Genomic DNA, 57,671 nt, shown 5'->3' with positions numbered 1-57,671 from the left:
TCATCGGCAAAGCGCGGCAGGATCGGATCGCGCCGGTAGGCCATGAAGGCGCAGCGGCGGGCGATCTCGACGGTGTTCTCCACCGCCTCGGGCAGATCCGCGAAGAGCGTCACCATCTCTTCGGGCGTCTTGAAGTAATGCTGCGGCGTCAGGCGACGGCGCGGCTCCTGCTGGTCCACATAGGCGCCCTCGGAGATGCAGATCAGCGCATCATGCGCCTCGTACATCTTGGCCTGCGGGAAATAGACGTCGTTGGTGGCCACCAGCGGCAGGCCCATCGCATAGGCCATCTCGATCAGGCCGCGCTCGGTCTGGCGTTCGGCCTCGGGCAGCCCGTCCTCGCCCGGATGGCGCTGCAGCTCGACGTAAAGCCGGTCACCGAAGATCGCGTGAAGCCGCACCATCAGCGCCTCGGCCGCGCCCCGGCTGCCATTGCGCAAGAGCCGCCCCACCGGCCCGTCCGGCCCGCCCGAGAGGCAGATCAGATCCTCGGAATGCGCCTCGAGCTCGTCGAGCGTGACATGCGCAAGCTCGCCGTCGCCGCGCAGGTAGAGGCAGGAATTGAGCTTCATCAGGTGCTCGTAGCCCCGCTCCGTCTGGGCCAGAAGCACCACCGGGGCCGGATCGCGCGGCCGCTCTCCGGGGCCGGGCTCGACGAAGCGCAGATCGATGCAGGCCCCGATGATGGGCTGGATGCCCGCATCCGCCGCCCCCACCGAAAACTCGAGCGCGGCAAAGAGGTTGTTGGTGTCCGTCACGGCCACGGCGGGCATGCCCGCCTTGGCACAGAGACCCGGCAGTTTCTTCAGCCGCATCGCCCCTTCGAGCAGGGAATATTCGGTATGAAGACGGAGGTGAATGAATCGGGGATCGGCCATGGCGACACCATATTCTGCGACCGGGCGGGCGGAAAGCCCTATCAATGGCCGTCCGACAGGTCGCGCCTGCGCTGATCGCCCCGCGCGGGCGGCGCATGATAGGGTCGGCGCATGGCACCTATTCATTCCAACCGCTCACGCATGGGGATGGCGGATTGGTCCTGCGCTGGCGGTCGATGCCGCATGTGCGGGAATGGTGGGGGCCGCCCCCCTCCGAAGCCGAGATCGTCCGGGCCGATCCGCGTGTCGCGGCATGGATCGTGTCGCGCGACAATCGCCCCTTCGCCGTCATGCAGGATTACACCGTGCATGGCTGGGACGGGGGGCATCATTTCGACACGCTGCCCGAGGGCACACGCGGGATCGACCAGTTTATCGGCTGGCCGGACATGCTGGGCCTCGGGCATGGCACGGGCTTTGTCGGCGCGCGGATGGCGGATCTTTTTGCCGGTGGCGCGCCATTGATCGCGACCGATCCGCACCCCGACAACCGGCGGGCCATCGCCGCATACGAAAAACTGGACTTCCGCGCCGTCGGGCCGCCGCGCGACACGCGCTGGGGCCCGATCTTGCCGATGATCGCGACGCGCAGGGGGGTTTTGGGCAGGATACCGCCGGGCGAAACCTGACGCTGTTTCATGCGAAACCAAAGTACGCCATCGAGGTTTTACTTCCCACATGCCCCTCATTCAGGAAATTCGGAATGTCCAAACTGATCGGCTTTATTGTCGCTGTCGTCGTCGTCATCGCCGTCCTCATCTTCTTCGGCTTCATTGATCTCAGCCCCGAGGGCGAAGCCGCGATCGAGAACACCCAGGAGAATGTGGGCGAGGCGGTCGAAGACGCGGGCGAAGCGATCCAGGGCGACAACAACTAAGCTGCCCGCGACGGGGGCGGCGCGCTTGCCGTACCGCCCCCTTTGGCGCGTTTTCGCTTGCCAAGCCCGGCGCGCCGCGCCTAGCCTGATCCCCGCACAGACAGCCCGCCGCCTTCTACGCCGCATCGAGGGCGCGCATGTCACGGGCATCGGGTAAGGCGGCAAGGTTTCATCATGGATATCCGCTTTCTTCTCAACGGAGAGAGTGTCGAGCTTCGGGACGTCGCGCCGACCGTCACGCTGCTCGACTGGCTGCGCGAGACGCGCGGCCTGACCGGCACCAAGGAGGGCTGCAACGAGGGCGATTGCGGCGCCTGCACGGTCATGGTCACCGACGCACATGGCGCGCGCGCGCTCAATGCCTGCATCCTGTTCCTGCCCCAGCTGCATGGCCGCGCCATCCGCACCGTCGAGGGCATCGCGGGCCCGGACGGCGCGCTGCACCCGGTGCAGCAGGCGATGATCGACCATCACGGCAGCCAGTGCGGCTTCTGCACGCCGGGCTTCGTGGTCTCCATGGCGGTGGCGCATCTCAACGGCGATGCGGGCCATGACGACGCGCTGGCGGGCAATCTCTGCCGCTGCACGGGCTACGCCCCCATCGTCCGCGCCGCCGAGGCCGCCGTCGGGGCGCCGGTGCCGGACTGGATGCGCGACGACCCCTCGGTCCTGACCGACCCGCTGGAGGCCGAGCCCGAAGCCGGCCCCTTCGCCCCGGGCGACATTGACGAACTGGCGCGGCTTTATGCCCGCCATCCCGAGGCGACGCTTGTGGCCGGCGCCACTGATGTAGGGCTCTGGGTCACCAAGGGCCTGCGCGATCTGGACGAGGTCATCTTTCTAAACCGCTGCGCCGACCTGCAGGAAATCCGCCGCGCGGACGGGCGCCTGATCTTCGGCGCGGGCGTGACCATGGACCGGGTGCTCCAGACGGTGCGCGAGAGCCATCCCGCCTATGCCGAAATGATCCGGCGCTACGGCTCGGCGCAGGTGCGCGCGGCGGCGACGATCGGGGGCAACATCGCCAATGGCTCGCCCATCGGGGACAACCCGCCCGCCCTGATCGCCATGGGCGCCACGCTGCGCCTGCGCGCGGGCGACAATATCCGCGAGATGCCACTCGAGGAATTCTTCCTCGATTACGGCCGCCAGGACCGGGCGCGGGGCGAGTTCGTCCTCGATATCGCACTGCCCGAGGCGGCCCCGGATCTGCATGTCTACAAGCTGTCGAGGCGGTTCGATCAGGATATCTCGGCGGTCTGCGGCGCCTTCGCGATCACCCGGGACAAGGGCCGGGTCACCGGGGCGCGCATCGCCTTCGGCGGCATGGCGGGCGTGCCGAAGCGCGCAAGTGCGGTCGAGGCGGCGCTCACCGGGGCCGATTGGTCCGAGAAGGGCATCACACCCGCGCTCGACGCTTTCGAGGCCGATTTCCATCCGCTCTCAGACATGCGCGCCTCCGCGGGCTACCGGCTCGAGGCCGCGCGCGCCATGCTGCGGCGCGTGCTGGCGGAGACACAAGGCACCGCGACCTCGGTCCTCGAGGTGACGCCATGAGCCTCCTGACCCTCCGCCCGCGCCGCGGCCCGGCCCGGTGTGCCCCTCTTTGCCGCATCGGCTTCCCCGCCGGCGATCAGCGCGCGACGGCCCGACCACGCCCGGCCCGCGGTCTTGCCTCTTTGCAAATACGCACCCGCGCCGCAGGCAAACCGGGCCACGCCGGAGACAGGCCATGAGCGTGACAAAAGCCCTGCCCCACGATGCCGCCCGACTGCACGTCACCGGTGCCGCACGTTACGTGGACGACATCCCCGTGCCCGCCGATTGCCTGCACCTCGCCTTCGGGCTCGCGCCCATCGCGGCGGGCCGCATCACCACACTCGATCTCGCGCCGGTGCGGGATGCGCCCGGCGTGGCGCTGGTCCTCGAGGCCGCGGATCTCGACCGGCCCGCGGATTGTTCGCCCTCGGCGCATGACGAGCCGCTGCTGTCGGGCCACTCCATCCATTACCTCGGCCAGCCGGTCTTCCTCGTGGCCGCGACCAGCCATCTCGCCGCGCGCAAGGCCGCCCGCCGCGCCGTCATCGAGACGCAGAAACGCGACGCGGTGCTGAGCGTGGACGACGCGCTCGGGGTCAATGCGCGTTTCGAGGACGGCCCGCGGATCTGGGAAAAGGGCGATGCGGGCGAGGCCATCGACGCCGCCCCGCATGTGGTCACCGGCGCCATCGACGTGGGCGGGCAGGAACATTTCTACCTCGAGGGGCAATGCGCCCTCGCCCTGCCGCAGGAAGGCGGCGACATGGTGGTGCATGCCTCGACCCAGCATCCGACCGAGATCCAGCACAAGGTCGCCGATGCGCTGGGCCTGCCGATGCATGCGGTGCGCGTCGAGACGCGCCGCATGGGCGGCGGCTTCGGCGGCAAGGAGAGCCAGGGCAACGCGCTTGCCATCGCCTGCGCCATCGTCGCCGCGAAGACCGGCCGGCCCGCCAAGATGCGGTATGACCGCGACGACGACATGACGATCACCGGCAAGCGCCACGACATCCGCATCGAATATTCCGCGGGCTTCGACGAAGAGGGCCGTCTTCTCGGCGTCGAATTCGTGCATCTGATGCGCTGCGGCTGGGCGCAGGACCTGTCGCTGCCGGTGGCCGACCGCGCCATGCTGCATGCCGACAACGCCTATCACCTGCCCTCGGCGCGGATCGAAAGCCACCGGCTCAAGACCAACACCCAAAGCGCCACGGCCTTTCGCGGCTTCGGCGGCCCGCAGGGGATGATGGGGATCGAACGGGTGATGGATCACGCGGCCCACGTCCTCGGGCTCGACCCGCTCGAGATCCGGCGGCGGAACTATTATGCGGAGGCGGACGATTCCGCGGCCGCGCACGGGGCGGAGGGGACGGCGTCGCGTTTGTCCGGAAAGGTGAAGCCGCCGGGCGGTCCTGATCCGGACAGCGGCGCGGCGGCGGCGCCTGCGGGGTCCGAACCGGTGAAGGACGCCGCAGATAATCCGCATGTCGATCTGGCGTCGCGCGGCGCGCAGGGAACGGTGCCCGAGGGACGCGCGCCAGAGGGGACGCACGCGGCGCAGACCACGCCTTACGGCATGGCGGTCGAGGATTTCGTCCTCGGCACCATGACCGGGCGGCTGGCCGAGAGCTGCGATTACGCCGCGCGGCGCGCGGCCATCGCCGAATGGAACGCGCAAAGCGAGGTGCTGAAGCGCGGGCTCGCGCTCACGCCGGTCAAGTTCGGCATCTCCTTCACGCTCACCCATCTCAACCAGGCGGGCGCGCTGGTGCATGTCTACCAGGATGGCAGCCTCGTGCTGAACCATGGCGGCACCGAGATGGGCCAGGGCCTGTTCCAGAAGGTGGCGCAGGTCACCGCGGAGGTCTTCGGGCTCGACACGGGCGCCGTGAAGATCACCGCGACGGATACGGGCAAGGTGCCCAACACCTCGGCCACGGCGGCCTCGTCGGGATCGGATCTGAACGGGATGGCGGCGAAGACCGCGGCGCTGACGATCCGCGACCGGATGGCGGACTTCCTGGCCGCCGAGCACCAGGCCCGGGCGGCGGAAGTGCGGTTCGACGGCGGCATGGTCACGGTGGCGGGGTCCGAGATGCCCTTCGCCGAGGCCGTCAAGCGTTGCTACGAAGGGCGCGTCAGCCTGTCCTCGACCGGGTTCTACAAGACGCCGAAGCTGCAATGGGACCGGATCAAGGGACAGGGCCGACCGTTCTTCTACTTCGCCCATGGCGCGGCCTGTTCGGAGGTGGTGATCGACACGCTGACCGGCGAGCACCGCATCCTGCGCACCGATATCCTGCACGATTGCGGCCGTTCGCTGAACCCCGCACTCGACCGCGGGCAGATCGAGGGCGGCTTCGTGCAGGGCGCGGGCTGGCTCACCAGCGAGGAGCTGGTCTGGGACGATGACGGGCGGCTGACCACCCACGCGCCCGCGACCTACAAGATCCCCGCCTGTTCGGACCGGCCCGACATCTTCAACGTGGAGCTCTGGCAGGAGGACAACCGCGAGGAGACGATCTACCGCTCGAAGGCGGTCGGCGAGCCGCCCTTCATGCTGGGCATGTCGGTCTTCTTCGCCCTGTCGGACGCCATCGCCGCCTGCGGGCCGGGCTATCCAATGCTCGACGCGCCCGCGACGCCGGAAGAGGTCCTGCGCGCCATCGGGCGGGCGCGCGGATGAGCTTCGACCGGCAGGCGCTGGCCCGCGCTGTGACCGCGCATGGCCGGGTCGCGCGGGTCGTCGTGGCCGAGGTCGCGGGCTCCGCCCCGCGCGAGCCGGGGGCCGCGATGCTGGTCTGGCCCGGCGGGCAATCGGGCACGATCGGGGGCGGCGCGCTGGAATACGACGCGGCGCGGCGGGCGTTCGCCGCGCCCGGTCTCAGCCGGCACGCGCTTGGCCCCGATCTGGGGCAATGCTGCGGCGGACGGGTGACGCTTCTGACCGAAATCTTCGATGCCGGGGCGCTGGCCTCGGTGCCGGAGCGCGGGCTTTATGCGCGGGGCCCGGGCGAGATGCCGCTCGCCGTGCGGCGGATGCTGAGCGATGCGCGCGGTCGGGGGGCAAGCAGCGGTCCCTGTCTCGCGGGGGGCTGGATGGTGGAGCCGGTGACGCATCCGCAGATCCCGCTCTGGGTCTGGGGCGCGGGCCATGTGGGCCGGGCCATCGTCGATGTGCTGAACCCGGTGCCGGACCTCGCGATCACCTGGGTCGACACCGCGGAGGCGCGCTTTCCCGACGCGGTGCCGGGCGGCGTCACGCCGCTGCCCGCCGCCGATCTGCCGCGCCTTGCCGGCCACGCGCCGCGCGAGGCCGCGCATCTCGTCCTGACCTATAGCCACGAGATCGACCTCGCGCTCTGTCACGCGCTTCTGACCCGGGGCTTCGCCTTCGCGGGCCTGATCGGGTCGGACACGAAATGGGCGCGCTTTCGCAAGCGGCTTCGGGCGCTTGGCCATGCCGACGCTGAAATCGGCCGCATTTGCTGCCCGATTGGGCAGAAATCCTTCGGCAAGCACCCGCAGGCCATTGCGCTGGGTGTCGCGGGCCAGCTACTTCAATGGAAAACCGCAAGGGAAGGTGCGCTTTGGGACAGCCGCTCCTCACGCTCCGGGGCCTGACCAAGGCCTATCCCGGCGTCGTGGCAAACGACGATGTCTCCTTCGAGATCGGCGAAGGGGAAATCCACGCGCTTCTGGGCGAGAACGGCGCGGGCAAGTCGACGCTGGTGAAGATGATCTACGGGCTGGTGAAGCCCGATGCCGGCGCGATGACGCTGCGCGGACAGGCCTTCGCGCCGTCGCAACCCGCCGAGGCGCGGCGCGCGGGCGTGGCGATGGTGTTCCAGCATTTCTCGCTTTTCGATGCGCTGAGCGTGGCGGAGAACGTGGCGCTCGGCATGGAAAACTCGCCCAGGACACGCGATCTGGCCCGCCAGATCCGCGACGTGTCCGAAGCCTACGGGCTGCCGCTCGACCCGTTCCGGGTGGTGGGCACGCTCTCGGCGGGCGAGCGCCAGCGGGTCGAGATCATCCGCTGCCTCCTGCAGGATCCGAAGCTGCTGATCATGGACGAGCCCACCAGCGTGCTGACCCCGCAGGAGGTGACGATCCTGTTCGAGACCCTGCGCAAGCTGCGCAGCGAGGGCACGTCGATCCTTTATATCTCCCACAAGCTCGAGGAAATCCGCGCGCTCTGCGACACCGCGACGATCCTGCGGCTGGGCAAGCGGGTCGCGACCTGCACGCCCGCCGAGACGACCGCGCGCGCCCTGGCGGAGATGATGGTGGGCGCGAGCTTCGCCACGCCCAAGGCGCGCGCCACGACACCCGGCGACGTGCTGCTGGAGGTCAAGGCGCTGTCGCTGCCCGCACCCGGCGCCTTCGGCACGCCGCTGCGCGACGTGTCGCTGCAATTGCGGGCGGGCGAGGTTCTGGGGATCGGCGGCGTCGCGGGCAACGGGCAGGACGAGCTTCTGGCGGCGCTGTCGGGCGAGCGGCTGGCGCCGCGGGGATCGGTCCTGCTCAAGGGCCGCGACATCAGCCGCGACGGGCCGGTGGCGCGCCGCGGCCAGGGGCTTCTGTCGGGGCCCGAAGAGCGGCTGGGCCATGCCGCGGCGCCCAACATGAGCCTCGTGGAGAACGGCGTTCTGACCGCGGCGCGGCGCGCGGGCCTCGTGCGGCGGGGCTTCATCGACTGGCGCGCCGCGGGCGCTTTCGCCGACACCGTGATCAAGCGGTTCGACGTGCGCACGCCCTCGGCCCAGACCGCCGCGCGGGCGCTCTCGGGCGGCAATCTGCAGAAATTCGTGATCGGGCGGGAAATCGTGCAGGACCCGGACGTGCTGGTGGTGAACCAGCCCACCTGGGGCGTCGATGCGGCGGCCGCCGCGGCGATCCGGCAGGCGCTTCTGGATCTCGCCGCCGACGGCACCGGCATCCTCGTCATCAGCCAGGATCTGGACGAGCTGATGGAGATCTCCGACCGGTTCGCCGCGCTGAACGAGGGCCGGCTGTCGGAGGCGCGGCCCGTCGCCGATCTGAGCATCGAGAAGATCGGCCTGATGATGGGCGGCGCGCATGACATGGAGGTCGCGCATGAGACGGCCTGAGGCAGCGGTCTTCGACGCGAAGACCGGCGCGAAATCCGACGCGGATTTCGGGCGCGCGGGGTGGGGCTGCGGCGTCGCCCGGCACCGATCCGTGCCCGAGGCGCGCGCGGCGCGCCTGAAATCCGCGTCGGATTTCGGTCCGGGATGCGCGTCGCATCCCGCGCGGGAGCGGCCATGATCCGGCTCGAGAAACGCCCCCAGCCCTCTCGGCTCTGGACCGCGGCGGCGCCGCTGATCGCGGTGGTCCTGACGATGCTCGTGGGTGGTATCATGTTCGCCGCCCTGGGCAAGCCGCCGGTCGAGGCGATCCGCACGATCTTCTGGGACCCGCTCTTCAATCCGCAATTCGCAGCCTATTCGCGGCCGCAGCTTCTGGTGAAGGCCGGGCCTCTCATTCTGATCGCGATCGGGCTCTCTCTCGGGTTTCGCGCGGGCATCTGGAACATCGGCGCCGAGGGCCAGTACATCATGGGCGCGGTCATCGGCGCGGGCGCCGGGCTTGCGCTCTATCCCTCCGAAAGCGTGCTGATCTTTCCGATGATGGTGCTCGCGGGCGCCCTCGGCGGCTGGGCCTGGGCGATGATCCCGGCGATCCTCAAGACGCGCTTCGGCACCAACGAAATTCTCGTGTCGCTGATGCTGGTCTATGTGGCGGAATCGATCCTCGCCTCGGTGTCCTCGGGCCTCCTGCGCAACCCCGAGGGCATGGGCTTTCCGGGCAGCCGCAACCTGCGCCAGTGGGAAGCGGCCTCGAACCAGGAACTGATCGCAGGCACCGGCATGCATTGGGGGGTCGTCGCGGCCTTCATCGCGGTGATCCTCGCCTATGTGCTGCTGGCCCGGCACATCCAGGGCTTCAACATCCGCCTGTCGGGCGAGGCGCCGCGCGCGGCGCGCTTTTCCGGCGTGAACCCCGCGCGGATCGTGATCCTGTGCCTCGGCATCGCGGGCGCGCTCGCGGGCCTTGCGGGGCTTTTCGAGGTGACCGGACCGGCGGGGCAGATCTCCATCGATTTCAACTCGGGCTACGGCTTCACGGCGATCATCGTCGCCTTTCTCGGACGCCTGCATCCGGTGGGCATCCTGCTTGCGGGCCTGCTGATGGCGCTGACCTATATCGGCGGCGAGCTGGCGCAGCTCATGCTGGGCGTGCCCGGCGCGTCGATCCAGCTCTTCCAGGGGATGCTGCTGTTCTTCCTGCTGGGCGTCGATGTCTTCACCAATTACCGCATCCGGATCGGACAGGGGGTGGCTGCCTGATGGATCTCTCCTCGATCTCTCCGATCCTGCTGATCGCCTCGATCATGATCTCCGCGACGCCGATTCTGCTGGCGGCCATCGGCGAGATGGTGGTCGAGCGCGCGGGCGTGCTGAACCTCGGCGTTGAGGGGATGATGATCACCGGCGCGGTCGTGGGCTTCGCCGTGGCGATCAATACCGGCCAGCCCGCGCTCGGATTTGCCGCCGCCGCACTGGCCGCGGCTTTGTTGTCGCTGTCCTTCGGGTTCCTGACGCAGGTGCTGCTGTCGAACCAGGTGGCGACGGGCCTCGGCCTCACGCTCGTCGGGCTCGGCCTTTCGAGCCTCATCGGCAAGCCCTATGAGGGAATGAAGACGCCGACGCTGCCGAAGCTCGATCTCGGCCCGCTGTCGGACCTGCCGGTGCTGGGGCGGATGCTGTTTTCGCACGATATCATGGTCTATCTGTCGCTTGTCCTCGTGGCCGCGGTCTGGGCCTTCCTGAAATACACCCGTGCCGGGCTGATCCTGCGCGCGGTGGGCGAGAGCCACGATGCCGCCCATGCGCTGGGCTACAAGGTGGTGCGCGTGCGCATGGCCGCGATCTTCTTCGGCGGAGCGTGTGCGGGCCTCGGCGGCGCGTATCTGAGCCTCGTGCGGGTGCCGCAATGGACCGAGGGCATGACCGCGGGCGCGGGCTGGATTGCGCTGGCCATCGTCGTCTTCGCCTCCTGGCGGGCGGAACGGGTGCTGATCGGTGCCTATCTCTTCGGCGGGGTGACGGTACTGCAGCTGAACCTGCAGGCCGCAGGCGCGGCGGTGCCCGTCGCGCTCCTGTCGGCCTCACCCTACCTGATGACCATCCTCGTCCTCGTCGCGATCTCGGCGCGCGGGACCCATGGCGCGCCGGCCTCGCTGGGCCAGCCGTTCCACGCGATACAATGAGCGAGGCGGCGCGGAACCGACTGCACCTTGCGCTGCGCGGCAGCGACCCGGTCCACGGCCGGGCTCTCGCCTTCGCGCTGCACGCGGTGATCCTGGCCTCGGCGCTGATGCTGACGCTGCAGAGCATGGACAGCCTGCCCGACGCGGCGCATCGCGCGCTGCATGTGGGCGAATACATCATCCTCGCGATCTTCACGGTCGAATATGCGGCACGGCTCTGGTCCGCCCCCGACCGGCTGAGATACGCGACGAGCTTCTGGGGCATCATCGACCTCCTGGCGATCCTGCCCGCGATCCTGATGCTGCTGCCCGATTGGCAGAGCCTGCGCCTTCTGCGCCTCCTGCGCGCGGTCCGGCTGCTGAAGCTTCTGCGCTTGAGCCATGCCATGGCACGCATCGAACGCGCCTTCGCGGAAAGCCGCGACGAGCTGATCCTGTTCACCTTCGCCGCGGTGATCATCCTCTTCATCGCCGCGGTCGGCATCCACCATTTCGAACACGAGGCCCAACCAGAGAAATTCGGATCGATCCCGGCGGCGCTGTGGTGGGCGCTGGCCACGCTGACCACCGTGGGCTACGGGGATGTCTATCCGATCACCATCGGCGGCCGGATTTTCACCGGCTTCATTTTACTCGTTGGCCTCGGAGTCATCGCGATTCCCGCCAGCGTCATCACCGCGGCCTTGCTAAGAGGCCACCGCCGTGACGATGATCGCGGCAAATCATGAATCAGCATCAGGGAGAACAAAATATGCTGCGCAGAACACTGCTTGCCACCGCCGCCGCCGCGGCTATGGCCACCACCGCCTTCGGCGCCGAACATGCGGAGAAGACCAAGGTCGGCTTCATCTATGTCGGTCCCATCGGCGATGGCGGCTGGACCTACGAGCACAACAAGGGCCGGCTCGCCGTCGAGGAGGAATTCGGCGACGCGGTCGAAACCGTCTACCAGGAAAGCGTGCCCGAAGGCGCCGATGCCGAACGCGCGATCACCCAGATGGCGCTGTCGGGCGCGGACCTGATCTTCACCACCTCCTTCGGCTACATGGACCCGACCATCGCGGTGGCCGAGAAGTTCCCGGACGTGAAGTTCGAACACGCGACCGGCTACAAGCGGGCCGACAACGTCTCGACCTATTCCGCGCGCTTCTACGAGGGCCGCGCGATCCAGGGCCATATCGCGGGCAAGATGACCGAGACCAACAAGATCGGCTATATCGCCTCCTTCCCGATCCCCGAAGTGATCCGGGGCATCAACTCGGCCTATCTGCACGCCAAGAAGGTGAACCCGGATGTCGAGTTCTCCATCGTCTGGGCCTACACCTGGTTCGATCCGGCGAAAGAGGCGGATGCCGCCCGCGCACTGATCGAGAACGGCGCCGACGTGATCCTGCAGCACACCGACTCGACCGCGCCGCAGGCCGCAGCGCAGGAAGCGGGCGGGATCATCACCTTCGGTCAGGCCTCGGACATGTCGGAATTCGCGCCGCTGCCGCGCGTCTCGTCGATCATCGACGACTGGGCGCCCTATTACATCGCGCGCACCCGCGCAGTGATGGATGGCACCTGGGAATCGACCGACACCTGGGACGGGATCGGCCCGGGCATGGTCGGCATCGGCGAGATCTCCGACGCGGTGCCGGAGGACGTGAAGGCCGAGGCGCTGGCCATGAAGGACGCGATCGCCTCGGGCGAGTACCACCCCTTCACCGGCCCCATCAACAAGCAGGACGGGTCGGTCTGGCTCGCCGAGGGCGAGGTGGCCGATGACGGCACGCTTCTGGGCATGGATTTCTACGTCGAAGGTCTGACCGGCGAGATCCCGAACTGATCGACGGATCGGCGGCGCGGCGCCCCGGCGGGCGCGGCGCCTCCTCGACACCATCGCAAGCGCGCGTCCCTGCGGGGGCGCGCGTTTGGCGTGGCGGGACCGTCCCCTACTGCACGCGCGTCGCCGTCTCCGGCACGGGGGCCGCCTTGGCGATGAGCGGACAGGTCAGGGTGCGGTGCAGCGCGCCTACCAGATCCTCGAGCGATTGCGCGCTCAGGTAATGCCCCCCGGTGAAGGCCGACAGGCATCCCGGCGAGGTCTTGTAGAGGTCCTGACCGGGCTCGTAGCCGCCGAAGCGGAAGCCGATCACGTGCACCGTCAGGTCCGCGCCCTCCGCCGCTAGCTGTTCGGCGACGCGGCAGACGGACGACCCGCAGGTATCGCGCCCGTCGGTCACGAGGACGACCACCGCAGGCTCGTCGCGGAACGACATCGCCTCGGCGGCCAGTTCGACCGCGCGGGCGAGCGGCGTGTCGCCCAACGGGCTGAGCGCGTCGATCTCGGCTTGGATCTGCAGGCGCTGATGCGGTTCCGGCGCGAGCCGGACCTGGAAGTTCTCGCAGAACCCCAGCGTGCCGGGGCCGTAGGTCAGAAGCCCCACCGGGCGTTCATCCGGGACCATCGGCAGGACCTGCCGAAGGGCGCTTTGCGCTTCCGCGATGCGCGTGGGCGAATCCGTCCCTCCGACGGCTTGCGCCATGGAGCCGGAGGCATCGAAGACGATCATTGCATCCTCGTAACAGCCTGCGGCGGCGGTTGTGGTCATCAACGACAGGGCAAGCGTGCCCGAGACCAAGGATCGAAACATGGGCTATGCCTCCATGGGTGATCCTCCCTGATCAAGGCATGACACAGACCGGTGAAAAGTTCCTGAAGCGGGCGGCCGCTGCGCGGGCAAGGTCGGGCGCACAATGCGGAATGCCCGCAAAACAGGCGCAAATGGCGTCAATTTGTGCAAAATTGTAGGAGTTTTTAGCCCGGATGACGCCACCCGGCGCTTGCATCGCGTCCATAGACGTTGCAGCCGAGCGTTGCGCGCAACGCCCCCACCAGCTCCCCGACCGTCTCGGCAGAGACGTATTTGCCGCCGGTGCGGTCGGCAAGGCAGCGGGCGACGGTCTCCGCCTCCTCGTATTGGTTGCCCTGGCTGTCCCAACTGAAGAAATCGCCCCGCACCTTGTAGCCGATGACATGCACGGTCAGATCGGCGGCATCCGCGGCCAGCTCGGCGGCCAGTTGGCAGGGCGTGCCGCCGCAGGTTTCCTTGCCGTCGGTCACCAGCACGATGGCGCCCGGACGTTCCCGATATTGCAGCACCTCGGCCGCCTGCGCGATGGCGGCGGTCAGGGGCGTGTCGCCGGCGGGCAGCAGCCGGTCCACCGCGGCGATGATCGGCGCGGCGGCCTGCCATTGCGGCGCGAAGCGGGTATCGACGCTTTGACAGGAAGCGCCCGGCTCTCCCGTCCGGCCCGGCCCGTAGATCACGAGGCCCAGCCGGCGCGCCTCGGCGATGCCGGGCACCGCCTCGCGCACCGCGCGGCGGGCCTCGAAGATGCGTGGCTCGTCGAGCTGGTTGAACCCGGTCTCGGCCATCGACCCCGAGCCGTCGAAGACGATCATCGCATCCTCGGTACAAAGCTCGCTGGCCGCGCCGGGCATGGCGAGGGCGATCCCGAGCCCGGCGGCTATCGCGGCGTCGCGCAGGCAGCTTCGTGTCATCGGGGTCCCTCCTTCGGCGGCCGCCCTTGCGGCCTGCGGGAAATATAGCGCGCCCCGGGGGTCCGGGCGAGCGTGGGCGCGTCCGGTGCCACGGCAGCCACCGCGCTTGTGTCGCTGGCCATTCGCACTAACCTGCGTGTCAGGACACAGGCGGGGAGAGGAAAGATGAAGAAGCTGCAGGTGCAGGGCGTGCACCACATCACGATCACCGGCGCGGACCGGCAGACCTCGATCGATTTCTGGGAAGGGGTGCTCGGCATGCCCTTCATCTTCGATCAGCCCAATCTCGACGATCCCGACGAAGGCCATCTCTATTTCGATCCAGGCGACGGGCGGCTCATCACCATCTTCACCAATGAAAAGCGCAAACCGGTGCACAACCGCACGCCCACCGATCCGGGCTGCGTGCATCACCTCGCGCTGAACGTCTCGAAGGCGGTGTGGAGCCAGGTCGTCACGCGGCTCGACGAGCGGGGCATCCCGCATTCGGGGCCGAAGGACCGCGGCTTCATGGATTCGATCTACTTCAAGGACCCGCTGGGTTTCCTGATCGAACTGGCCTGCTACCGGTTCGAGCCGCCGATGGGCTGTTCCCATGCGGACGTGATGATCGAGGCGCACCGCATCCGCGTCGCGCGCGGCGATTACAACATCGCCGAAGTGCATCTCGCCGACGCCATCGAGCTTCTGGTCGAGCGGCGGCAGCAGACGCTTTCGGACGATCGCGGGCCGAAGGATCCCTACGCACGGTGAGACCGCGGGCGGGACCGCGTCTCGAACCGGACCGGTCGCGACAAAAGCGCACCACGTGACTGGCTCTGGCAAGGGCCGGTCCGGCGGGGTGGCGCAGCAACGATCATTGTCAGCGCTTCGTCTCACCGGATCTTTGCGTCACCCGTGGGGTGCGCCCACGTCACCAAGGCGGCAATCCGGTGGGGCCGGATCGGCCCTGGAGCGCGGTGGCTGCACGCCGCGTTGAGTCCGCGCTCCGGATGCGAAGATCAGACCGTCTTCAAGTGCCGCTCGACCCACGGCGCGCGATCACTCACCAAAACCAAGCTCGGCCAGGATCGCCGCGCGGTCCTCGTCGCGAAGCGGCGCGGCGGCAGGAGGGGAGGTCCGGCCGGCAAAGCGCGGTGCAGCGGACGGAACACCGTCCGACCAGACCCCGCGCGCGGCCATATGCGGGTCCGCCGCCGCCTCGGCGGGCGACAGAACCGGGGCGACGCAGGCATCGGTGCCTTCGAACAGCGCGGCCCAATGGCTGCGGGTCTTTTCCGCGAAGACCGCCGCCAGCCGCGCGGACTGATCGGACCATTGCGCGGGATCGTATTGCGCGGCGAAGGCCGGGGCGTCCGACAGACCCATCCGAGCGAGAAACAGCGCGTAGAACTGCGGCTCGAGGCATTGCACCGACACGTGCCCGCCGCAGGCGCAGGCATAGCAGCGCGACCAATGCGGCCCGTCGAGCAGCGACGCGCCCCGCGCGGTCTGCGAAAACATCGGGCCCATGGACACGAGCAGCGACATCATATGCGCGGCCCCGTCGACGATGGCCGCATCGACCACCGTGCCCTCCCCCGTGCGCCCCGCCTGCAGAAGCCCCGCGAGCATGCCCGCCACGAGATAATGCGCGCCGCCGCCGATATCGCCGAGCATGGTGGGCGGCACGCCCGGCACGTCACCGGGCAGGCCCGCATAGAACAGCGCGCCCGACAGGCTCAGGTAATTCAGATCATGCCCCGCCTCCTGCGCACGCGGCCCGGTCTGGCCCCAGCCGGTCATGCGCCCGTAGACGAGAGCCGGGTTCAGCGCCTGCATCGCGTCGGGTCCGAAGCCCAGCCGCTCCATCACGCCGGGGCGGAAGCCTTCGATCAGCCCGTCGGCGCGGGCGATCAGCGCGCGGGCAATGGCGGCGTCCTCGGGCGCCTTGAGGTCCAGCGCGATGGACCGCTTGCCCCGGTCGAGCAGCGACCGGGCGGCCTGCGCGGGATGGGTGCCGCCGCCCTTGCGGTGCAGCACGGTGACCTCGGCGCCCAGCTCGGCCAGCATCATGGCGGCGAAGGGCGCTGGCCCCAGCCCTTCGAACTCGACGATCCGTATTCCGTCCAGCATGACGCGCCCTCCCCTGACTGCCCGGGTTCCAGCGTGACCGGACGCTGCGTCGCGGGCAAGCGGGCGCCCGGGGTATTTTGCTGCCGGGCCGCACGCATTATGTCACGTCCATGAGCGCCCTTCCCGCCCCCCTGCAAGACTGGTTCGACGCCCGCGGCTGGCAGATGCATCCGCATCAGGCGGCGATGCTCGACCGCGCCAATGCGCCCGCGCTCATGCTCATCGCGCCCACGGGCGGCGGCAAGACGCTGGCGGGGTTCTTGCCGACGCTGGCGGAGCTGGGCGCCGCGCCCGCGCCGGGGCTGCACACGCTCTATGTCAGCCCGCTCAAGGCGCTCGCCGCCGATATCAAGCGCAACCTCTCGACCCCCATCGCGGAGGCGGGTCTGAAGATCCGCGTCGAGGACCGCACCGGCGACACGCCCGCGAGCCGCAAGAAGCGCCAGCGGGCCGATCCGCCGCATATCCTCCTGACCACGCCCGAAAGCCTCGCGCTGCTGACCTCCTATGAAGACGCGCCGCGCATATTCGCAGGCCTTCAGCGGGTCATCATCGACGAGACCCACGCGCTGGCCGAGAGCAAGCGCGGCGACCAGCTGATGCTTGCGCTGGCGCGGCTGCAGACGCTCTGCCCGACGCTGCGGCGCGTGGGACTTTCGGCGACGGTGGACGACCCGCAAGCGGTGGCGCGGCTGATGGCGCGGCACCCGGACCCCTGCGAAATCCTCGAGGCTGATCCCGGCCCCGATCCCGACATCTCCATGCTGGTGACCGAAGAGGCCCCGCCCTGGTCCGGCGGCGGCGCGAAATACGCCATCCCGGCGGTGCTGGAGGCGGTGAAGCAGCACCGCACCACGCTCATCTTCCACAATACCCGCGCGCAGGCGGAGATCTTCTTTCACAACCTGTGGCTTGCGAACGAGGACGGCCTGCCCATCGGCATCCATCACGGCAGCCTCGACCGCGGGCAGCGCGAACGCGTCGAGGCGGCGATGGTCGCGGGGCAATTGCGCGCCATCGTCTGCACGGGCAGCCTCGATCTCGGCATCGACTGGGGCGATGTGGACCTGGTGATCCAGGTCGGCGCGCCCAAGAACGTCAAGCGGCTGGTGCAGCGGATCGGGCGGGCGAACCACCGCTACAACGCGCCCTCGAAGGCGCTTCTGGTGCCGGCGAACCGTTTCGAGGTGGTGGAATGCGTGGCGGCCCTCGAGGCGGTGCGCGCCCGCGATCTCGACGGGGAGCCGCGCGGGCCGGGTCCGCGCGACGTGCTGTGCCAGCATATCCTGATCGCGGCGGCCGCCGGGCCCTTCGATGCGGACATGCTCTTCGCCGAGATGAACGCGGCAGGGCCCTATGCGGGCCTGACGCGCGCCCAGTTCGATGCCTGCCTCGATTTCTGCGCCACGGGCGGCTACGCGCTCAGGGCCTATGACCAATGGCAGCGCATCCGGCAGCGCGAAGACGGGCTGTGGGAGCTGCGCGATCCGCGCTCGGCGGTCCGCATCCGGCAGAATATCGGCACGATCCAGGACACCGACACGCTGAAGGTGAAGATGCGCGGGCGCGGCGGCAAACCGCTGGGCGACGTCGAGGAAGGCTTCGCCGCCTCGCTGACCAAGGGCGACACCTTCCTGATCGGCGGCAGGATCGTGCGCTACGAGGGCCTGCGCGAGATGGTCGTCGAGGTCAGCCGCGAGGCCACCCGCAAGCCCAAGATCGCGACCTTCATGGGCACCAAGTTCGCCACCTCGACGCAGCTGTCCTCGCGCATCGTACGGATGTTCCAGCAAGACGACTGGCCGGAGCTGCCCGATCACACCGCCGATTGGCTGCGGCTGCAGCGCGACGTCTCGCGCCTGCCCGAGCCGGGGCGGCTGCTGATCGAGAGCTTCCCCCATGACGGGCGCGAGCAGCTCGTGGTCTACGGTTTTGCCGGGCGCAACGCGATGCAAACGCTGGGGCTCCTGCTGACCAAGCGGATGGAGGAGGAGGGCCTCGCGCCGATGGGCTTCGTCTCGACCGATTACGCGACGCTGATCTGGGGGCTCGACGCGGTGACCGATCCCCGCCCGCTCTTCGATCTGGAGCGGCTGGAGGAGGGCCTCGAGGGCTGGCTGCAGGGCAACGCGGTGATGAAGCGGACCTTCCGGGCCTCGGCCACCATCGCCGGACTGATCGAGCGGCAGGTCGGCGGGCAGCGCAAGACCGGGCGGCAGGCGACGATGTCCTCGGACATCCTCTATGACACGCTGGTGAAATACGACCCCGACCACCTGATGCTGCAGATCACCCGCGAGGAGGCGATGCGCGGCCTCGTGGATTTCGCCCGCATCCGCGAGATGTGCGCGCGGGTGGGCGACCGGATGGACCTGGTGCGGCTGACGCGCGTGACGCCGCTGGCCGCGCCGCTCTTTCTGGAGCCCGGGCGCGTGCCGATCCGGGGCGATGCGGATGACCGGCTCATCGAGGAAGAGATCACACGGCTTCTGGACGAGAGCGGGCTGGCGCAGGTCGACGCGCCCGCGCGGCCGGTCTGGCGGGTGCCCTACTGAGAAGCGCTCATTCGCCCTTGCGGGCGGCTTCGCCGATGACCTAAGAACAAGCCATGAACACCCATGCGTTCACCTTCTGCGACGCCGCACTTCTGGCGCTGCCCTCGGGCGCGCTCCACTGGCCGGACGAGCGGCTGCTGGTGGTCTCCGACCTGCATCTGGGCAAGGCGGCGCGGCCCGTCGCGGGGGGCGGTGCGCTGCTGCCGCCCTATGACACGCAGGAAACGCTGTCCCGGCTCGACCGGGATCTGGAGGCCACGGGCGCGCGCGCGGTGATCTGCCTTGGCGACAGTTTCGACAGCGTCGCGGCGGGGGCCGCGCTCAGCGAGGACGAGACGCTCTGGATCACGCGGCTGCAGGCCGGGCGGCGCTGGCTCTGGATCGAGGGCAACCACGATCCCGGCCCGGTGGGCATCGGCGGCGCGCATGCCCGCCAGCATCGGCTCGGCCCGCTGACCTTCCGCCATATCGCCACGCCCGGCGCGCGGGGCGAAGTGTCGGGGCATTATCACCCCAAGGCGCGGCTGGCGCTGCGCGGGCGGGCGATCACGCGGGCCTGTTTCCTGACCGACGAGGCGCGGCTGATCCTGCCCGCCTATGGCGCCTATACCGGCGGGCTGCATACGAGCCATGCCACCCTGCGCGGGCTGATGGCGCAGGACGCGCAGGCCATCCTGACCGGCCAGCGCCCGATGGCGATCCCGATGCCGCGCTAGGGCCTTGCGCCCGGGCACCGCACATGGCTTGCTGCGCGCCATGACCGACAGCCGCATCCGCGCCAGTTTCGCCCGCCAGAGCATGATGACGAGCCTCGGGGCGGAGCTGATCGCCATCGCCGAAGGCGCGGTCGAGATCGGCGCGCCCATCGGCGCGGATTTCCTGCAGCAACAGGGCTTCGCCCATGCCGGGCTGACCTTCGCGCTGGGGGATTCGGCCGCGGGCTATTCCGCCCTGTCGCTGCTGCCCGAGGACCGCGAGGTGGTGACCTCCGAGATCGGCATCCACCTGCTGGCGCCCGCGCGGGGTAACCGGCTGATCGCGCGCGGACGGGTGGTGAAGCCGGGACGGCGGCTGATCGTGGTGGCCTCGGACGTCTATGCAGTGTCGGAGGGGCGGGAGGTCCATGTGGCCACGCTGCAGGGCACTATGGTACCGGTGCCCGTCGCTTGAAGACGCGCCTCGGCGCGCCCCTACCGCCCCAGTGCCAGCGTCAGGTCCCGCAGCCGCGCGCAGAGATCGCGGCCGCCGGGGGCCAGCGTCTCGAGCGCATCGGGATCGAGCGGGTGGCCGACGATGGGCGCCTGCGGCTTGCGGCAGGCCGCCACCACCTCGTGCAGCAGCAGCCCCTGCCGCAGGGTGGGCGAGACGCGGTTGGCGATCTGGTAGGCGCGCGAGTTCTGCCCCGGGAAGCGGATCGGCACGACGGTCGCGCCGGAGCGCTGGATCATCTTCGCGGTGAACGGGTTCCAGTCCCGCTCGATCGCCGGCCCGAAGGCCCGATCCGACGAGGCCACGACACCCGAGGGGAACACCGCGATGAGCCCGCCCGCCGACAGGTGATCCATCGCCTCGGCGCGCATCTTCAGGCTTTGCTGGCGCGCATCGGGTTCATGCGGGAACGGCACCGGGATCATGAAATGCGCGACTTCGTCCACGCCGGTCAGAAGCGACCGGGTGAGGATGCGGTAATCCTCCCGCCGCCGCCCGATGATCTCCGCAAGGACCATGCCGTCGACGAGGCCGTGGGGATGGTTGGCCACCACCACCACGGGGCCGGTGGCCGGAATGCGGGCAATCTCGCGCGCGGGGGTCTCGATGTCGATGCCCATGATCTCGAGCGCGCGCGCCCAGAAGGCCTGCCCCTCGACAAGGCCCAGCCGTTCGAACCGGCGCACCATGCGCAGCAGGGCGAGCTTGCCGGTCATCCACTCCATCGCCCGAATTGTGTTGGCCTTCCACGGGTTGGTGAAGGTGTTGGCGTAGCTGAGCTTGCGCTTGTCATAGGGCGCCTGGACCGGGGTCACCTCGGTCGGGGTCTCGGAGGTGGCGTGCGAGCCGGTGGTGGGGGGCAGGGATTCCGGGCGCATCTCAGCGGCCCTCGCCGAAGCGGTCCGCGACGAGCTTCTCGATCGCGTCGGCCAGGGCTCCGGCCTCCGGGCCGCGGGTCTCCACCTCGATGGAATTGCCCTTCGCGGCGGCCAGCATCAACAGCCCCATGATGCTGTCGCCCGAGGCCTGCATGCCGTCGCGGAAGACCTCGGCATCGGCATCAAATTCCTCGACCACCTCGACGAAGCGGGCCGAGGCGCGCGCGTGCAGACCCTTTTCGTTGACGATCTGCAATTCGCGGCGGATGGCCTCTGTCATGTCGCGTTCACTCCGGCACCGCCATTCATCCCGATTGCAGCACGGCGACGCTGCCGGGCTCGATGTTCTGGCTGTCAATGTATTTCCGCCCCGCCTCCCGCGCGATGCGCACGGCGTCGGGCACGGCCAGATGACGCGATTTCGCGAGCTTGATCAACAAGGGCAGGTTGGCGCCGTAGAGAATGCGCCGGTTGTCGGGCTGGCAGGCCCGCAGCGACAGGTTCGAGGGCGAGCCGCCGAACATGTCGGTGACCAGCACGACGCCCTGCCCCTCATCCACCGCGTCGGCGGCGTCGCAGATTTCGCGCTGCTTGGCCGCCCGGTCATGCTCGGGGGCGATCGCGATGGCGCGGATGCCCTGCTGCGCGCCCATCACGTGCTCGATGGCCGCGAGGTATTCCCGCGCCAATCCGCCATGCGCCACAATGACGATACCGATCAAAGCCGACTTCCGTCCTTTCCGCCGTCCGCGAGGCCGTCCCCGGCGGCCATCACTCCCCGCCGCTCCAACTCGCGATGTCTAGTTGACACCTGCCAGCCCGACTGCGCAAGAGCGCCCGCAAGGCTTTCTGTCACTGTAACCGAACGGTGTTGCCCCCCGGTACACCCGATGCCGATGGTCACATGCGTCTTGCCCTCGGCCCGCTGCGCCGGCAGCAGGAAGAGCAGGAGCTCGCTGATCCGCGCGAGGAACGGCGCGAAGCGCTCGTCGCGGGCGACATAGTCCTGCACCCGCGCCGACAGCCCGGTGTCGCGGCGCAAGGCAGGCTCCCAATGCGGATTGGCGAGGAAGCGGCAATCGAAGATCATGTCCGCCCCCGCGGGCAGCCCGCGCTTGTAGGAGAACGAGACAAGGCTGACGACGAGCTGCGCGGCCTCGGGTGCTGCGAAATCCTGCGCCAGGCGCGCGCGCAGGTCGTGCGGGGTCAGCCCCGAAGTTTCGATCAGGTAATCCGCGGTCTCGCGGAGCGGCGCCAGCAGCGCCAGTTCCTGGCGGATGCCCTCCTCGGGCTCCCCGTCGGGATTGAGCGGGTGCCGCCGCCGCGTCTCCGAGAACCGGCGCAGCAGCGTCTCGGCGTTGCAATCGACATAGATTAGGCTCAGCGCGATATCGGCGCGGTCGCGCAGCGCCTGCACAAGATCGAGAAGCGCCGGCACGGCGAAATCGCGGTTGCGCGCGTCGATGCCCAGCGCCATGCCCCCCGGCGGCACCGGCCCTTCCAGCAACCGCGGGACCAGCGACAGCGGCATGTTGTCGATCGCCTCGAGGCCGAAATCCTCCAGCGCGTTGATCGCGGTCGTGCGCCCGGCGCCCGAGGGGCCGGTGACGAGAAGGATGTTGTGGCGGGTGTCGGTCATGGCAGGATCGCGGGCGCGGCAGGGGGGGAAAGGTGTCCTGCCCGGAAGATAGGACCTCTGCGGGCGGGCGGGAGTCCGCCCAGCGTTTTCGTGAAGGCAGGCCTGCGGTTAGAGCCGGGGCCGCGCCGCGTCCGATGCGCGATCATGCGGCGCGCCCACCCTGCAGATATTGCCGGATCGCCGCGGCAAAGCCGGGATCCGGGATTTTGTGCAGGAGCGGCAGGGCGCATCCCAGAATGGTTTCGGTGCGGTGCGGCGGCAGGCGGTCGGTCTCGGTACGGTCGAGATCGGCGATCAGCGCGAGCGGTACATCGTCCGACACCTCGGCGCGGAGCAGGCCCACGTGGCGCGCCTCGATGAGGCCCCGGATCGCCTCCGGCGCGCGGGCGCGGACCTGGCCCCCGGCCCGCCGCAGGATCGTCCGGTCATCGGCGACGAGCGTCGCGCCGCAGGCCATCAGCTCCAGCGCGAGGGTGGACTTGCCGCTGCCCGAGGCGCCGCGGATCAGGCAGGCCCGACCCGCGAACGCGACGCAGGAGGCATGCACGGTGAACTCCGGCGCTTCGGTCACGTCCCCGGCGGCGCCCGTCGCCGCAGCGGGGGCGTCACCGGGATCGGAGGGCGGCTGCTGCGCGGGATCGCTGGCGGGGCCGGGCGTGGGGGTGGCCTCACGGCGTCCGGACGATGCCGGATGCGCGCCCTGCTCCGGCGGGTCGCTCTTGCCTGCCACGGATCAGATCGGCAGGCCGACGACGAAGCGCGCGCCGAGGGGCTCCGAGGAGATGTCGGCCTCGGTCGGGCGGATGTTCTCGGCCCAGATGACGCCGCCATGGGCCTCCACGATCTGCTTCGAGATGGCGAGGCCGAGGCCGGAATTGTTGCCGAAATCGCCTTCGGGCCGTTGCGAGTAGAAGCGCTTGAAGATCTTGGTGAGCGCCTGGTCGGGGATGCCGGGACCGGTATCTTCGACCACGACGAGCACGCGATTGTCACGTTTGCGCGCCCAGACACGGATCGCGTCGCCGTCTTCGCAGAACGAGACCGCGTTGGTGATGAGGTTGACGAAGACCTGCGCGAGCCGCGCCTCGAGGCCCTGGATCGCGATGGGCTGCCGCGGCAGATCGGTGATGAACTCGATGCCCTTCTTGCGCGCATCCTCGCCGAGATATTGCGTCAGATTGTCGAGCATTTCCAGAAGGTTGAACTCCTGCTCCTCCTCCTTCACCAGCTCGGAATCGAGCCGCGAGGCGTTGGAGATGTCCGAGACGAGCCGGTCGAGGCGGCGCACGTCATGTTCGATCACGTCCAGAAGCTTGCCGCGATGCTCTTCCTTCTTGACGATGCGGAGCGATCCTATGGCGGAGCGCAGCGAGGCCAGCGGGTTCTTGATCTCGTGCGCGACATCGGCCGCGAACTGCTCGTTGCTGTCGATGCGGTCGTAGAGCGCGCCGACCATGCCGCGCAAGGCGCCCGACAGGCGGCCGATCTCGTCGGGGCGCGCGGTCAGGTCGGGGATGCGGATGCGCCCCGGCTGGCTCGACCGCTTGTTGCGGTCGCGGCCGATCTCGGCGGCATCGGCCAGATCGGAAATCGGGTTGGCGATGGTCGAGGCCAGAACCAGGCTGAGCCCGATCGACACCAGCGTGGCGATCAGGAACATCTGCAGCACCCGTTCGCGTTCGAGCCGGACGGCGATGTCGATCTCGGAGGCGACCGCGACGAGGCCCAGCGTGCCGTGCTGCGTCTCCGCATGGCGGATCGGGGTCAGGGCGGTGAACAGCGTCTCGCCGGCGGGCGAGGAGGTCTGGACCACATGGGTCTTGCCGGCCTCGAGCGTCTCGATCAGCTGGCGCAGACGGTCTTCCTCGGATTGCGGCGGATCGCCGGCCAGCATGGTGAAGACGCCCGACAGCATCTGCCAGGCCCGGCCGAGGAAATCCGAGATCACGGTAGGCTGTTCGGTTTCGGTGTCGGTGGCGAAGGAATTGCTGAGCGCCAGCGCGCCGGTGCGGTCGCCGACGAGGAACTTCTCGCTGTCGAAGACCAGAACGCGCGTGCCGCTGCGCAGGTCAAGCCCCTGCAGCGTCGTCGCCACGTCGACCCCCGACGCCGATCCGAGCGGCGCTGCCGGCATGTCGCCGATCTGCGCCTCGAAGACGTCGGCCACCAGCTCCACCTCGGCCTCCATGGCCGATGCGCGCTGGATCGCCAGCGTGTCGCGGGAGGAATTGAGATAGAGGATGCCCGCCACGAGAACGTTGAGCGCGATCAGGTTGAAGGTGATGATCTTGCGCGTCAGCGGCGAGCGGTTGAGCGAAAACATGCCGCGCCGCGCGCGGCTTTCGCGCAGCTCCTTCTCGACGGTGGCATCGGGCGCGACCCAATCGTCGCCCAGCACGACGTCGTCGTCGCGCCTTGTGTCGCGCACGTCGTTCTCCGCCATCCCAATCCGTTCGGCCATGGCCATCAGGGCTTACTCTTCGTTGTAGCGGTACCCGATGCCGTAGAGGGTCTCGATCGCCGAGAAATCGTCGTCGACCGACCGCATCTTCTTGCGCAACCGCTTGATGTGGCTGTCGATCGTGCGGTCGTCCACGTAGACCTGATCGTCATAGGCTACGTCCATCAGCTGGTCGCGCGACTTCACGAAACCGGGGCGCTGCGCCAGCGCCTGCAACAGCAGGAATTCGGTCACGGTCAGCGACACGTCGCGGCCCTTCCACGTCACCGAATGGCGCAGGGGATCCATCGTGAGCGAGCCGCGCGTCATCAGCTTGGTCTCTTCGGTGTCGCCGACGGCATTGGTGGCCACGGCTTCCTGACGGCGCAGCAGCGCGCGGATGCGTTCCACAAGAAGCCGCTGCGAGAACGGCTTCTTGACGTAATCGTCCGCGCCCATGCGCAGGCCCAGCACCTCGTCGATCTCGTCGTCCTTCGAGGTCAGGAAGATCACCGGCATCTTGGATTTCTGCCGCACCCGCTGCAGCAGGTCCATGCCATCCATGCGGGGCATCTTGATGTCGAACACCGCCATGTCCGGCAGCTTCTTGTTGAACGCGTCCAGGGCAGCCTGCCCGTCGTTATACGTCTCGACCTCGAAACCTTCTGCCTCGAGCGTCATCGACACCGAGGTCAGAATATTCCTGTCATCGTCCACCAGGGCGATCTTGCTCATAGGAGGTGTCCTCACACTACTCATGTTATATTTTTTTCCTCACTATGCGGGTTTTCGCCCTTTCCGACAATTCCTATCTGCGAATCACCCCAAGCGCTTTCTTCATTTTGCCGTATTTTCCGTAACCAGCGGCTTAATCGCCACGGTGGCCCGGCATCAATCAGCCGGCCGCGCAATATGATTGCGCTAACCTCCACTTGGTTGCGCTAACTGCACCGATGGGTGCTGGCCCGGCGCAAAAAACCCATGCTATGCCCGTAGAGCCTGTCGCCGTCGGCGCAGGCTCGCCGCGTGCCACCTATCCGCCGCGCCGATCTATTTCGCACCAAACCGCGCATCGGCGGAGGAGCCAGAGACATGACATTCGGACGGGTAAATCCAAACTTTCGCCTTGAGGATCAGGGGATCGAGGGGCTCGGCAATGTCTATTACAACCAGATCGAGCCCGCGCTGATCGACGCCGCCCTGCGCCGCGACGAAGGCACGCTGGGCAAGGGGGGCGCCTTCCTTGTCACCACCGGCAAGTTCACCGGCCGGTCGCCGAAGGACAAGCACGTGGTCAAGACGCCCTCGGTCGAGGATGGCATCTGGTGGGAGAACAACGCCGAGATGTCGCCCGAGGGCTTCGACGCGCTCTATGCGGACATGCTGGAGCACATGAAGGGCCGCGATTACTTCGTGCAGGACCTCTTCGGCGGCGCCGATCCCACGCATCAGCTCAATGTGCGCGTGGTCACCGAACTGGCGTGGCACGGCCTCTTCATCCGCCACATGCTGCGCCGCCCGGACCGCGAGAGCCTGAACGACTTCACCGCGGATTTCACCATCATCAACTGCCCGAGCTTCAAGGCCGATCCGGCCAAGCACGGCTGCCGTTCGGAGACGGTGATCGCGCTCAACTTCGACCGCAAGCTGATCCTGATCGCGAACACCGAGTATGCGGGCGAGAACAAGAAATCCGTGTTCACGCTGCTGAACTACCTTTTGCCCGAGAAAGGCGTGATGCCGATGCATTGCTCGGCGAACCACGCCAAGGGCAACCCGGTGGACACCGCGATCTTCTTCGGGCTGTCGGGCACCGGCAAGACCACGCTGTCGGCCGATCCCGACCGGGTCCTGATCGGCGACGACGAGCATGGCTGGTCCGAGCGCGGCACCTTCAACTTCGAAGGCGGCTGCTACGCCAAGACCATCAACCTGTCCGAAGAGGCCGAGCCCGAGATCTACGCCACCACCGAGAAATTCGGCACGGTGATCGAGAACATGGTGTTCGACCCCGAGACGCTCGATCTCGATTTCGACGATGACAGCCTGACGGCGAACATGCGCTGCGCCTACCCGCTGGACTACATCTCGAACGCCTCGAAGACCGCGCTTGGCGGGCATCCCAAGAACATCGTGATGCTGACCTGCGACGCCTTCGGCGTGCTGCCTCCCATCGCGCGGCTGACGCCGGCGCAGGCCATGTACCACTTCCTGTCGGGCTTCACCGCCAAGGTCGCGGGCACCGAGCGGGGCGTGACCGAGCCGCAGCCCACCTTCTCCACCTGCTTCGGTGCGCCCTTCATGCCGCGCCGTCCCGAGGTCTACGGGAACCTGCTGCGCGAGAAGATCGCCAAGCACGGCGCGACCTGCTGGCTGGTCAATACCGGCTGGACCGGCGGCGCCTACGGGCAAGGCTCGCGGATGCCGATCCGGGCGACCCGGTCGCTGCTCTCCGCGGCGCTCGAGGGGCGGCTGTCGAACGCGGAATTCCGCAAGGACGCGAATTTCGGCTTCGAAGTGCCGGTGAAGGTCGAGGGCGTGGCGGAGCTGCTCCTGAACCCGCGGCGCACCTGGGACGACAAGGAGGCCTACGACGCGCAGGCCGCCAAGCTGGTGCAGATGTTCGCCGACAATTTCGAGCAATACCTGCCCTTCATCGACGACGATGTGAAGGCGGTGGCGATCGGCTGATCCCGTCTTTGCGGTAAACGGAATGCGCGGGGCCCCGGATGCCGATCCGGGGCCTTGTCGCGTTTTGGAGGCCTCTTCCGGGCGAATGGGCGGGGAACGCATCGCGCCGTTCGATATAACGAGCATTCCGGCCCGCCAGAGGGCTGCGCGCCGCATTCCAGCGACGGACTGGCCGATACATGCCGCAAGAAGGCGGCGTTCGGGCCCTTGGGCGCAGGACCGCTCGGACAGCTCGACACCCCCTGACCCGCGCAGGCCGATCTCCGCGCGCGTTAACCTTTCATTCACCACGACGATTGACTTCGCCGCCCCCTGCGGCACCATCCCCTCATGCGCTGGTTCCTCGCCCTTCTCGCCACCACGAGCACCGTCTCCGCCGAGGCGCTGCTTTACGATCCCGGCAAGCTTGCGCTCGAGCAGGGGGTGTTCTGCAACGTCCCCACGACGGGCGAGATCGCGGCCCCCGGCACCGCTGCCGGCAAGATCGAGCTTTTCGCGACCATTCCCGATTTCCAGTGGCAGACGAACGTGGTCCCCGCCGCGCCGAACGTGTCCTTCGGGATCAAGACCGACGCGATCGACGGCACGCTTTACGACGACGTGATCCTCACGCTGACCCATCCGCCCTTCATCGGCAGCGGGGTCGAGGAACAGGCTTACGTGACCGATCTCGGCGGGGTCTCGACCTCGCTCAACGCCTATACGTTCGACTTGCCCGAGGAACGTGTGCCCGGCGAATGGGTGTTCCGGGCGGTCCGCGGCGACGAGGTCCTCTACGAGGCGCGGTTCACCGTGGTGCCGCGCAGCATGGCGCCCGAGATCGCCGCCGCCTGCGAAGGCATGCCGCTGTCCTGACCGGCCCGCAGCGCGCGCGGATCAGGCGAAGACCGCGCGGCGCAGAAGGTTCAGACCGGCCACCAGCAGCACCCAGAGCGTCGCCCGCCGGAAGGCGCGCTGGTCGATCCGGTCCTGCACCGCGCTGCCGAGCAGCATGCCGAGGATCGCGGGCGGGATCATCGCGACCGACAGCCAGACCGTGGCCGCGTTGAGCACGCCCGAGCCCGTATGCGCCAGCGTCAGCCCCACCGCACCCAGACCGTAGATCACGCCCTGCACCCGCATCTGTTCGCGCTTTTCGGTGTTGAGCGCGGTCAGATAGGCCACCGTGGGCGGGCCCCAGATGCCCGACACGCCGCCGATGCCCCCGGCAAGCGCCGCGATGCCCACTTCGAACCGGCGCGACGGGCCGAAGGGCAGCGCCCCGCTCCAGCCCGCGATCTGGGCCAGGGCGAACAGCACGATGGGCACGCCGATGATCGCCAGCAGCACCGAGACCGGCACCACCGTGACGAGTTGCGCCGACAGGAACAGCGCCACCGCCCCCACGATCAGGAACAGCCGGAACCGCTTGATCGAGCCCAGGGCCGCCTGCGGACCCTGCCGTAGGGCCTGCATCCCGTTCGTCACCACCGTCGGCAGGATCAGCCCCGCCAGCGCCAGTTCCGGCGCGACGATGGAACTCAGCCCCGAGATCATCACCATCGGCATGGCGAAACCCACGACCCCCTTGATGAAGCCCGCGAGCACGCCCACGCCAAGCGCGCCGGCCCATTGCAAGGGCGTCAAAAGGTCCAGAAGCATCTCCATCCGCGACCTGATATCAAAGAGGGCAGAAACAGCCAGCACAAAGCGCCGCGCAATATTCGTAACGAATCACACAAATCCTGCGTATGAATATTGCGCTGCAACTGCGAAGGCGCTATGCGGAAGGCCAATCGACAGAAGGATGCGAACCATGGCTCACGACGGTCAGGATCTGACACTCACCGGCAGCGTTGTCCTGCCCGATCTCTTGGCTCTCACCAAGGCCGCCGTTCCCGCAGCCGAGGCCGTGCTGGCTCTGGCCAAGGACGCGCTGGCCAAGCGCGTCACCGAAGACGGCCGGGTGTCGGCCGCTCTGATCGACCGTGAACAGACCGCGGCGCATGGCTTTGCCTGGCTCGCCACCTATGTCGAGGCACTGCGCGAGATGCAGCGCTGGGCCGAGGCGCTGCAGGCCGAGGGCAATTTCGGCGAGGTCGAGGAATTGCTGCACCAGATCGCCTTCGGCGAATACCTGCACCAGATCGCGGGCGGCATCCCGATGAACCAGGGCGAGGTGTTCCGCCTCGCCGAACTCGGCCTCGGCTGGACCGCGCTCGACTCCTTCCAGGAGCCCGCCGTGCAGTCGCTGATGGCCGAGGGCAACACCGCCCCCGCGCGGATGCGCCTCGTCGAGCTGATGCGCGAACGCTCCGCCGAGATCACCGTGGGCCGCTCGGGTCTCGACGAAGAGCTCGAGATGATCCGCGAGCAATTCGCGCGCTATGCCGCCGACAAGGTGGCGCCCCATGCCCATGAATGGCACCTCAAGGACGAGCTCATTCCGATGGAGATCATCGAGGAGCTTGCCGAGATGGGTGTCTTCGGCCTGACCATCCCCGAGGAATACGGCGGGCTTGGCCTGTCGAAAGCGTCGATGTGCGTCGTCTCCGAGGAGCTGTCGCGCGGCTATATCGGCGTGGGCTCGCTCGGCACGCGTTCCGAGATCGCCGCGGAGCTGGTGATCGCCGGCGGCACGCCCGAGCAGAAGGAAAAATGGCTGCCGGGCCTCGCCTCGGGCGAGATCCTGCCGACCGCCGTCTTCACCGAACCCAACACCGGGTCGGACCTGGGCAGCCTGCGCACCAAGGCCGTGAAGGACGAGAACGGCGACTGGATCCTCAACGGCAACAAGACCTGGATCACCCATGCCGCGCGCACCCATGTGATGACGGTGCTCGCGCGCTCGATCCCCGGCACCGACAATTACAAGGGCCTGTCGATGTTCCTCGCCGAGAAGACCCCCGGCACGGACGAGGCGCCCTGGCAGGACGCGGGCATCTCGGGCGGCGAGATTGAGGTCCTAGGCTATCGCGGCATGAAGGAATACACCGTCAATTTCGACGATTTCAAAGTGAAGGGCGAGAACCTTCTGGGCGGCGAAGAGGGAAAGGGCTTCAAGCAGCTCATGGAGACGTTCGAGAGCGCCCGCATCCAGACCGCCGCGCGGGCCATCGGGGTGGCGCAGAACGCGCTCGATACCGGCATGAAATACGCCGAGGACCGCAAGCAGTTCGGCCGCGCGATCATCGAGTTCCCGCGCGTCGCCTCCAAGCTCGCGATGATGGCCGTGGAGATCATGGTCGCCCGTCAGCTGACCTATTTCTCGGCGCGGGAAAAGGACAATGGCCGCCGCTGCGACATCGAGGCGGGCATGGCGAAACTCTTGGGCGCCCGCGTTGCTTGGGCCGCGGCGGACAATGCGCTGCAGATCCATGGCGGCAACGGGTTCGCGCTGGAATATCCCGTGAGCCGCATCCTCTGCGACGCGCGGATCCTCAACATCTTCGAGGGCGCGGGCGAGATCCAGGCACAGGTGATCGCACGTCGTCTTTTGGGCTGAGCCCGCGCCAAAACCGTCTGACGGACAGGCCCCGCGCGGCATTTGCCCGAGCGGGGCCTTTTCTTTTGGCCGCGCTTTGGGCAGGTTCCGGCACAGTCAACACAGGGGGGCTCAAGATGTTTCTCGGGATCGATATCGGCACATCCGGCGTCAAGGTCTGCCTCATCGACGCGAAGACCCGCGTGATCGGCGATGCCACGATGCCGCTGACGATCTCGCATCCGAGACCCGGCTGGTCGGAACAGACGCCCGCCGATTGGTGGGCGGCGGTGGTCGCGGCCACCCGGACCGTGCTCGAGGCGCATCCCGGAACGGCGGGCAGGATCGAGGGCATCGGCCTCTCGGGGCAGATGCACGGCGCCGTGCTGCTCGATGCCGCCTGCGACGTCATCCGCCCGGCGATCCTGTGGAACGATGGCCGCTCGGAGGCGCAATGCGCCGAAATCACCGCCCGCGACCCGGCCCTTGCCGAGATCGCGGGCGTGCGGCCCATGGCGGGCTTCACCGCGCCGAAGCTGATGTGGCTGGCCCGGCACGAGCCCGAGGCTTATGGCCGCGTCGCCCATATCCTGCTGCCCAAGGACTGGATCGGCTACCGGTTGCACGGCGGGCTGGTGACGGATCCCTCCGATGCCGCGGGCACGTTCTGGCTGGATCAGGCCGCGGCGACGTGGTCGGACGCGCTTTGTGACGCGACCGGAACGCAGATCGGCTGGCTGCCGGAACTCCGCGCGGGCAATGCCGTCGCGGGTATGCTGCAGGACGAGGCGGCGCAGGCGCTCGGCCTGCCGGCGGGCCTTCCGGTGGCTGCGGGCGCGGGCGACGCGGCGGCGGGGGCCGTGGCCATCGGCGCGATCCGCGAGGGCGAGGGCTTCATCTCTCTGGGCACGTCCGGGCAGGTTTTCCTGCCGACCGCCACCTATCGCGCCGCACCGGAGGCGGGCGTGCATTCCTTCGCCCACACCCTGCCCGGGCTCTGGTTCCAGATGGCCGCGATCCTGAACGGCGCACGCCCGATGAGCTGGTTCGCCGACGTCGCGCAGGCCCCGATCCCGACGCTTCTGGACGAGGCGTCGCGCGTGAACCTCGACCGCTTGCCGCTGTTCCTGCCCTATCTGACCGGCGAGCGGACGCCGCATGGCGACACCGATATCCGCGCGGGCTTCTACGGGCTGTCGAACGGCACCGGGCGGGCCGAGATGATGCGCGCCGTGCTCGACGCGATCGCCATGAGCCTCGCGGATGCCACCGCCGCCATCGCCAGCGCGACGCCGCTGCCGCGCGCGATGCTGACGCTGGGCGGCGGGGCGCGGAGCGACCTGCTGCTGCAGACCATCGCCGATGCGACGGGTCTGACGCTCGAACGCGGGGAGAAGGCCGAGATCGGCCCGGCTTACGGTGCGGCGCTGCTGGGCGCCTCGGCCGTGGGCGCGGGCGCCATCGAGACGCTGGTGCGGCGCCCGGACGTGACCGCGCGCTTTGCGCCGTCGGAGGCTGGCGCCGCGCGGCTCGCGCCGCGGCTGGAGGCGTACCGCGCGCTCTACCAAGCACTGAAGCCGATCAGCCGGATGGCGTATTGAGCGGCTATCCAAGCGGGAGTTGACGGGGCAATCGCGTCCGAGGTTGTCGGGTCTAGTGTCCAGCCCGGTCAAGCGTCAGCAACCCGAACGGCAAGATAGATGCCAGTCCGGAAGGGCTGCTTCGAACAACGGCCCCCCGTCTGGCGTGCGGTTGCGTGCCGCGCCAGCGCCAGTCCGGCGGGATGGCGCTGCAAGGCTCGGGCGGCGCGTTTAGTCTCGTCACGTCCTTGCGCGCTACGAACGACGCGCCGGCGCCACCAAAGCGCCAGCCCGGTGGGACCGGACTGGCGCTGGCCCGGCACCCTCGGTGCTGTTCGGGCCGCGCGGTTCAACCATCCGCGGCCCGGAACACGTGGTCACGGGCATCCGCTGCCCCTCACGACACCATCGGCAGGTTCCGCGGCGCCTCGCCCTTCAACGCGCGCCAGGCATTGGCCACCGCGGGCGCGATGGGCGGGGTGCCGGGCTCTCCGATCCCGGTCGGATCGGCGTCGGACGCGATGATCTCCACCTCGACCTCCGGCATCTCGGTGATCCGCAGCATCCGGTAGGTGTCGAAATTGCGCTCCTGCACCACGCCGCCCTCGCCCAGCGTCAGCGCGTTGTAGAGAGCCGAGCCGAGGCCGTAGCCAAGCCCGCCCTCGATCTGCGCGCGGATGACGTTCGGATTGACCGCGATGCCGCAATCCACCGCGACCCAGACCTTGTGCACCCGGGGCGTGCCGCCATCGTCGGACACTTCCGCGATCATCGCGCAATAGGTCGAGAAACTCTCGTGCAGCGCCACGCCATAGGCCCGGTCGCCCTTCACGCGGTTGCCGTCCCAGCCGGCCATTTCGGCTACACGCTCAAGAACCGCGCGGTCGCGTCCCGCATCCTCCTTGAGAAGGTCGAGCCGGCCCTGCACCGCGTCCTTGCCGGCCTTCTCGAGAAGTTCGTCGAGAAACACCTCGGTCGCGTAGGCCGTGTGGGTATGCCCGACCGAGCGCCACCAGAGCACCGGCACCGGGCTTTCCATCCGCACCCAGTCCACCGTCAGGTTGGGCAGGTTGTAGGGCATCTTTGTCGAGCCCTCATAGGCGGTCGGGTCCTCGGGATTGCCCTGGTCGAGCATTGTGCCGTTGATGATCGACTGGTTCACGATCCGGTCTTCCCAGCCGACGATATTGCCATCGGCATCGAGCCCGCCGCGCAGCTTGTGGACCGTCAGCGGCCGGTAGAAGCCGCCGGTCATGTCGTCCTCGCGGGTCCAGATCAGCTTCCAGGCGCCGTCCCCGCCCGCCGCCTTGGCGATCTCGGCGATTTCCGATCCGATCTGCGGGACGGTCTGCGCGCGCCGCCCGAAAGAGCCGCCCGCGAACATCACGTTCATGGTGACCTTCTCGGGATCGAGGCCCAGGGTCTGCACCACGGCCCCCTTGTCGAAGCCCGGAAACTGCGCGCCCATCCAGATCTCCGCCGTGCCCTCCCGCACCTCGAGGACCGCATCCATCGGCTCCAGCGTCGCATGGGCGAGATAGGGGAAGGTGAACTCGGCCTCGTGCACGGTCGCCGCACCCTCAATGGCGGCGGCGCTGTCGCCCGCCTCCTCGACGATCAGGCCCTGGCTTTGCGCGGCCTCGCGGAAGGCCGCGGTGATCTCAGCCGAAGAGCGGGTCTCGGCCGCCGACATGTCCCACTCGACCGACAACGCGTTGCGCCCCTTGATTGCCGCGGCGGTGGAGGTCGCGTAGACCGCGACGCCTTGCGGGATCTGCCGCACGGCCGTGACGCCGCGCACCTTTTCGGCCTCGGTCGCGTCGAAACCGGCCACCGTGGCGCCCATCACGTCGGGATGGCGCACGACCACGTATTCCATGCCGTCGCGATAGACATCCATGGTGAAGGTCGCGGTGCCGTTCGACTTCGCCCGGCTGTCGACCTTGGGCATGTCGGTGCCGATATAGGTGAATTCCGAGGGGTTCTTGACCGCCGGTTCCACCGGCACGTCCTGCCGTGCGGCGGCCTCGGCCAGATCGCCGAAGGTGGCCGATTGGCCCGACCCCTCGTGGCGAACGACGCCCTGTGCGACGGTTATGCCGGCGGCATCGACGCCCCATTCCTCGGCGGCGGCGGCGACCAGCATGGCGCGCGCGGCGGCCCCGGCCTGACGCATCTGCATCCAGCTGTTGGCCATCGCGGTCGAGCCGCCGGTGGCCTGCAGCCCGAAGAAGAGGTTCTTGTAGAGCTCATCGTTGGCGGGTGCGCTTTCGACGCGCATCTGGTCCCAGCGGGCGTCCATCTCGTCGGCGACGAGCGTGGCAAGGCCGGTATAGGGCCCCTGCCCGAACTCGATATGCTTGCAGATGAAGGTCACCGTGTCGTCGGGTGCGACCCGGACGAAGGCGTTCGGCGCGAAAGTGCCCTCGCCCGCGTCGCCAGTGGTCATCACCGCGGCGGCGCCCGATTGCGCGCGGCCCTTGAGCGGCAGCGAGACCCCGATCACCAGACCGGCGGAGGAGGCAAGGAATTGGCGGCGTGTCTGCGTGGTCATGGCTCAGCCCTCCAGCGTGTCGGCGGCGTCGTGGATCGCGGCGCGGATGCGGACATAGGTCGCGCAGCGGCAGACATTGCCCCACATCGCGTTGTCGATATCGGCATCCGACGGCTTCGGCGTGTCCTTCAGCAGCGCCGTCGCGGCCATCACCTGACCCGACTGGCACCAGCCGCATTGCGGCACGTCGATCTTGGTCCAGGCGTTCTGCACGGCCTCGGCTTCGGGCCCGTCCAGCCCCTCGATCGTGGTGATCTCAGCCCCGTCGAGCGTGCCGACCTGCGTCTGGCAGGACCGCACCGGCGCGCCGTCCAGCATCACGGTGCAGGCGCCGCATTGCGCGATGCCGCAGCCGAACTTGGTGCCGGTCAGGCGCAGCTCGTCGCGCAAGGCCCAGAGGAGCGGCGTGTCGTCGTCGACGTCGAGCGTCACCGATTTTCCGTTCACGGTGAAGGTGGCCATGTCTGTCTCCTTGGATTGGAACGGGTCCGGTGCCGCGGAAGGCGCGCAAGGATGCAGCGGAACACCCGGGGGCGCGGCGCGGCGATGGACCCGTCATAGATGATTCTCAGATGGACCCGTCATAGATGATTCTCAAAGGCCACCTAATCCGCCCCGCCCGGCGGTCCATGTCTTTTCCACCGGCGCGCCACCGGCAGGGCCCGCGCCCGAAATCGGGCGGGCCTCGAACAGCTGCCCGCGGGCGGCAAAAGCACTCCCGGGGCGGACCTTTCGCACGATTCCGTGTGATTGCCCCCGCCGGGAGGTGGAAGCCGGGTGTGCCTGACGCTAGGATAAGATACAGACCGCACGGCCCGACCCTTCCCCGTTCCCGGCAGGAGAGCTTACTTGTATCCCACGCGCATGATCCCCTGCAGCATCGCGGGAATTCTGAGTTCGGTGGTCTTTTGCCTGCCAGCCTTTGCCCTCAGCGATATCGACATTCGCGTCGACGCCCCCTCGGAAGCGGTCCAGGAGGATATCGCGGCGGCCATCGAAGCCGCCTCCTCCCTCGTCTCCGGCGAGGCCGAGGGGCTGACGACACCGCAGGAGGTCGCGGCAGCCGCGCTCTCCGATTACGCCAACGTGGTGGGCGTGCTCTACGATCAGGGCTATTTCAGCGGCGTGGTGTCGATCGAACTCGATGGCCGCGAAGCCTCCGAGATCGAGCTTCTGGCGCTGCCGGAGGCCTTTCGCCGCGGGGTGATCCGGGTTCAGACGGGCCCGCGTTTCACCTTCCGCGAAACCACCATCGCCCCGGTGCACAAGGACACGGAGCTGCCCGAGGGCTTCGCGCCGGGCGAGGTCGCGAAGACCGCCGTGGTCCGCGACGCGGTCTCCGCCACGATCGAGGGATGGCGCCAGGAGGGCTATGCCAAGGCGCGCACCGCCTCCGAAAGCGCCACGGCCTTCCACGACGCGGCAGAACTCGCGATCCGCATCGGCATCGACCAGGGTCCGCGCGTGCGTTTCGGCGAGATGATCCTCGGCTCGCAAAGCGCGGTCCGGCCCGCCGCCCTGCGGCGCATCGCGGGCTTTCCCGAGGGCCAGCGCTTCGATCCCGACGACGTGACGACCGTGACCGGCCGGTTGCGCGCCACCGGCGCGTTCTCCTCGGTGACGCTGAGCGAGGCCGAGACCGTCGCGCCCGACGGCACCATGGACATGACCCTCGAGGTCAGCGACCGCAAACCCCGCCGCATCGGTTTCGGCGCGGAATATTCCACGCTCGAAGGCGTGGCGCTGACCGCGTTCTGGATGCACCGCAACATCTTCGGCGGCGCGGAGCGTCTGCGCTTCGACGGGTCCATCTCGAATATCGGCACCGCCGAAAGCGGCGTCGACTACAGCATCTCCGGCCGTCTCGACATCCCGGCAATCTACGGCGCCGACACGAACGGCTACCTGACCGCGTCGCTGACGCGCGAGGACGAGCCGACCTACATCTCGAACCGCGCCGAGGCCGAGGTCGGCGTCACCCGGGTGCTCAACGACCGCTACACCGCGGAGCTGGGCCTCGGGCTGTCCTTTTCGCGGACCGAGGACGACCTCGGCACGCGGGACTTCCTGCTGGTGACGCTGCCCGCGACGCTGACCTACGATGTCCGCTCGAACGAGCTGAACCCGCGCCAGGGATATTACGCGACCGCCACGGCGACGCCCTTCGGCGGCATCACCGGAACCGAGAGCGGGCTGAAATTCGACCTCGACGCGCGCGCCTATCTGGGCTTCGGCAAGGGCGATCCGAGCGTCGCGGCCTTCCGGCTGCAACTCGGATCGGTGGTCGGCCCGGACGTGGAAAGCGCGCCGCCCGATTTTCTCTATACCTCGGGCGGCGGCGGCACGGTGCGCGGCCAGCCCTACCAGTCGCTGTCGGTCGACCTGGGCCAGGGCGACAAGATCGGCGGGCGCAGCTTCCTCGGCCTGTCGAGCGAGTTTCGCCAGGATGTGACCGACGCGATCGGCGTCGTGGCCTTCTACGACGCGGGCTATATCGGCGCCGAATCCTTCTATGACGGGTCGGGCGAATGGCATGCGGGCGCGGGGCTCGGCCTGCGCTACCAGACCGGCATCGGGCCGATCCGCTTCGACGTGGCCACGCCCGTCGGCGGCGAGACCGGCGACGGCGTGCAAATCTATATCGGGATCGGACAAGCCTTTTGAGACATCTCACCACTGCCCTTCTGACCGCCGGCGTCTGGATCGCGGGTCCCTCCGTCACCCTCGCGCAGGAGCGCGACGACAGCGAACGCGGTCGGCTCGAAGCGCTGATCGAGGACAACCTGTCCGGCGAAGGCTTCCAGGTCGACGTCGTGGGCTTCGAAGGCGCGCTGAGTTCCGAGGCGACGCTGCAATCGCTGACCATCGCCGATGCGGACGGTGTCTGGCTGACGCTGAACGGTGTCGTGCTCGACTGGAACCGCGCGGCGCTGCTGCGCGGGCGGGTCTCGGTCAACCAGCTGGTGGCCGACGAGATCCTCGTGCCGCGCCTGCCGGGCGGGTCCGGCGAAGAGACCACCGAACTGCCCGATGCCGAGGCCAGGCCGTTCAGCCTGCCCGAATTGCCGGTCTCGGTGCAGATCGGGCGCATCGCCGCGGAACGCGTGGTACTCGGCGCGCCGCTTCTGGGCGAAGAGGCCGTCGTCAAGCTCGAGGGTTCCGCGAGCCTCGAAGGCGGCGAAGGCGAGGTGGATATCGCCATCGACCGGATCGACCGGGGCGGATCGCTCAGCCTTGTCGGCTCGTTCCTGAACGAGACCGGCGTGCTGTCTCTGGACCTGTCGCTCGAGGAACCCGCGGGCGGGATCACCGCCAAGCTCATCAACCTGCCGGGCGAGCCGCCCGTCGCGGCCTCCATCGCGGGCGAGGGCCCGCTGTCGGACTTCACCGCCGATATCCTGCTGGCCACCGATGGCGAGGACCGCATCACCGGTCAGGTCGAGGTGCGGGCGCTCGAAGGCGCGCAGGAGGGCACCGGGTTCCGCGCGCAGATCGCCGGCGATATCCGCCCGCTGCTGGCGCCCGAGAACCGCGAATTCTTCGGCGACAATCTCAGCCTCGATGTCGCGGGCCAAAGCCTCGCCACCGGGGCGCTGACGATCGACACGCTTGCCCTCGACAGCGAGGCGATCAAGCTGAACGGCGATCTGGCCCTCGGCCCCGACAAATGGCCCGAGCGGATCCGCCTGACGGGCAGCATCGACGGGCCGGAGGGCAGCCCGATCCAGCTGCCGATCCCCGGCCCCGTGACGCGCATGGACAGCGCCAATTTGAACGTGCGCTACGATGCGTCGCAGGGCGATGGCTGGACCGCGGAACTTTCGGTGGTGGATTTCGATCAGCCGACCCTCTCGGCCGACCAGTTCCGCATCGACGGCGCGGGCACGCTGATCCGCGGCACCGGCAACGCCATCGGGCGCATCGATGGCCGCCTCGACATCACCAGCGACGCGCTGGCCTTCGCCGATCCAGCGCTGGCCGAGGCGGTGGGCACCACGCTGAACGGCCTTCTGGCCTTCGCCTTCCAGGAAGGCGAGGCGCTGCGCCTGACCGAGATCGACCTCGACGGGGCGGGCGTGGCCATCGACGGGGCGCTGCAGATCGGCGGCCTGACCGACAACCTGAACCTCGCCATCGACGGCGATCTGCAGATCGCCACCGACGATATCGCGCGCTTCTCCGCCCTTGCGGGCCGGCCATTGTCGGGCGGCGCCGATGCCCGGGTCTCGGGCCGGGTGGAGCCGCTCTCGGGCGCCTTCGACGCCGAGATCACCGGCACCGTCCGCGACCTCGTGACCGGCATCGCCGAGGCCGACCGCCTGCTCGACGGGGCGACCGAACTCGCCCTCAGCGCGCGGCGCGACGGCGCGGGCATCCTCTTGCGCAGCCTGACCGTCGATGCCCCCGAAGCGCAGCTTTCGGCCTCGGGCCGGCTCGGCGGGCAAACCGGCAATGCCGAGATCGACCTGTCGCTGGCCGAGATCTCCGAGATCCTGCCGGAGCTGACCGGCGCGCTCGATTTCTCGGGCACGGCGCGAAACGACGGCGACGCCTGGCAGGTCGCGGGCGATATCAGCGGCCCCGGCGGGACCCGCGCGGTGATCGATGCGGCGCTGCAGCTCCTCGAAGGGCAACTGCAGGCCGTGGGCGGCACGCTGACCGCCGACGTGGCGGACCTGTCGGTCTATTCCGGCGTCGCGCGGCGCTCCTTAGGCGGCGCGGTCAGCCTGACCGCCGAAGGCAGCGCCGACCTGACGCTGGCCACGGCGCGCATCGCGGCATCGGGCGCCCTCACCGATCCGGTGACCGGCATTGCCGAAGCCGACCGCCTGCTCGCGGGCCGCACGACCTTCACCCTCGACGGCGCGAAAACCGAAGAGGGCTACTTGCTGCGGCTTCTGGACGTGGTCGGCGCGCGCCTGTCGGTGGATGCCAGCGGGCGCTACCTCGAGGATGACAGCGGGGCGGAGTTCGACATCCGTCTCAGCGATTTGGGCGACGTGGTCTCCTCCATGTCGGGCGGCGCGCGGGTGACCGGCACCGCGAGCCAGAGCGGCGAGGATTGGGATATCACGCTCGACGCCTCCGGACCGGGCGGGCTGACGGCGGATGTGGACGCGGTGGCGGTGGTTCAGGAGATGATGCCGCAATCGGTGTCGGGCGACGTGGCGCTGGCGGTGAACACGCTGGGCGCCTATGCGGGCCTGATCGGACGCCCGCTGTCGGGGTCGGTCGATGCGACCGCCAGCGGCGCCTACGATCTGACGACGGGTGCGGCGGATATCACGCTCGATGCGGAAGCCGCGGCCTTGTCCAGCGGCATCGCCGCGGTGGACCAGCTTCTGCGCGGCGGCGTCACCGATCTGCGCTTCCGCGGGGGCCGGACCGGCGCCGGCATCCTCGTGATCGAGGAATTCAACCTCGACACGCCGCAACTCGATGCGCAGGCCAGCGGCTCCTATTCCAGCGACGGCAGCCAGATCGTCTATGCGGCGCGGCTGGCCGATGTGGGCCTCTTCGTGCCCGAATTCAACGGCCCGGCCACGGTCGAGGGAAATGCCGTCGGCACCGGCGACGATTGGCGCGTCGATGCGAGCCTGACCGCGGTGGGCGGCGCGCAGGCCCGCGTGCAGGGTACGGTGGCGGGCGACGGATCGACGCTGGCGCTGGACGCCGCGGGCTCCGCGCCGCTTGGCCTCGCCAACCCGTTCCTCGAACCCAACCTCATCGGCGGCACGGCGAATTTCGACCTCTCGGTGAACGGTGCGCCGGGGCTCGACGCGGTGTCGGGCCGGATCACCACGCAGGGCGCGCAATTCACCATCCCGTCGCAAAGCATCGCGCTGACCGGCATCGATGCGGAGATCGGGCTGAACGGCGCGCAGGCGCAGATCAACCTCAGCGGCGATGTCGCCACCGGCGGCGCGCTGCGCGTCGAGGGACCAGTGGCCCTCGCCCCGCCCTTCGACGGCGATCTGACGATCGTGCTCGACGATGTCGTGCTCGCCGATCCGGGGCTGTTCCAGACGACGCTCGACGGGCAGCTGGCCTTGACCGGGGCGCTGGCCTCGACCGCGCTGCTGAGCGGGCAGATCGACTTGGGCCAGACCGAGGTGCGCGTGCCCTCGGGCGGCGGCGCGACCGCGCTCGGGTTCCCGGTGACCCATGTGGGCGAATCGAGCGCCGTGCGCCAGACGCTCCTGCGCGCGGGCCTCGAACCGGAGCCCGAACCGCAGGCCCGGCGCAGCGGCGGCGGCTTGAATTACGGGCTCGACGTGACCGTGAACGCGCCCTCGCGCATCTTCATCCGGGGCCGTGGCCTCGATGCGGAGCTGGGCGGCACGCTGGAGGTCGGCGGCAGCCTGCAGAACATCCAGCCGCGCGGGCGCTTCGAGCTGGTGCGCGGACGGCTCAACATCCTCGGGCAGCGGATCGAACTCGACGAGGCGACGATCGCGCCCGAGGGCGATTTCAACCCCTTCATCCGCGTCGTGGCCGAAACCCAAAGCGGCGAGACGCAGATCCGCGTGATCATCGAAGGTCAAGTCTCCGACCCCGAGGTGACCTTCGAATCGACGCCGGAACGACCGCAGGAGGAGGTGCTGTCGCTCCTTCTCTTCGGGCGCGACCTGTCGGAGATCTCGGCGCTGCAGGCGCTGCGGATCGCGGGCGCGATCAATACGCTGGCGGGACGCGGGCCCGGCATATCCGAGACGCTGCGCGCCAATACCGGGCTCGACAACCTCGATCTGCAGACCGCGCAGGACGGCACGACCTCGGTCAGCGTGGGCAAGTATATCGGCGAGAACGCCTATACGGACGTGACGGTCAACTCGGGCGGCGAGACGGAGATCAACCTCAACCTCGACATCACGAACAACATCACCGCGCGGGGCACGGTGACGTCGACCGGCAATACCGGCGTGGGCATCTATTACGAACGGGATTACTGACGGGGGCGGCGCCGCGCCCGGGCCTCAGACCTTTTCGCGGGTCTGCGCGTCGCGCCCGGCGCGGGTGATCTCGCCGGTGGCCAGAACCGGTGAGGCATCGTAGTCGCCGTCATCCAGCATCATCGCCACGCGTTCGAGCACGGCGACGATCATCGACTGCTCCCAATCGGGCAGGCTTTCGAATTTCTGGACGTAGCGCTGCTGCAGCGCGTTGGGCGCCGATTGCAGCCGCGCCTGCCCTTCGCGCGTGATGGTCAGGTCGATCTGGCGGCGGTCTTCGGCAGATTGGTGGCGCTCCAGAAGGCCGAATTTCTCGAGCTTCTTGATGAGCACGGAAATCGTCGCCTGGCTGACGCCCATCCGGTTCGCGATCTCGGAGGGGTGGCAATTGCCGGTCTCCGCCACGATCTGCAGGACGCGCAGTTGCACGGCCGTCAGGCCCGCGTCGCGCGCGAGGTTGCGACCGTAATCCTCTGTCGCGCGAAGGATTCGCCTGAGAGCCACGAGGCTCGTGTCGGTCCTGTCCATACGATGATCCGGCTCCGTTCCAAAGGCTTGCGCCACGGCATTCTGCGCCGTCGAAAGCGCGTCGCGTTCATCTAAGCCGTTGGTCTGGTGTTTATCAAGCATGTTACTTAGTTAGGCTCACTATATTTGAATGCAATCTCCCGGAAGAACCTTGACTCGCAAAACTGTATTTGCGATAATGCAATTCAGCAATCTTGGTCAGTTTTATCTATTTTCTTCAGGAAACCCTAGGGTTTTCGGTCAATCATTGGCGCAAATCCGGTTTGCGTCAGGCTTGGGGAAGAAAATTACTTAGTCCCTTGAAGTATCCTCTCCGGGCATTATACTTTATCAGGCAAAGCAAATCGTGTGAAGAAGGCGAAACCCGTGCAAACCCTGCAACAAACCGATTCCGACGGTACTGTCACCTTCCGCAAACCCGTGCGCGAGGATGGCGCTGCCATCTGGGAACTCATCCGCAGCTGCAAGCCGCTCGATGAAAACTCGATGTATGCGAACCTGCTGCAGGCCGATCATTTCCGCGACACCTGCGTCGTGGCGGAGATGGATGGCGATATCGTCGGCTGGATCTCGGCCTACATCACGCCGCAGGACCCCGATTCGATGTTCGTGTGGCAGGTCGCCGTTTCGTCCGACGCACGCGGTATCGGGCTTGGAACCCGCATGCTTTCTGCCCTGATGGCCCGCGAAGAGGCCGAGGATTGCAAGCGCATGAAGACCACGATCACGCTGGACAACGAGGCCTCCTGGGGCCTGTTCCAAAGCTTCGCGGATAAGAACAATGCCATCCTCTCCTCCGAGGCGCATTTCACCCGCGACACGCACTTCAACGGTGAGCACGCGACCGAACACATGGTCACGATCACCTTCCGTGAGGCGATCATCGAGAGCGCGGCCTGACACTGGCCGCGCACCGTTCCGCCCCTACTTTCCTCTCATATCCCCCCTAAGAAAGGACGTCCCATGTCGACGACCGTCACCAAAGATATTTTCGAGCGCCGCGAATCCGAGGCGCGTTCCTACTGCCGCAATTTCGATACCGTCTTCACCAAAGCTGCGGGCTCCGAGATGACCGATGCGGACGGCAAGACCTATATCGACTTTCTCGCCGGCTGCTCGTCGCTGAATTACGGGCACAACGACCCCGACATGAAGACGGCGCTGGTGGAGCACATCATGGGCGACGGCATCGCGCATGGTCTCGATATGTACACCACCGAGAAGGCGCGCTTTCTCGAGACCTTCGAGAGCCACATCCTGAAGCCGCGCGGCATGGACGATTACAAGGTCATGATGACTGGCCCCACGGGCACCAACGCCGTCGAGGCGGCGATGAAGCTTGCGCGCAAGGTCACCGGCCGTCGCAACATCATCACCTTTTCCAACGGTTTCCACGGCATGACCATGGGCGCGCTGTCGCTCACCGGCAATGCCAGCAAGCGCGCCGGTGCGGGAAATTCCTGCGGCGGTCTCTGCGGCGTCACGCACATGCCCTATGACGGGGCCTTCGGCGCAGGCGTCGACACGCTGAGCCAGATCGAGATGATGCTGGAGAACAGCTCTTCGGGCATCGACGCACCCGCCGCCTTCATCTTCGAGCCGATCCAGGGCGAAGGCGGTCTGAACGCCGCGTCCATCGAATGGATGCAGGGCATCGCCAAGCTTGCCGAAAAGCACGGCGCCATGCTCATCATCGACGACATCCAGTCGGGCTGCGGCCGCTCGGGCACCTATTTCTCGATCGAGGAAGCGGGCATCAAGCCCGACATGATCACCCAGGCGAAATCGCTTTCGGGTTTCGGCCTGCCGTTCGCCGCGCTGCTCATCAAGAAGCAGCACGATATCTGGAAGCCGGCCGAGCATAACGGCACCTTCCGGGGCAACACCCACGCCTTCGTCACCGGCCGCGTGACGCTGGAGAAGTTCTGGGCCGATGACAGCTTCCAGACCCAGGTGCAGGAAAAGGCCGTGCAGCTGACCGCCGGTCTACAGGTCATCGCCGACGAGATCCCGGGCGCCAAGCTCAAGGGTCGCGGCATGATGCAGGGCGTCGACGTGGGCTCCGGCGAGATGGCTTCGGACATCTGTGCCCGTGCCTTTGAGAAGGGCCTCATCATCGAGACCTCGGGTGCCGACGACGAAGTGGTCAAGGTGCTCGTCGCCCTGACCGTTCCGACCGAGACGCTTCAGAAAGGCCTCGACATCCTGCTCGAGGCCGTGCGCGAAGCGTCCGCCACCAACAAAATTGCAGCGGAGTAATCGACATGATCGTTCGCGACGAAAACCAACTCAAGGGCACCGACCGGGCCGTTTCCGATGCGGACTGGACCTCGGTCCGGATGCTTCTGGCCGATGACAACATGGGCTTCTCGTTCCATATCACCTACCTGAAGGCCGGTTCGGAGCACACGTTCCACTACAAGAACCACTTCGAAAGTGTCTACTGCATGTCCGGCAAGGGCTCGATCACCGATCTGGCCACCGGCGAGACGCACGAGATCAAGCCCGGCGTGATGTACGCGCTCGACCAGCACGACAAGCACACGCTGCGGGCCGAGGAAGAGCTTGTCATGGCGTGCTGCTTCAATCCGCCGGTCACCGGCAAGGAAGTGCACCGCGAAGACGGCTCCTATGCCGCGCCTGACGAAGCGGCCTAACCATATTCACGGGGTATTCATGACCACCGAGTTCAAGAACCACACGGTCGAGAAGATCGGCGGCACGTCGATGTCGCGCCTGGACGAGCTGCTTGAGCCGCTCTTCCAGGTGGGCACGCCCAGCTACGGACGGATGTTCGTCGTCTCGGCCTTCGGCGGGATCACCAACGCGCTTCTGGAGCACAAGAAGTCCGGTGAGCCCGGCGTCTACGCGCATTTCTCCGAGAACACCGAAGAGCACGGCTGGATGGGCGCGCTGTCCAAGGTCGACAAGCTGATGCGCGAGGCGCATGACCGCCTGCTGACCCATGCCGCCGACCGGTCCGATGCGAACGATTTCGTCCGCGACCGGGTCGAGGGCGCGCGCAATTGCCTGATCGACCTGCACCGGCTTTGCTCCTACGGGCATTTCCGGCTGTCGCAGCACATGTCCGTCACCCGCGAGCTGCTGTCGGGCCTGGGTGAGGCGCACTCCGCCTATGTCACCACGCTGCTCTTGCGCCGAAACGGCATCAATGCGCGTTTCGTGGACCTGTCGGGCTGGCGCGACGACCGCGAGATGAGCCTCGAGGATCGTATCCGCGACGGTCTCGACGGGGTCGATATCGACAGCGAGATGCCGATCATCACCGGCTACGCACAATGCGCCGAAGGGCTGATGAACAAGTACGACCGCGGCTATTCCGAGGTGACGTTCAGCCAGATCGCCGCGCTGACCAAGGCGCGCGAGGCGATCATCCACAAGGAGTTCCACCTCTCCTCCGCCGATCCTAAGCTCGTCGGCGCCGAGAACGTGCGCAAGCTCGGTCACACGAATTACGACGTGGCCGATCAGCTTTCCAACATGGGCATGGAGGCGATCCACCCGACCGCCGCCAAGGCCTTGCGCCAGACCCAGGTGCCGCTGCGCGTGACGAACGCGTTCGAGCCCGAGGACCCCGGCACGCTCATCGACGAGGCGGAGGCCGAACAGGGCGTCGCCGAGATCGTCTGCGGCGTGGACGTCTTCGCGCTGGAGCTGTTCGAGCAGGACATGGTCGGCGTGAAGGGTTACGACGCCCGGATCCTCGAGCTTCTGGCGCAGCATGACCTGCGCATCGTGTCCAAGACCTCGAATGCGAACACGATCACGCATTACGTGGACGCCCCGCTCAGCGCCATGCGCACCATCGAGAAGCGGCTGCACGAGAGCTATCCCAGCTCCGAGATCAATGTCCGCTCGACGGCCATCGCGTCGGTGATCGGGCGGGATCTGCGTGGTCTGCACGTGCTCGAGCGCGGGCTCGGCGCGCTGCGCGAGGCCGGTATCGACGTGATCTCGGCCCATCAGACGACGCGCACGGTCGATGCGCAATTCGTGGTCAACCGCGACGATCGCGACACCTGCATCAAGATCCTGCACGACACGTTCATGGGAAAGGGTGAGGCGACGGCCAAGCTCGTCGCCTGATCCCGCACCCCATTCAAACGACCCAGAAGCCCCGGACATTGTCCGGGGCTTTTTCATGCGCGCCCCGGTTGTCCCGGCACATCCGCGCCCCGGGATTTCAGACGCCCGCCTGCCCCGTCGCGGCAGAGCGCGATTGACATCGCGGCCGCGGGCGGCCCCACTTCCCCGAAAAGATGGAGGACGCCTTGGCCCGACTGCACCCGAACCCCTTCCGCGCGACGGGAACCCTGCCCGATCTGCCCCCGGGCATCCCGTTTCCGGAAGACGACGTGGCGCCGGTCCTGCATCTTCTGGCGCAATGCCCCGCCGCGGGCGAGACGCCGCTCGTCGACGCGCCGGACCTCGCGCGGGTCGCCGAGGTGGCGAGCCTGTCCCTCAAGGACGAACGCGGACGCATGGGGCTCGGCTCCTTCAAGGCGCTGGGGGCCGCGCATGTGATCGCGCGCGACGCCACCGAGACCGGCGCGGCGGACCTGCGCACAGCGCTTGCCGGGCGGTGCTACGTCACCGCCAGCGCCGGCAATCACGGCCTGTCGGTCGCGGCGGGCGCGCGCGTCTTCGGCGCCGAGGCCGCGATCTACCTGTCGGAGACCGTGCCCGAAGGCTTTGCCGACCGGCTGCGCGCCCAGGGCGCCCGCGTGGTCCGCGCAGGGGCTCATTACGAGGCAAGCATGCAGGCCGCCGCCGAGGCCGCGCAGGCCAATAGCTGGACGCTGCTGTCGGACAGCTCGTGGGAGGGATATACCGAGGCGCCGCGCATCCTGATGCAGGGCTACCTCGCGCTGATGGCCGAGGTGGTGACCCAGATCGGCCGGCCGCCCAGCCACATCTTCGTGCAGGCGGGTGTCGGCGGATTGGCGGTTGCCGTCGCCGCCAGCGCCCGCAAGGCCTGGGGCGCGGACGTGGTGATCGTGGTGGTGGAGCCCGAGGCCGCGCCCTGCATCGCCGCCTCGCTGAGCGCGGGCCACCCGGTCACGACCGAAGGGCCGGTGTCGTCCATGGGGCGGCTCGATTGCAAGGAGGCCTCGCTCATCGCGCTGAAGGGGCTCGCGCGGGATGCCGATGCGGTCGTGACCCTGTCCGACGCGGAGGTGGAAGCGCTGCTGCCCGCGCTCGACCGCGCCGGGCTGGCCACCACGCCCTCGGGGGCGGCGGGCGTCGCCGCCCTCATGGAAAGCGTGCCGATGCGCGCGGCTCTGGGCCTCGACGAAGACGCCCGCGTGCTGGCCTTCCTGACCGAGACCCCAGGATGAGCGGCTTCGCGCCCGATGAGTTCCGCACCCGCGTGGACCGGGCGCAGACGGCGATGGCCGCCGCCGGGCTCGATGCGCTGCTGCTGACGACGGAGCCCGATTTCCGCTATTTCTCGGGCTTCCTGACGCGGTTCTGGGAAAGCCCGACGCGGCCCTGGTTCCTGGTCGTGCCCGCCTCGGGCGATCCGGTGGCGGTGATCCCCGCCATCGGCCGCGCGCTGATGGAGACGACCTGGATCACCGATATCCGCAGCTGGCGCGCACCCGATCTCGTCGATGACGGCATCTCGCTGCTGGCCGCAACGCTGGCGGACCTGACACCTCCGGGCGGCGCCATCGGCCTGCCCATGGGCATGGAAAGCCATCTGCGCATGCCGCTTTCGGGCTTCTTCGCGCTTCAGGCCGCCTTGCAGGATCGCCATCTGGGGCCGGATGCCGATATCGTCCGCGGCCTCAGGATGGTGAAATCCGAGCCCGAGATCGCCGCCATCCGCGCCGCCTGCGGCGTGGCCGACCGCGCCTTCGCCCGCCTGCCCGAGATCCTCGCCCAGGGTCAGCCGCTCGACCAAGTGTTCCGCGATTTCCAGGCGCTCTGCCTCTCCGAAGGCGCCGATTGGGTGCCCTATGTGGCGGGAGCCGCGGCACAGGGCGGCTATCTCGACGTGATCTCGCCCGCGACCGGGACGCCGCTTGCCCGGGGCGACGTTGTGATGCTCGATACCGGGCTCATTCGCGCGGGCTATTTCTGCGATTTCGATCGCAACCTGTCGATGGGACCCGCCTCAACGGCTGTGAAGGAGGCCCATGCCCGCCTGATCGAGGCGACGGCGGCGGGCTTTGCCGCCGCGCGCGCCGGTGTCAGCCCGGCCGATCTGTTTCACGCCATGGCGCGCATCGCCTCCGATGGCGGGGCCGCCGAGGAAGCGGGCCGCTTCGGCCACGGCCTCGGTCAGCAGCTCACGGAATGGCCCTCGATCATTCCCGCCGACACGACGCCCCTGCCCGCCGGCACCGTGCTGACGCTGGAGCCCTCGGTCGCGCTGCCGGGCGGACGGATCATGGTGCACGAGGAAAACATCGTGCTGCGCGAGGATGGCGCCGAATGGCTGTCCACCCCCGCGGGCCCAGCGATCCCGGAGATCGGGCTATGACGCATTTCCCCTATGACAGCCTCGATGCCGACGAGGCCCGGATCGGCCTGATCGTCCTGTCGGCCGATGAAAGCCTCGAACGGGATCTGCGCGATCTCATGCCCTTGCGCGTGAACCTGCTGACCAGCCGCGTGCCCTCGGGCGACGAGGTCACCGAGGAGACGCTGGGCGCCATGGCCGAGGCCCTGCCGGCCGCAGCGCGGCTCCTGCCGCAGGCCCGGCGCTTCGACGCGGTGGGCTATGGCTGCACCTCGGGGGCGGCGGTGATCGGGCGCGCGCGGGTCGCGGCGCTGGTCGGCGGGGCGGTGCCTGCCCGCGCGGTGACCGACCCCGTGACCGCGCTGACCGCGGCTTGCGCCGCGCTCGGGCTGCGTCGCATCGCGATCCTGTCGCCCTACGTCGCCGCCGTCTCCGACCGGCTGCGCGCCGCGCTCTTGTCCGAGGGGATCGAGACGCCGCTTTTCGGCACCTTCGACGAGGCGGCGGAGGAAAAGGTGGTGCGGATCGCCCCGCACTCCATCATCGCTGCGGGCCGCGCGCTGATGGCCGAGGGCGGGGCCGAGGCGCTGTTCCTGTCCTGCACCAACCTGCGCACGCTTGGGGTGATCGCCCCGCTCGAACAGGCGCTCGGCCTGCCGGTCCTGTCCTCGAACACCGTTCTGGCCTGGCACATGCTGCGGCTGGCGGGGATCGCGGACCGGCGTCCCGATCTCGGCACGCTTTTCGCGGCGCATTGAGCCCGGGGGCTCAGCCCCGGCGCACCTCCGCCCGCGCGAGCTGCACCGCGAGGATGCCGCCCGCGATGACGACGACGCCCAGCCCGTCCCACAGGCTCAGCGGCTCGCCCAGAAGCGCCCAGGCGATGACCACGCCGAAGAACGGGTTGAGGAAATGGAAGGTCGCGCTGCGCGTGGCGCCGATCCGGTCGACCAGCAGGAACCACACGAGCGTGGCCAGCACGCCCGGCACCAGGACGGTGTACCAGAAGGCGAAGACCAGCGTGCCGGACCAGGCGATGACCAGCTCCTCGAAGAGGAGCGCAGGAAGAGCCAGCGCCGCCGCGCCCACGAACATCTGCAGGCCCACCACCATCAGCACGTTGCCCTTCGCGCTGGTGTTCTGCACCGTCAGCGTCGCCACCGCCAGCGACAGCGCCGCCACGATGCACAGCACGATCCCCGGCAGGTCCGCCCCGCCCGACAGCCGCGCGCCCATGATGATCGCCACCCCGACGATCCCCGCGAAGAGCCCCGCGACACCCCTCCGGGGCAGCTTTTCGCGCCACACCGTCCAGGCCAGAAGCGCCACGATCAGCGGCATGGTCGAGGCGATGATCGCGGCGAGCGACGCCTCCACCCGCTGCATCGCGATGAAATTCAGACCCAGATAGATCGCGTTCTGGCACAATCCGAAAATGACCACCGCGCGCCATTGCGCCCGGCTCAGATGCCAGGTCTGGCCCATGGCGCGCGCGATCCCGACGGCGATCAGCCCCGAGATGAAGAAGCGCAGCGACAGCGTGTAAAGCGGCGGGGCGGCCTGCACGATCACCCGCGCCGAGGTGAAGGCCGACGACCACATGGCCGCGAAGGCCAGCCCCATCATCACTGCGCGAATATCCATGCGGTCTCCTCAGGCCGACACATGACCCGGAGCCGGGACCGGGTGCAAGCCGGTAGCGCGCGCCTGCGCGCACCGGCCGCTGCAGACATGGCCTGCCGCGCGGGCTAGGATCGCGGCATGGCACGCAGCTTCGATCCCGATGCGCTTCTGTCGCAACCGCTCATGGCCAATCTCGCGACCATGTCGCCGGAGGGTCCCCGCAACGCGCCGGTCTGGTTTCTCTGGGAAGACGGGGCGCTCTGGATGCCCGGGGCGCGGTCCGGCTCTTCGGTGCACAGGCTCGCGCAGGATCCGCGATGCGCGGTGGAGATCGTGCATTTCGACAACGCGGCGGGCCTCCTGCTGCATCTCGGCCTGCGCGGGCGTGCGGCGATCCGGCCCATGGATGCGGGGCGCTTCCGTCGGCTTCTCGCCAAGTATCTCGGCCCCGAGGAGCGGGACTGGAACGCGTGGTTCATCGAGAACATCGCGCGCATCGATGATCCCGAGGGACGGCTGATCCGGCTCGAGCCCGAGACGGTTTTCACCAACAACGTGTCCCATTTCCGCACCGGTCCGGCGCTGGCATGGCCGCCCGCGCCGGAGGGCTGAGCGCGGAGGCCCGCCAACGAAAAGCCCCGCCAACCGGACGGCAGGCGGGGAAGTGGCACCCCACAGGCGGTGTGGGGCACTGGCGGTAACTGGAGGGGGTCGGCTTAGCCGCTCTCGGCCATCTCGGCGCGGATTTGCTGGCGCAGCACGTCGATCGGGACGATCTTGCCGTCGCGCTTGAAGTGCCAGTAGGTCCAGCCGTTGCAGGACGGTGCGCCTTCGAGATGCGCGCCCACCTGGTGAATCGATCCCTTCACGTCGAGCCCGACAAGCGTGCCGTCGGCGCGCACCTTCGCGCTCTTGCCCGAGGGCGAGGTTAGCGTCTCGCCGGGGCGCAGCATGCCGCGCTCCACAAGCTGTCCGAAGGGCACGCGCGGCTCGGCGCGCTTGGGTTTCATGGTCTCGAGCGCGGCCTTGTCGAACTTGCGCACCTTGGCGATCCGCTCGGCGGCGACGGCGCGGTAATCGGCCTCGCGCTCGATCCCGATCCAGTCGCGGCCCAGCATCTTGGCCACAGCACCCGTCGTGCCGGTGCCGAAGAACGGGTCGAGCACCACGTCGCCCGGATTGGTCGAGGCCACCAGCACCCGGTGCAGGAGCGCCTCGGGTTTCTGGGTCGGATGCGCCTTCTGGCCATCCGCGCCCTTCAGCCGCTCGCCGCCATTGCAGATGGGCAGCACCCAGTCCGAGCGCATCTGGATGCCCTCGTTCAGCGCCTTCAGCGCCTCGTAGTTGAAAGTGTATTTCGCCGCGTCCGATTTCGACGCCCAGATCATCGTCTCGTGGGCATTGGTGAAGCGCTTGCCGCGGAAATTCGGCATCGGGTTCGACTTGCGCCAGACCACGTCGTTCAGCATCCAGAAGCCCTCATCCTGCAGGGCGGCGCCGACGCGGAAGATGTTGTGGTAGGAGCCGATCACCCAGATCGCGCCATTGGGCTTCAGAAGCCGCCGCGCGGCCTTCAGCCAGGCGCGGGTGAAGGTGTCATAGGCCTGGAAGCTCTGGAACTGGTCCCAATCGTTGTCCACCGCATCGACAAGGCTGTTGTCGGGCCGGTGCAGCGCGCCCTTGAGCTGCAGGTTATAGGGCGGATCGGCAAAGATGAGATCGACCGACGCCTCCGGCAGCGCCTCCATCTCAGCGATGCAGTCGCCTTCGAGAATCGTGTTCAGAGGGAGCGCCTGCGCGCTCTTCAGATCGGTCATCTTCGTCATTTTGTCTCTGCCCCAAGACGTACGGCGCTTTGCGCTCTCAGTGGTTGGACAAAGACTGAGTCAAAGGCGATTCGCGGTCAATTTGTTTTTTGAATCAGGGGTTTGGCTTTTTACCTTGCCACAATATCTTGTGCACCGGTTTGAACGACGTCCTATGGTGTGGGGTCACCCCGAGATTTTCGAGCGCCGCCCTGTGGCTTTTTGACGGATAACCGGCATTCGTCTCCCAGCCATATCCGGGGAAGTGTTGCGCCAAATCCCGCATCTCCTTGTCGCGCCATGATTTCGCCACAATCGAGGCCGCCGCGATGGTGACCGAGCGGGCATCTCCCTTGACCAGCGCGGTCGCCGGATAGGCGCAATCGCGCGGAATGAGGTTGCCGTCGATCAGCAAATGACAGGGCGGCGCGGCCAGCCCCGCCACCGCCCGCATCATCGCCAGATGCGAGGCGCGCAGGATATTGAGCGTGTCGATCTCCGCCACGCTGGCGACCCCGATGGCCGTCTCCGCGCGGGCGGCGATCTCTTCTGCCAGCTGGTCGATCCGCGCCTTGCCGAGCGTCTTGCTGTCGGCAAGCCCCGCGGGCAGGCAGGCGGGATCGAAGACCACGGCGGCGGCGACGACCGGCCCTGCCAGCGGGCCGCGCCCGACCTCGTCCACGCCGATCACGCGGCGCGCGCCCTCGGCCAGAAGCGCCTGTTCATGCTGATCGTCCGGTCCGGTCATGGCCCCTTCCTGCCAAGCCGCGCGGCCCGGCGCCAGTGCCCGGGCCCTGACGCGCATGAAAAAGCGGACAGGCGCGGGTTCGGCCTGTCCCCGGCGACCGGGGGGGGGCGGGCAATGCCCGGCCCGCCCCGCTGCTCGTCCGATCCGCGTTCAGTAGCGCGGCGTGTGATAGCCGCGCTTGTCGAGGCAGCGTTCAACGAAGCCCACGATCTTGCGGCCATCCTTCTTCACCTTGATGTTGCAGGCGGCGGGCAGCGACGAGAAGGCGGGATAGTTCCGCTTCAGGCAGCCCGACGGGTAGAAGCCGCGGCTGCGATCGTCGGAGACCGGCAGGCGCACCCGGCATTGCGGCGGCAGCGTCCGCGGCCCGGCATGATAGCCGTACCCGCCATGGCGCGCGCCGCCGCGATAGGGATCGTCCCAATGCTTGCCCGGATGACCGCCATGGCGGGGCGGCGCGCCGTAGGGGCCGGGGTAGCCGTAGCGCCCGGCATCCTGCGCATGGGCCTGCTGCTGTTTCTGTTGCTGCTTCTGCTTCTTTTTCTTCTTGTCGTCGTCATCGTCGTCCTGCGCCGCCTCGATCGCGGTGCCGAGGATCAGAAGCAGCGCGACGCCGCCCGCGATCTTCGCGATCTCTTCGTTGGTGGCGGCGCGCGCCTGTGTCGATGCGAGGCTGAGCGCGGTGGCGACCGCCAGCACAAGGGTGATGAAACGTCGGGCCATGGGAACCTCCTTCTGGCTTTTGCGGCAGGCGGTCCGATCTGCCCGCGCGGGGCCGGATCGCCGAATGCCCCTAGGCTCGCCCGGTCCCGTCCGGTCGCTCAATGACAGCGGCGCGGTTATCGGATAGCGCCGCCCGGCGGGCCTGCGTTATTGAATGACGACGCGGGCTGGCGCAGTGTCGGGGCCATGAAACAGTTCATCCTGATCCTGGCCCTCGCGCTTGGCGCCGCACAGGCGGCCGAGGCCGCGTGCTACGCCGATTACAAGGCCAAACGCGAAAACCCCTTGCGGCTGCATTACGGCGTGGCTGAAATCGACGACGGCGCCTGCACCAAGGCCGCCGCCCGCAAAGCGCTGAAACCGCGTCTTGCCGAGGGTGGCTGGGCGCTTCTGAACGTGGTGTCGGTGTTCGACGCATCGGGGCTGGAAGAGAGGAAGGCGAGTGCCGGACCCAACTACCTCCGTTACTGAGTCCCGCCGCTCCGGCGTGCGGATCGTTACCCTTGGCCTTGCCGCGATCGTCGCCATGCTGGCGGCGCTCGGCGCGTGGCTCTTGTTCACCCTGCCCGATGCGGGCGCTTTCAACGACCGGGTCGAGCGCCTCTTCGTCGAGAATGACGACCTGACCGCGCAGGCCGAGGTCAAGCTTCTGGAAATCCTCGCCCAGTCCGGCACCGCCTTCGCCGAGACGCTGGAAAGCTACCGGGTGGTGATCTTCGTGCTGTTGATCTTCGCCACCGCGATGCTGATCGCGGCGCTGGTGTTCCTGGTGATGCTGGTGACGCTCAACCGCCGCATGGCCGCGGTGGAACGGTCGGGCATCGAGGTGTCCTCGCTGGTCATCAGCCGGGAGGAGAACACCGTCTATCTCAACACGATGGGCTTCAAGCTGACCGAGGCGATGATGGAGACGCTGGCGGTGCTGGCCGAGGCGCGCCTCGACGAGGAAATGCTGACCGGCGTGCAGATCGAGGCGATGATCTCGGGCCGGTCGGAGGCCGATTGCGACGAGGCGGCAGGCGCCACGCGGGTCAAGCGGCTGCGCGACGGGCTCGGCAACCAGATGGTGTCGGAACTGCTGGTCAAGACCATCGCCAAGCGCGGCTACGTGCTGGCGGTCGACAAGGGCGTGATCCAGGTGGTGTGACCGGTCCCGCCGGATCGGCGCGTGCGCATTCGGAGGGGCTGCGGGACGCCCCGGGGGTCACCGGTCACGCGCGTTTTCGTGTCGCGATGGTGGCAAACAGGGACGCCGCGGGGTGGCAGAGCGAAGGGACCCTTCGGATCGGTGGCCGATGTGCTGGCAGCCAACCCGATCATCGAGGACGCGGGGTTCAAGCAGATCCACGCTCAAGGCCTCGCCGCAGCGGGTCTGCCGAGGGGAGTGCAGGCCTTGTCGCGGCAAGTCGGGCTTTTCCCCGCCCCATTCACGCGCGCAGCATCTGCGCCCCGGCGCCCGCGCTTTTCCCGACGCTTCGGGATGGGCCGCAAACCGGAATGGTCAAAAGTCGGGCAGTCACCATGATCCCAATTGGCGCGGAATTGGCCAACTCGCTCGCTCAGATCGTGACGCCATGGCAAAAAACTTGCGCCATCGCATCGCCGTTCCTTACCGTCGGAGCCTTGCAGCTTGGGGGTGCAACATGGTTCGACTGATTGCAGAGACCGACGAGAACGGCAGTGTTGTCTGGGTCTGGGTTCAGCGGGAAAAAACATCGAAAGCGCGACCGATCAGGGACGCCGAAGCGCATGGCGCTTTGTTGGAGCAAGCGAGTTTGTACGGCGCGCCCGAGCAGGAATTCCGGCTCTGGTTCGACCGCCGCGCGCATTGAGGGTTCCGGCCCGTCCTGATCCGCGCCACCGGAGCGGTAAGTCCCGCGCAACACCTGCGCGATCCGCGCGGCGCGTGCAATCCGGGCGCAGGGCCACCCTGCCGCGATCTCTTCGCCTCCGGCGCGGATCGCGCAAGACGCCTTTCCAGCCGTCAAACCCTCCGGACCGCGTGCAGAAGGGCGATGCGGGAATACACCCCGCAGGTGCCTGTCACGGAAGTGTCATCTAGGCTCGCTACCCCTCCTCTCGGTCCGCATCCGGGCCCGAAAGACCATGATTGGGGGATATGATGACTTTTCGCAGCTTCGCCGCAACGAGCGTTCTGGCGCTCACAGTCTATGCCGGACCGGCGCAGGCCCAGGCGCCGATCCTGGTGACCACCACCGCCGATAGCGGCGCAGGCTCCCTGCGCGCGGCCCTCGCGGAAGCCGCCGCGATGGACGCACCCGCCCAGATCATCGTCACGGCCGCAGGCGACATCGCGATCGACGAGACGCTGGATTATCCCGGCACGGCACCGCTTTCGATCTTCGGCAACGGCAATTCCGTGACGACCGCGGCCGATGTCACGCTGTTCTCCGCGTCGAACGGCGCGGACCTGACCTTGCGCGCGCTGCATTTCGCAGGCCCCGGCGGATGGTCCATCGAGAACCGCGCCGATGCGGATGGCAGCGCGGGCAAGGGCATCTTCGTCGATGTCCGCGACGACCAGACCGGGCTCGTCTCGCTCGTGCTGCACGATGTCAGCGTGTCGGGTGTGGCCAACCACGGCATCCACGTTTCCGATTGCTCGCTCGCCGATGAATGCGGCGGCGGCTCCGGCGGCGGCGGCGAAGGCTCGCCCGCCTCGATCCTCGTGCATCTGAGCGACGTGCGCGTCGAGGATGCCGGCAACGGCAAGTTCGACGCCGACGGCCTGCGCGTGGACGAGCGCGCGGAGGGGTCGGTGACCTTCATCGCCCATCGCTCCGTCTTCACGGGCGTCGGCGCCGATGGCGTGGAACTGGACGAAGGCCAGGCGGGCGACGTGATCGTCGAGGTCACCGCCTCGGCCTTCAACGACAACGGCGCCTATTGCGACCCGGACCTGCTGGCCTCCGCCCTGCCCGATCCCGACGAGGCGGAATACGAAGAAGGCGAGGTCGCCGAGGCCGACATTCCCGGCCCGGTCACCGGCACGCTGGACGACGGCTGCATCGAACGCGAGGTCGATCTTTACGAGGACGGCTCGGTCGAGGCCTACGCGTTCGGCATCGACCTCGATGACGGGTTCGACGTGGACGAGGCCGGTGACGGCTCGATCCATCTCGTGATGGACGGCTCCGAGATCGCCCGGAACCTCGACGAAGGGCTCGATTTCGACGAGGAAGGTGCGGGCGGCATCGTCGTGTCCATCGTGCGCAGCACCGCCACGGGCAACAACGACGACGGCTACAAGATGTCCGAAGAGGATGCGGGCGACGTGACCGGTACGGTTCTCGGGTCCTCGGCCATCGGCAATGGCGGCGTCGGCGCGGTCTTCGAAGAGGAAGGCGCGGGCGGTGTGGCCGTCACGATCCGCGACATGGTGAGCTACGGCAATGATGACGGCGAGACCGCGCTCGAGGTCGTGCAGGAGGACGACGGCGCAGGGTCCGTGGACGTCTCGGGCGGCGCGATGGCCGAGGCCACCGAGGTGGAAGGCGCGACGCTGTCGGGTCTTT

At 68.1% G+C, this 57,671-nt stretch carries 52 protein-coding genes (2 of these 52 only partly in view); 33 read left to right on the top strand and 19 right to left on the bottom strand.

Annotated elements, in window-relative coordinates; genetic code table 11:
• Positions 1–878, bottom strand: partial view of a DNA polymerase III subunit alpha gene (dnaE, locus tag BW990_RS03430; RefSeq protein WP_076444970.1) — the 5' portion only. It extends 2,686 nt beyond the left edge of the window; only the first 878 of its 3,564 coding nucleotides appear in the window; the start codon lies at positions 876–878; its stop codon lies off the left edge, out of view.
• 44 nt (positions 879–922) lie between these two features.
• Between dnaE and BW990_RS03425 the strand changes: the two genes are divergently transcribed.
• From BW990_RS03425 to BW990_RS03380, 11 genes are all read left to right on the top strand, one after another.
• On the top strand, positions 923–1,507 hold the full coding sequence (locus tag BW990_RS03425; RefSeq protein WP_234990146.1) for a GNAT family N-acetyltransferase: 585 nt from the start codon (positions 923–925) through the stop codon (positions 1,505–1,507).
• A 74-nt stretch (positions 1,508–1,581) separates the two neighbouring features.
• Positions 1,582–1,755, top strand: coding sequence for a hypothetical protein (locus tag BW990_RS21725; RefSeq protein WP_159441597.1), 174 nt, complete (start codon positions 1,582–1,584; stop codon positions 1,753–1,755).
• 174 nt (positions 1,756–1,929) lie between these two features.
• Complete coding sequence (gene xdhA / locus BW990_RS03420; RefSeq protein WP_076444968.1) at positions 1,930–3,312, top strand: xanthine dehydrogenase small subunit; 1,383 nt, start codon at positions 1,930–1,932, stop codon at positions 3,310–3,312.
• Positions 3,313–3,487: 175 nt separating this feature from the next.
• Complete coding sequence (locus BW990_RS03415; protein WP_076444966.1) at positions 3,488–5,980, top strand: xanthine dehydrogenase molybdopterin binding subunit; 2,493 nt, start codon at positions 3,488–3,490, stop codon at positions 5,978–5,980.
• Complete coding sequence (xdhC, locus tag BW990_RS03410) at positions 5,977–6,918, top strand: xanthine dehydrogenase accessory protein XdhC (protein ID WP_076444964.1); 942 nt, start codon at positions 5,977–5,979, stop codon at positions 6,916–6,918. Before BW990_RS03415 ends, xdhC begins: the two co-directional genes overlap by 4 nt.
• Positions 6,885–8,408 carry an ABC transporter ATP-binding protein gene (locus tag BW990_RS03405; protein ID WP_200798008.1) on the top strand — a complete coding sequence of 508 codons (1,524 nt, stop codon included), beginning with the start codon at positions 6,885–6,887 and terminating at the stop codon, positions 8,406–8,408. The genes xdhC and BW990_RS03405 overlap by 34 nt, the downstream gene beginning before the upstream one ends.
• Positions 8,395–8,586, top strand: a complete 192-nt coding sequence (locus tag BW990_RS03400; protein WP_076444960.1) for a hypothetical protein — start codon at positions 8,395–8,397, stop codon at positions 8,584–8,586. The genes BW990_RS03405 and BW990_RS03400 overlap by 14 nt, the downstream gene beginning before the upstream one ends.
• The gene (locus BW990_RS03395) at positions 8,583–9,668 is read left to right on the top strand and encodes an ABC transporter permease (protein WP_076444958.1); all 1,086 of its coding nucleotides are present in this window, start codon (positions 8,583–8,585) and stop codon (positions 9,666–9,668) included. The genes BW990_RS03400 and BW990_RS03395 overlap by 4 nt, the downstream gene beginning before the upstream one ends.
• Complete coding sequence (locus tag BW990_RS03390) at positions 9,668–10,591, top strand: ABC transporter permease (protein WP_200798007.1); 924 nt, start codon at positions 9,668–9,670, stop codon at positions 10,589–10,591. Before BW990_RS03395 ends, BW990_RS03390 begins: the two co-directional genes overlap by 1 nt.
• Positions 10,588–11,319: an ion transporter gene (locus BW990_RS03385; protein WP_076444956.1), complete on the top strand. Its 732-nt coding sequence runs from the start codon at positions 10,588–10,590 to the stop codon at positions 11,317–11,319. The genes BW990_RS03390 and BW990_RS03385 overlap by 4 nt, the downstream gene beginning before the upstream one ends.
• 23 nt (positions 11,320–11,342) lie before the next feature.
• The gene (locus tag BW990_RS03380) at positions 11,343–12,422 is read left to right on the top strand and encodes a BMP family ABC transporter substrate-binding protein (RefSeq protein WP_076444953.1); all 1,080 of its coding nucleotides are present in this window, start codon (positions 11,343–11,345) and stop codon (positions 12,420–12,422) included.
• Positions 12,423–12,528: 106 nt separating this feature from the next.
• On the opposite strand, the gene BW990_RS03375 is transcribed toward BW990_RS03380, so the two are convergent.
• Both BW990_RS03375 and BW990_RS03370 read right to left on the bottom strand, forming a co-directional pair.
• Entirely contained in the window at positions 12,529–13,230 is a 702-nt protein-coding gene (locus BW990_RS03375; RefSeq protein WP_076444951.1) for a vWA domain-containing protein, read from the bottom strand.
• A gap of 164 nt (positions 13,231–13,394) precedes the next feature.
• Positions 13,395–14,141, bottom strand: coding sequence for a vWA domain-containing protein (locus tag BW990_RS03370; protein WP_076444949.1), 747 nt, complete (start codon positions 14,139–14,141; stop codon positions 13,395–13,397).
• 165 nt (positions 14,142–14,306) lie between these two features.
• Here BW990_RS03370 and BW990_RS03365 point away from each other — a divergent pair, with 165 nt between their 5' ends.
• Complete coding sequence (locus tag BW990_RS03365) at positions 14,307–14,894, top strand: VOC family protein (RefSeq protein WP_076444947.1); 588 nt, start codon at positions 14,307–14,309, stop codon at positions 14,892–14,894.
• Between the two features lie 288 nt (positions 14,895–15,182).
• Here the strand turns inward: BW990_RS03365 and BW990_RS03360 are convergent, their stop codons facing one another.
• Positions 15,183–16,256 carry a CaiB/BaiF CoA transferase family protein gene (locus BW990_RS03360; RefSeq protein ID WP_076444945.1) on the bottom strand — a complete coding sequence of 358 codons (1,074 nt, stop codon included), beginning with the start codon at positions 16,254–16,256 and terminating at the stop codon, positions 15,183–15,185.
• Between the two features lie 110 nt (positions 16,257–16,366).
• Between BW990_RS03360 and BW990_RS03355 the strand changes: the two genes are divergently transcribed.
• From BW990_RS03355 to BW990_RS03345, 3 genes are read left to right on the top strand one after another with little or no spacing between them, the layout of a single operon-like run.
• A complete protein-coding gene (locus BW990_RS03355) occupies positions 16,367–18,811 on the top strand; it encodes a ligase-associated DNA damage response DEXH box helicase (protein WP_076445167.1) in 2,445 nt (814 codons plus the stop codon).
• Positions 18,812–18,864: 53 nt separating this feature from the next.
• A complete protein-coding gene (gene pdeM / locus BW990_RS03350) occupies positions 18,865–19,527 on the top strand; it encodes a ligase-associated DNA damage response endonuclease PdeM (RefSeq protein WP_076444943.1) in 663 nt (220 codons plus the stop codon).
• 40 nt (positions 19,528–19,567) lie between these two features.
• Positions 19,568–19,981 carry a PaaI family thioesterase gene (locus tag BW990_RS03345; RefSeq protein ID WP_076445165.1) on the top strand — a complete coding sequence of 138 codons (414 nt, stop codon included), beginning with the start codon at positions 19,568–19,570 and terminating at the stop codon, positions 19,979–19,981.
• Positions 19,982–20,001: 20 nt separating this feature from the next.
• On the opposite strand, the gene BW990_RS03340 is transcribed toward BW990_RS03345, so the two are convergent.
• The 7 genes from BW990_RS03340 to BW990_RS03310 form a co-directional block, all read right to left on the bottom strand.
• Positions 20,002–20,898: a lysophospholipid acyltransferase family protein gene (locus BW990_RS03340; RefSeq protein ID WP_083950447.1), complete on the bottom strand. Its 897-nt coding sequence runs from the start codon at positions 20,896–20,898 to the stop codon at positions 20,002–20,004.
• 1 nt (position 20,899) lies between these two features.
• Complete coding sequence (locus BW990_RS03335; RefSeq protein WP_076444940.1) at positions 20,900–21,178, bottom strand: HPr family phosphocarrier protein; 279 nt, start codon at positions 21,176–21,178, stop codon at positions 20,900–20,902.
• 25 nt (positions 21,179–21,203) lie between these two features.
• A complete protein-coding gene (locus BW990_RS03330; protein ID WP_076444938.1) occupies positions 21,204–21,620 on the bottom strand; it encodes a PTS sugar transporter subunit IIA in 417 nt (138 codons plus the stop codon).
• On the bottom strand, positions 21,617–22,537 hold the full coding sequence (gene rapZ, locus BW990_RS03325) for an RNase adapter RapZ (RefSeq protein WP_076444936.1): 921 nt from the start codon (positions 22,535–22,537) through the stop codon (positions 21,617–21,619). The genes BW990_RS03330 and rapZ overlap by 4 nt, the downstream gene beginning before the upstream one ends.
• Positions 22,538–22,679: 142 nt before the next feature.
• Entirely contained in the window at positions 22,680–23,267 is a 588-nt protein-coding gene (locus BW990_RS03320) for an HPr kinase/phosphorylase (RefSeq protein ID WP_327213827.1), read from the bottom strand.
• A 3-nt stretch (positions 23,268–23,270) separates the two neighbouring features.
• On the bottom strand, positions 23,271–25,004 hold the full coding sequence (locus tag BW990_RS03315; protein WP_076444934.1) for a sensor histidine kinase: 1,734 nt from the start codon (positions 25,002–25,004) through the stop codon (positions 23,271–23,273).
• A 6-nt stretch (positions 25,005–25,010) separates the two neighbouring features.
• Positions 25,011–25,712, bottom strand: coding sequence for a response regulator transcription factor (locus BW990_RS03310; RefSeq protein ID WP_076444932.1), 702 nt, complete (start codon positions 25,710–25,712; stop codon positions 25,011–25,013).
• A 357-nt stretch (positions 25,713–26,069) separates the two neighbouring features.
• Here BW990_RS03310 and BW990_RS03305 point away from each other — a divergent pair, with 357 nt between their 5' ends.
• Positions 26,070–27,668: a phosphoenolpyruvate carboxykinase gene (locus BW990_RS03305; RefSeq protein WP_076444930.1), complete on the top strand. Its 1,599-nt coding sequence runs from the start codon at positions 26,070–26,072 to the stop codon at positions 27,666–27,668.
• A gap of 330 nt (positions 27,669–27,998) precedes the next feature.
• A complete protein-coding gene (locus BW990_RS03300; protein WP_076444928.1) occupies positions 27,999–28,523 on the top strand; it encodes a DUF3859 domain-containing protein in 525 nt (174 codons plus the stop codon).
• 21 nt (positions 28,524–28,544) lie between these two features.
• Here the strand turns inward: BW990_RS03300 and BW990_RS03295 are convergent, their stop codons facing one another.
• Positions 28,545–29,315: a sulfite exporter TauE/SafE family protein gene (locus tag BW990_RS03295; protein ID WP_076444925.1), complete on the bottom strand. Its 771-nt coding sequence runs from the start codon at positions 29,313–29,315 to the stop codon at positions 28,545–28,547.
• A gap of 148 nt (positions 29,316–29,463) precedes the next feature.
• On the opposite strand from BW990_RS03295, the gene BW990_RS03290 reads away from it, so the two are divergent.
• Positions 29,464–31,152 (top strand): acyl-CoA dehydrogenase family protein, encoded by a 1,689-nt coding sequence (locus tag BW990_RS03290; protein ID WP_076444923.1) that lies wholly within the window; start codon positions 29,464–29,466, stop codon positions 31,150–31,152.
• A gap of 116 nt (positions 31,153–31,268) precedes the next feature.
• On the top strand, positions 31,269–32,732 hold the full coding sequence (gene xylB, locus BW990_RS03285) for a xylulokinase (protein WP_076444922.1): 1,464 nt from the start codon (positions 31,269–31,271) through the stop codon (positions 32,730–32,732).
• A 376-nt stretch (positions 32,733–33,108) separates the two neighbouring features.
• Here xylB and BW990_RS03280 read toward each other — a convergent pair whose 3' ends face one another.
• Both BW990_RS03280 and BW990_RS03275 read right to left on the bottom strand, forming a co-directional pair.
• Positions 33,109–35,265 carry a xanthine dehydrogenase family protein molybdopterin-binding subunit gene (locus BW990_RS03280; RefSeq protein ID WP_076444920.1) on the bottom strand — a complete coding sequence of 719 codons (2,157 nt, stop codon included), beginning with the start codon at positions 35,263–35,265 and terminating at the stop codon, positions 33,109–33,111.
• Between the two features lie 3 nt (positions 35,266–35,268).
• On the bottom strand, positions 35,269–35,727 hold the full coding sequence (locus BW990_RS03275) for a (2Fe-2S)-binding protein (protein ID WP_076444918.1): 459 nt from the start codon (positions 35,725–35,727) through the stop codon (positions 35,269–35,271).
• Between the two features lie 387 nt (positions 35,728–36,114).
• On the opposite strand from BW990_RS03275, the gene BW990_RS03270 reads away from it, so the two are divergent.
• On the top strand, positions 36,115–37,929 hold the full coding sequence (locus BW990_RS03270; protein ID WP_234990145.1) for an autotransporter assembly complex protein TamA: 1,815 nt from the start codon (positions 36,115–36,117) through the stop codon (positions 37,927–37,929).
• Positions 37,926–42,218, top strand: a complete 4,293-nt coding sequence (locus tag BW990_RS03265) for a translocation/assembly module TamB domain-containing protein (RefSeq protein ID WP_083950446.1) — start codon at positions 37,926–37,928, stop codon at positions 42,216–42,218. Before BW990_RS03270 ends, BW990_RS03265 begins: the two co-directional genes overlap by 4 nt.
• Positions 42,219–42,242: 24 nt before the next feature.
• Here BW990_RS03265 and BW990_RS03260 read toward each other — a convergent pair whose 3' ends face one another.
• The gene (locus BW990_RS03260; RefSeq protein ID WP_076444916.1) at positions 42,243–42,746 is read right to left on the bottom strand and encodes a MarR family winged helix-turn-helix transcriptional regulator; all 504 of its coding nucleotides are present in this window, start codon (positions 42,744–42,746) and stop codon (positions 42,243–42,245) included.
• A 366-nt stretch (positions 42,747–43,112) separates the two neighbouring features.
• Here BW990_RS03260 and ectA point away from each other — a divergent pair, with 366 nt between their 5' ends.
• From ectA to BW990_RS03225, 7 genes are all read left to right on the top strand, one after another.
• On the top strand, positions 43,113–43,646 hold the full coding sequence (gene ectA, locus BW990_RS03255) for a diaminobutyrate acetyltransferase (RefSeq protein WP_083950463.1): 534 nt from the start codon (positions 43,113–43,115) through the stop codon (positions 43,644–43,646).
• 63 nt (positions 43,647–43,709) lie between these two features.
• Complete coding sequence (ectB, locus tag BW990_RS03250) at positions 43,710–45,005, top strand: diaminobutyrate--2-oxoglutarate transaminase (RefSeq protein WP_076444914.1); 1,296 nt, start codon at positions 43,710–43,712, stop codon at positions 45,003–45,005.
• A gap of 5 nt (positions 45,006–45,010) precedes the next feature.
• Positions 45,011–45,403: an ectoine synthase gene (locus BW990_RS03245; RefSeq protein WP_076444912.1), complete on the top strand. Its 393-nt coding sequence runs from the start codon at positions 45,011–45,013 to the stop codon at positions 45,401–45,403.
• Positions 45,404–45,422: 19 nt separating this feature from the next.
• The gene (locus BW990_RS03240; RefSeq protein WP_076445153.1) at positions 45,423–46,853 is read left to right on the top strand and encodes an aspartate kinase; all 1,431 of its coding nucleotides are present in this window, start codon (positions 45,423–45,425) and stop codon (positions 46,851–46,853) included.
• A 185-nt stretch (positions 46,854–47,038) separates the two neighbouring features.
• A complete protein-coding gene (locus BW990_RS03235) occupies positions 47,039–48,106 on the top strand; it encodes a pyridoxal-phosphate dependent enzyme (protein ID WP_407690122.1) in 1,068 nt (355 codons plus the stop codon).
• Complete coding sequence (locus BW990_RS03230; protein WP_076444908.1) at positions 48,103–49,257, top strand: M24 family metallopeptidase; 1,155 nt, start codon at positions 48,103–48,105, stop codon at positions 49,255–49,257. Before BW990_RS03235 ends, BW990_RS03230 begins: the two co-directional genes overlap by 4 nt.
• A complete protein-coding gene (locus BW990_RS03225; protein WP_076444906.1) occupies positions 49,254–49,994 on the top strand; it encodes a maleate cis-trans isomerase family protein in 741 nt (246 codons plus the stop codon). Before BW990_RS03230 ends, BW990_RS03225 begins: the two co-directional genes overlap by 4 nt.
• Before the next feature lie 10 nt (positions 49,995–50,004).
• Here BW990_RS03225 and BW990_RS03220 read toward each other — a convergent pair whose 3' ends face one another.
• Positions 50,005–50,880, bottom strand: coding sequence for a DMT family transporter (locus tag BW990_RS03220; protein ID WP_076444904.1), 876 nt, complete (start codon positions 50,878–50,880; stop codon positions 50,005–50,007).
• 117 nt (positions 50,881–50,997) lie between these two features.
• Between BW990_RS03220 and BW990_RS03215 the strand changes: the two genes are divergently transcribed.
• Positions 50,998–51,471, top strand: a complete 474-nt coding sequence (locus BW990_RS03215; RefSeq protein WP_076444902.1) for a pyridoxamine 5'-phosphate oxidase family protein — start codon at positions 50,998–51,000, stop codon at positions 51,469–51,471.
• Positions 51,472–51,575: 104 nt separating this feature from the next.
• On the opposite strand, the gene BW990_RS03210 is transcribed toward BW990_RS03215, so the two are convergent.
• From BW990_RS03210 to BW990_RS03200, 3 genes are all read right to left on the bottom strand, one after another.
• Positions 51,576–52,685, bottom strand: coding sequence for a site-specific DNA-methyltransferase (locus tag BW990_RS03210; RefSeq protein ID WP_076444900.1), 1,110 nt, complete (start codon positions 52,683–52,685; stop codon positions 51,576–51,578).
• 94 nt (positions 52,686–52,779) lie between these two features.
• The gene (locus BW990_RS03205; RefSeq protein ID WP_076444898.1) at positions 52,780–53,412 is read right to left on the bottom strand and encodes a ribonuclease HII; all 633 of its coding nucleotides are present in this window, start codon (positions 53,410–53,412) and stop codon (positions 52,780–52,782) included.
• 150 nt (positions 53,413–53,562) lie between these two features.
• On the bottom strand, positions 53,563–54,135 hold the full coding sequence (locus BW990_RS03200; protein ID WP_076444896.1) for a hypothetical protein: 573 nt from the start codon (positions 54,133–54,135) through the stop codon (positions 53,563–53,565).
• A gap of 186 nt (positions 54,136–54,321) precedes the next feature.
• On the opposite strand from BW990_RS03200, the gene BW990_RS03195 reads away from it, so the two are divergent.
• The 4 genes from BW990_RS03195 to BW990_RS03185 form a co-directional block, all read left to right on the top strand.
• Positions 54,322–54,606, top strand: coding sequence for a hypothetical protein (locus BW990_RS03195; protein WP_076444894.1), 285 nt, complete (start codon positions 54,322–54,324; stop codon positions 54,604–54,606).
• Positions 54,578–55,282 (top strand): hypothetical protein, encoded by a 705-nt coding sequence (locus tag BW990_RS03190; protein ID WP_076444892.1) that lies wholly within the window; start codon positions 54,578–54,580, stop codon positions 55,280–55,282. Before BW990_RS03195 ends, BW990_RS03190 begins: the two co-directional genes overlap by 29 nt.
• 496 nt (positions 55,283–55,778) lie before the next feature.
• The gene (locus BW990_RS21200) at positions 55,779–55,967 is read left to right on the top strand and encodes a hypothetical protein (RefSeq protein ID WP_143526044.1); all 189 of its coding nucleotides are present in this window, start codon (positions 55,779–55,781) and stop codon (positions 55,965–55,967) included.
• A 287-nt stretch (positions 55,968–56,254) separates the two neighbouring features.
• Positions 56,255–57,671, top strand: partial view of a hypothetical protein gene (locus BW990_RS03185; RefSeq protein WP_076444890.1) — the 5' portion only. The gene runs 2 nt beyond the window's last position; the window shows 1,417 of its 1,419 coding nt (coding positions 1–1,417); its start codon is at positions 56,255–56,257; its stop codon straddles the right edge of the window (only 1 of its three bases is visible, at position 57,671).

The organism is Roseivivax lentus (assembly GCF_900156805.1).
Classification (GTDB): Bacteria; Pseudomonadota; Alphaproteobacteria; order Rhodobacterales; family Rhodobacteraceae; genus Roseivivax; species Roseivivax lentus.
The sequence above is the reverse complement of the archived record's forward strand: the minus strand, read 5'-3'. Positions and strand labels throughout refer to the sequence as shown.

Coding starts and splice junctions, on each gene's coding strand:
- BW990_RS03425 (WP_234990146.1), top strand. CDS start 923: ATGGCCGTCCGACAGGTCGCGCCTGCGCTGATCGCCCCGCGCGGGCGG.
- BW990_RS21725 (WP_159441597.1), top strand. CDS start 1,582: ATGTCCAAACTGATCGGCTTTATTGTCGCTGTCGTCGTCGTCATCGCC.
- xdhA (WP_076444968.1), top strand. CDS start 1,930: ATGGATATCCGCTTTCTTCTCAACGGAGAGAGTGTCGAGCTTCGGGAC.
- BW990_RS03415 (WP_076444966.1), top strand. CDS start 3,488: ATGAGCGTGACAAAAGCCCTGCCCCACGATGCCGCCCGACTGCACGTC.
- xdhC (WP_076444964.1), top strand. CDS start 5,977: ATGAGCTTCGACCGGCAGGCGCTGGCCCGCGCTGTGACCGCGCATGGC.
- BW990_RS03400 (WP_076444960.1), top strand. CDS start 8,395: ATGAGACGGCCTGAGGCAGCGGTCTTCGACGCGAAGACCGGCGCGAAA.
- BW990_RS03395 (WP_076444958.1), top strand. CDS start 8,583: ATGATCCGGCTCGAGAAACGCCCCCAGCCCTCTCGGCTCTGGACCGCG.
- BW990_RS03390 (WP_200798007.1), top strand. CDS start 9,668: ATGGATCTCTCCTCGATCTCTCCGATCCTGCTGATCGCCTCGATCATG.
- BW990_RS03385 (WP_076444956.1), top strand. CDS start 10,588: ATGAGCGAGGCGGCGCGGAACCGACTGCACCTTGCGCTGCGCGGCAGC.
- BW990_RS03380 (WP_076444953.1), top strand. CDS start 11,343: ATGCTGCGCAGAACACTGCTTGCCACCGCCGCCGCCGCGGCTATGGCC.
- BW990_RS03375 (WP_076444951.1), bottom strand. CDS start 13,230: ATGTTTCGATCCTTGGTCTCGGGCACGCTTGCCCTGTCGTTGATGACC.
- BW990_RS03370 (WP_076444949.1), bottom strand. CDS start 14,141: ATGACACGAAGCTGCCTGCGCGACGCCGCGATAGCCGCCGGGCTCGGG.
- BW990_RS03365 (WP_076444947.1), top strand. CDS start 14,307: ATGAAGAAGCTGCAGGTGCAGGGCGTGCACCACATCACGATCACCGGC.
- BW990_RS03360 (WP_076444945.1), bottom strand. CDS start 16,256: ATGCTGGACGGAATACGGATCGTCGAGTTCGAAGGGCTGGGGCCAGCG.
- BW990_RS03355 (WP_076445167.1), top strand. CDS start 16,367: ATGAGCGCCCTTCCCGCCCCCCTGCAAGACTGGTTCGACGCCCGCGGC.
- pdeM (WP_076444943.1), top strand. CDS start 18,865: ATGAACACCCATGCGTTCACCTTCTGCGACGCCGCACTTCTGGCGCTG.
- BW990_RS03345 (WP_076445165.1), top strand. CDS start 19,568: ATGACCGACAGCCGCATCCGCGCCAGTTTCGCCCGCCAGAGCATGATG.
- BW990_RS03340 (WP_083950447.1), bottom strand. CDS start 20,898: ATGCGCCCGGAATCCCTGCCCCCCACCACCGGCTCGCACGCCACCTCC.
- BW990_RS03335 (WP_076444940.1), bottom strand. CDS start 21,178: ATGACAGAGGCCATCCGCCGCGAATTGCAGATCGTCAACGAAAAGGGT.
- rapZ (WP_076444936.1), bottom strand. CDS start 22,537: ATGACCGACACCCGCCACAACATCCTTCTCGTCACCGGCCCCTCGGGC.
- BW990_RS03315 (WP_076444934.1), bottom strand. CDS start 25,004: ATGGCCATGGCCGAACGGATTGGGATGGCGGAGAACGACGTGCGCGAC.
- BW990_RS03310 (WP_076444932.1), bottom strand. CDS start 25,712: ATGAGCAAGATCGCCCTGGTGGACGATGACAGGAATATTCTGACCTCG.
- BW990_RS03305 (WP_076444930.1), top strand. CDS start 26,070: ATGACATTCGGACGGGTAAATCCAAACTTTCGCCTTGAGGATCAGGGG.
- BW990_RS03300 (WP_076444928.1), top strand. CDS start 27,999: ATGCGCTGGTTCCTCGCCCTTCTCGCCACCACGAGCACCGTCTCCGCC.
- BW990_RS03295 (WP_076444925.1), bottom strand. CDS start 29,315: ATGGAGATGCTTCTGGACCTTTTGACGCCCTTGCAATGGGCCGGCGCG.
- BW990_RS03290 (WP_076444923.1), top strand. CDS start 29,464: ATGGCTCACGACGGTCAGGATCTGACACTCACCGGCAGCGTTGTCCTG.
- xylB (WP_076444922.1), top strand. CDS start 31,269: ATGTTTCTCGGGATCGATATCGGCACATCCGGCGTCAAGGTCTGCCTC.
- BW990_RS03280 (WP_076444920.1), bottom strand. CDS start 35,265: ATGACCACGCAGACACGCCGCCAATTCCTTGCCTCCTCCGCCGGTCTG.
- BW990_RS03275 (WP_076444918.1), bottom strand. CDS start 35,727: ATGGCCACCTTCACCGTGAACGGAAAATCGGTGACGCTCGACGTCGAC.
- BW990_RS03260 (WP_076444916.1), bottom strand. CDS start 42,746: ATGGACAGGACCGACACGAGCCTCGTGGCTCTCAGGCGAATCCTTCGC.
- ectB (WP_076444914.1), top strand. CDS start 43,710: ATGTCGACGACCGTCACCAAAGATATTTTCGAGCGCCGCGAATCCGAG.
- BW990_RS03245 (WP_076444912.1), top strand. CDS start 45,011: ATGATCGTTCGCGACGAAAACCAACTCAAGGGCACCGACCGGGCCGTT.
- BW990_RS03240 (WP_076445153.1), top strand. CDS start 45,423: ATGACCACCGAGTTCAAGAACCACACGGTCGAGAAGATCGGCGGCACG.
- BW990_RS03230 (WP_076444908.1), top strand. CDS start 48,103: ATGAGCGGCTTCGCGCCCGATGAGTTCCGCACCCGCGTGGACCGGGCG.
- BW990_RS03225 (WP_076444906.1), top strand. CDS start 49,254: ATGACGCATTTCCCCTATGACAGCCTCGATGCCGACGAGGCCCGGATC.
- BW990_RS03220 (WP_076444904.1), bottom strand. CDS start 50,880: ATGGATATTCGCGCAGTGATGATGGGGCTGGCCTTCGCGGCCATGTGG.
- BW990_RS03215 (WP_076444902.1), top strand. CDS start 50,998: ATGGCACGCAGCTTCGATCCCGATGCGCTTCTGTCGCAACCGCTCATG.
- BW990_RS03210 (WP_076444900.1), bottom strand. CDS start 52,685: ATGACGAAGATGACCGATCTGAAGAGCGCGCAGGCGCTCCCTCTGAAC.
- BW990_RS03205 (WP_076444898.1), bottom strand. CDS start 53,412: ATGACCGGACCGGACGATCAGCATGAACAGGCGCTTCTGGCCGAGGGC.
- BW990_RS03200 (WP_076444896.1), bottom strand. CDS start 54,135: ATGGCCCGACGTTTCATCACCCTTGTGCTGGCGGTCGCCACCGCGCTC.
- BW990_RS03195 (WP_076444894.1), top strand. CDS start 54,322: ATGAAACAGTTCATCCTGATCCTGGCCCTCGCGCTTGGCGCCGCACAG.
- BW990_RS21200 (WP_143526044.1), top strand. CDS start 55,779: ATGGTTCGACTGATTGCAGAGACCGACGAGAACGGCAGTGTTGTCTGG.